The 57,671-nt window shown below is 51.1% G+C and carries 52 protein-coding genes and 1 other RNA gene (2 of these 53 running past the window's edge); 27 read left to right on the plus strand and 26 right to left on the minus strand.

All coding sequences use genetic code 11. From position 1 onward, the window contains the following. A protein-coding gene (locus ACT53G_RS12250) for an EAL domain-containing protein (protein WP_476169547.1) crosses the window boundary here: on the minus strand, nt 1-236 show its 5' portion. The gene continues 2,011 nt to the left of window position 1, outside the view; only the first 236 of its 2,247 coding nucleotides appear in the window; the start codon lies at nt 234-236; its stop codon lies off the left edge, out of view. 300 nt (nt 237-536) lie between these two features. Here ACT53G_RS12250 and ACT53G_RS12255 point away from each other — a divergent pair, with 300 nt between their 5' ends. The 3 genes from ACT53G_RS12255 (at nt 537) to ACT53G_RS12265 (ending at nt 4,812) form a co-directional block, all read left to right on the plus strand. Then, nucleotides 537-992 (plus strand): hypothetical protein, encoded by a 456-nt coding sequence (locus tag ACT53G_RS12255; RefSeq protein ID WP_476169548.1) that lies wholly within the window; start codon nt 537-539, stop codon nt 990-992. A gap of 287 nt (nt 993-1,279) precedes the next feature. Further along, nucleotides 1,280-1,939, plus strand: coding sequence for a pyridoxamine 5'-phosphate oxidase family protein (locus tag ACT53G_RS12260; protein WP_194749152.1), 660 nt, complete (start codon nt 1,280-1,282; stop codon nt 1,937-1,939). A 275-nt stretch (nt 1,940-2,214) separates the two neighbouring features. Beyond that, nucleotides 2,215-4,812: an EAL domain-containing protein gene (locus ACT53G_RS12265; RefSeq protein ID WP_476169549.1), complete on the plus strand. Its 2,598-nt coding sequence runs from the start codon at nt 2,215-2,217 to the stop codon at nt 4,810-4,812. Nucleotides 4,813-4,873: 61 nt separating this feature from the next. On the opposite strand, the gene ACT53G_RS12270 is transcribed toward ACT53G_RS12265, so the two are convergent. The 7 genes from ACT53G_RS12270 to pip all read right to left on the minus strand — a co-directional run bounded on the left by ACT53G_RS12270 (nt 4,874) and on the right by pip (nt 14,591). Then, entirely contained in the window at nt 4,874-6,346 is a 1,473-nt protein-coding gene (locus ACT53G_RS12270) for a porin (protein WP_476169550.1), read from the minus strand. A 173-nt stretch (nt 6,347-6,519) separates the two neighbouring features. Further along, on the minus strand, nt 6,520-7,794 hold the full coding sequence (locus ACT53G_RS12275) for an OmpP1/FadL family transporter (protein WP_313988519.1): 1,275 nt from the start codon (nt 7,792-7,794) through the stop codon (nt 6,520-6,522). Between the two features lie 71 nt (nt 7,795-7,865). Beyond that, on the minus strand, nt 7,866-9,941 hold the full coding sequence (locus tag ACT53G_RS12280) for a bifunctional diguanylate cyclase/phosphodiesterase (RefSeq protein ID WP_275356528.1): 2,076 nt from the start codon (nt 9,939-9,941) through the stop codon (nt 7,866-7,868). A 6-nt stretch (nt 9,942-9,947) separates the two neighbouring features. Further along, complete coding sequence (locus ACT53G_RS12285; RefSeq protein ID WP_313988524.1) at nt 9,948-10,487, minus strand: YfiR family protein; 540 nt, start codon at nt 10,485-10,487, stop codon at nt 9,948-9,950. Nucleotides 10,488-10,711: 224 nt separating this feature from the next. Next, on the minus strand, nt 10,712-12,217 hold the full coding sequence (locus tag ACT53G_RS12290) for a tetratricopeptide repeat protein (protein WP_476169631.1): 1,506 nt from the start codon (nt 12,215-12,217) through the stop codon (nt 10,712-10,714). A 127-nt stretch (nt 12,218-12,344) separates the two neighbouring features. Beyond that, nucleotides 12,345-13,619 (minus strand): YhjD/YihY/BrkB family envelope integrity protein, encoded by a 1,275-nt coding sequence (locus ACT53G_RS12295; protein ID WP_476169551.1) that lies wholly within the window; start codon nt 13,617-13,619, stop codon nt 12,345-12,347. Nucleotides 13,620-13,634: 15 nt separating this feature from the next. After that, the gene (pip, locus tag ACT53G_RS12300; protein ID WP_476169552.1) at nt 13,635-14,591 is read right to left on the minus strand and encodes a prolyl aminopeptidase; all 957 of its coding nucleotides are present in this window, start codon (nt 14,589-14,591) and stop codon (nt 13,635-13,637) included. Nucleotides 14,592-14,893: 302 nt separating this feature from the next. On the opposite strand from pip, the gene ACT53G_RS12305 reads away from it, so the two are divergent. From ACT53G_RS12305 to ACT53G_RS12325, 5 genes are all read left to right on the plus strand, one after another. After that, nucleotides 14,894-16,759: an outer membrane protein assembly factor BamB family protein gene (locus ACT53G_RS12305; protein WP_194749158.1), complete on the plus strand. Its 1,866-nt coding sequence runs from the start codon at nt 14,894-14,896 to the stop codon at nt 16,757-16,759. A gap of 245 nt (nt 16,760-17,004) precedes the next feature. Beyond that, nucleotides 17,005-17,880 carry a quinoprotein dehydrogenase-associated putative ABC transporter substrate-binding protein gene (locus tag ACT53G_RS12310; protein WP_194749159.1) on the plus strand — a complete coding sequence of 292 codons (876 nt, stop codon included), beginning with the start codon at nt 17,005-17,007 and terminating at the stop codon, nt 17,878-17,880. A gap of 222 nt (nt 17,881-18,102) precedes the next feature. Continuing rightward, entirely contained in the window at nt 18,103-18,585 is a 483-nt protein-coding gene (locus tag ACT53G_RS12315) for a c-type cytochrome (RefSeq protein ID WP_194749160.1), read from the plus strand. A gap of 140 nt (nt 18,586-18,725) precedes the next feature. After that, entirely contained in the window at nt 18,726-19,235 is a 510-nt protein-coding gene (locus tag ACT53G_RS12320; RefSeq protein ID WP_228518896.1) for a c-type cytochrome, read from the plus strand. Between the two features lie 74 nt (nt 19,236-19,309). Further along, a complete protein-coding gene (locus tag ACT53G_RS12325; RefSeq protein WP_194749161.1) occupies nt 19,310-20,635 on the plus strand; it encodes an NAD(P)/FAD-dependent oxidoreductase in 1,326 nt (441 codons plus the stop codon). Between the two features lie 66 nt (nt 20,636-20,701). Here the strand turns inward: ACT53G_RS12325 and lplT are convergent, their stop codons facing one another. The 8 genes from lplT to moaA all read right to left on the minus strand — a co-directional run bounded on the left by lplT (nt 20,702) and on the right by moaA (nt 29,081). After that, on the minus strand, nt 20,702-21,868 hold the full coding sequence (gene lplT / locus ACT53G_RS12330) for a lysophospholipid transporter LplT (protein WP_476169553.1): 1,167 nt from the start codon (nt 21,866-21,868) through the stop codon (nt 20,702-20,704). A gap of 21 nt (nt 21,869-21,889) precedes the next feature. Next, complete coding sequence (locus ACT53G_RS12335; protein ID WP_194749163.1) at nt 21,890-23,284, minus strand: PhoH family protein; 1,395 nt, start codon at nt 23,282-23,284, stop codon at nt 21,890-21,892. Nucleotides 23,285-23,296: 12 nt separating this feature from the next. Next, nucleotides 23,297-23,758 (minus strand): peroxiredoxin, encoded by a 462-nt coding sequence (locus tag ACT53G_RS12340; protein WP_194749399.1) that lies wholly within the window; start codon nt 23,756-23,758, stop codon nt 23,297-23,299. Between the two features lie 109 nt (nt 23,759-23,867). Next, nucleotides 23,868-25,349: a sensor histidine kinase gene (locus ACT53G_RS12345; RefSeq protein ID WP_194749164.1), complete on the minus strand. Its 1,482-nt coding sequence runs from the start codon at nt 25,347-25,349 to the stop codon at nt 23,868-23,870. A 6-nt stretch (nt 25,350-25,355) separates the two neighbouring features. Beyond that, nucleotides 25,356-26,138, minus strand: coding sequence for a TonB family protein (locus ACT53G_RS12350; RefSeq protein ID WP_476169554.1), 783 nt, complete (start codon nt 26,136-26,138; stop codon nt 25,356-25,358). A gap of 89 nt (nt 26,139-26,227) precedes the next feature. Further along, nucleotides 26,228-27,496, minus strand: coding sequence for a molybdopterin molybdotransferase MoeA (gene moeA / locus ACT53G_RS12355; RefSeq protein WP_476169555.1), 1,269 nt, complete (start codon nt 27,494-27,496; stop codon nt 26,228-26,230). Next, entirely contained in the window at nt 27,493-28,071 is a 579-nt protein-coding gene (gene mobA, locus ACT53G_RS12360) for a molybdenum cofactor guanylyltransferase MobA (RefSeq protein WP_476169556.1), read from the minus strand. Before mobA ends, moeA begins: the two co-directional genes overlap by 4 nt. After that, the gene (gene moaA, locus ACT53G_RS12365) at nt 28,071-29,081 is read right to left on the minus strand and encodes a GTP 3',8-cyclase MoaA (protein ID WP_476169557.1); all 1,011 of its coding nucleotides are present in this window, start codon (nt 29,079-29,081) and stop codon (nt 28,071-28,073) included. The genes mobA and moaA overlap by 1 nt, the downstream gene beginning before the upstream one ends. 131 nt (nt 29,082-29,212) lie before the next feature. Here moaA and ACT53G_RS12370 point away from each other — a divergent pair, with 131 nt between their 5' ends. From ACT53G_RS12370 to ACT53G_RS12390, 5 genes are read left to right on the plus strand one after another with little or no spacing between them, the layout of a single operon-like run. Beyond that, on the plus strand, nt 29,213-29,692 hold the full coding sequence (locus ACT53G_RS12370; RefSeq protein ID WP_476169558.1) for a formate dehydrogenase subunit gamma: 480 nt from the start codon (nt 29,213-29,215) through the stop codon (nt 29,690-29,692). After that, a complete protein-coding gene (locus ACT53G_RS12375; RefSeq protein WP_476169559.1) occupies nt 29,685-31,250 on the plus strand; it encodes a formate dehydrogenase beta subunit in 1,566 nt (521 codons plus the stop codon). Before ACT53G_RS12370 ends, ACT53G_RS12375 begins: the two co-directional genes overlap by 8 nt. A gap of 18 nt (nt 31,251-31,268) precedes the next feature. After that, nucleotides 31,269-34,160 (plus strand): formate dehydrogenase subunit alpha, encoded by a 2,892-nt coding sequence (fdhF, locus tag ACT53G_RS12380; RefSeq protein ID WP_476169560.1) that lies wholly within the window; start codon nt 31,269-31,271, stop codon nt 34,158-34,160. Then, entirely contained in the window at nt 34,160-35,062 is a 903-nt protein-coding gene (fdhD, locus tag ACT53G_RS12385) for a formate dehydrogenase accessory sulfurtransferase FdhD (RefSeq protein WP_379073423.1), read from the plus strand. The genes fdhF and fdhD overlap by 1 nt, the downstream gene beginning before the upstream one ends. A 55-nt stretch (nt 35,063-35,117) precedes the next feature. After that, nucleotides 35,118-35,315 (plus strand): formate dehydrogenase subunit delta, encoded by a 198-nt coding sequence (locus ACT53G_RS12390; protein ID WP_275356542.1) that lies wholly within the window; start codon nt 35,118-35,120, stop codon nt 35,313-35,315. Between the two features lie 42 nt (nt 35,316-35,357). Here ACT53G_RS12390 and ACT53G_RS12395 read toward each other — a convergent pair whose 3' ends face one another. The 4 genes from ACT53G_RS12395 to trxA all read right to left on the minus strand — a co-directional run bounded on the left by ACT53G_RS12395 (nt 35,358) and on the right by trxA (nt 39,139). Beyond that, on the minus strand, nt 35,358-37,043 hold the full coding sequence (locus ACT53G_RS12395; RefSeq protein WP_476169561.1) for an ArnT family glycosyltransferase: 1,686 nt from the start codon (nt 37,041-37,043) through the stop codon (nt 35,358-35,360). 124 nt (nt 37,044-37,167) lie between these two features. Next, nucleotides 37,168-37,368: a 50S ribosomal protein L31 gene (rpmE, locus tag ACT53G_RS12400; RefSeq protein WP_018987393.1), complete on the minus strand. Its 201-nt coding sequence runs from the start codon at nt 37,366-37,368 to the stop codon at nt 37,168-37,170. Between the two features lie 103 nt (nt 37,369-37,471). Next, nucleotides 37,472-38,731, minus strand: coding sequence for a transcription termination factor Rho (gene rho, locus ACT53G_RS12405; protein WP_194749173.1), 1,260 nt, complete (start codon nt 38,729-38,731; stop codon nt 37,472-37,474). 81 nt (nt 38,732-38,812) lie between these two features. Next, a complete protein-coding gene (gene trxA, locus ACT53G_RS12410) occupies nt 38,813-39,139 on the minus strand; it encodes a thioredoxin TrxA (protein WP_194749174.1) in 327 nt (108 codons plus the stop codon). A gap of 269 nt (nt 39,140-39,408) precedes the next feature. On the opposite strand from trxA, the gene ACT53G_RS12415 reads away from it, so the two are divergent. Beyond that, nucleotides 39,409-39,909, plus strand: a complete 501-nt coding sequence (locus ACT53G_RS12415; protein ID WP_476145257.1) for a TlpA family protein disulfide reductase — start codon at nt 39,409-39,411, stop codon at nt 39,907-39,909. A 1-nt stretch (nt 39,910) separates the two neighbouring features. On the opposite strand, the gene ACT53G_RS12420 is transcribed toward ACT53G_RS12415, so the two are convergent. The 3 genes from ACT53G_RS12420 to ACT53G_RS12430 all read right to left on the minus strand — a co-directional run bounded on the left by ACT53G_RS12420 (nt 39,911) and on the right by ACT53G_RS12430 (nt 41,329). Next, nucleotides 39,911-40,198 carry a DUF3579 domain-containing protein gene (locus ACT53G_RS12420; RefSeq protein ID WP_194749175.1) on the minus strand — a complete coding sequence of 96 codons (288 nt, stop codon included), beginning with the start codon at nt 40,196-40,198 and terminating at the stop codon, nt 39,911-39,913. A 125-nt stretch (nt 40,199-40,323) separates the two neighbouring features. After that, a complete protein-coding gene (locus ACT53G_RS12425; RefSeq protein ID WP_313988576.1) occupies nt 40,324-40,893 on the minus strand; it encodes a BON domain-containing protein in 570 nt (189 codons plus the stop codon). 79 nt (nt 40,894-40,972) lie between these two features. Then, on the minus strand, nt 40,973-41,329 hold the full coding sequence (locus ACT53G_RS12430) for a YraN family protein (RefSeq protein ID WP_313988580.1): 357 nt from the start codon (nt 41,327-41,329) through the stop codon (nt 40,973-40,975). A gap of 92 nt (nt 41,330-41,421) precedes the next feature. Between ACT53G_RS12430 and rsmI the strand changes: the two genes are divergently transcribed. Both rsmI and pyrC read left to right on the plus strand, forming a co-directional pair. Continuing rightward, nucleotides 41,422-42,279, plus strand: a complete 858-nt coding sequence (rsmI, locus tag ACT53G_RS12435; protein WP_476169562.1) for a 16S rRNA (cytidine(1402)-2'-O)-methyltransferase — start codon at nt 41,422-41,424, stop codon at nt 42,277-42,279. Between the two features lie 12 nt (nt 42,280-42,291). Continuing rightward, nucleotides 42,292-43,326: a dihydroorotase gene (gene pyrC, locus ACT53G_RS12440; RefSeq protein WP_476169563.1), complete on the plus strand. Its 1,035-nt coding sequence runs from the start codon at nt 42,292-42,294 to the stop codon at nt 43,324-43,326. On the opposite strand, the gene ung is transcribed toward pyrC, so the two are convergent. Continuing rightward, nucleotides 43,323-44,015, minus strand: a complete 693-nt coding sequence (gene ung, locus ACT53G_RS12445; protein WP_476169564.1) for a uracil-DNA glycosylase — start codon at nt 44,013-44,015, stop codon at nt 43,323-43,325. The genes pyrC and ung overlap by 4 nt on opposite strands. A 61-nt stretch (nt 44,016-44,076) precedes the next feature. On the opposite strand from ung, the gene rnpB reads away from it, so the two are divergent. The 3 genes from rnpB (at nt 44,077) to ACT53G_RS12460 (ending at nt 47,678) form a co-directional block, all read left to right on the plus strand. Then, an RNA gene (rnpB, locus tag ACT53G_RS12450) (RNase P RNA component class A) lies at nt 44,077-44,419 on the plus strand. Between the two features lie 412 nt (nt 44,420-44,831). Beyond that, nucleotides 44,832-46,406, plus strand: coding sequence for a sensor domain-containing diguanylate cyclase (locus ACT53G_RS12455; RefSeq protein ID WP_476156481.1), 1,575 nt, complete (start codon nt 44,832-44,834; stop codon nt 46,404-46,406). Nucleotides 46,407-46,511: 105 nt separating this feature from the next. Further along, nucleotides 46,512-47,678, plus strand: coding sequence for a mechanosensitive ion channel protein MscS (locus tag ACT53G_RS12460; RefSeq protein ID WP_476169565.1), 1,167 nt, complete (start codon nt 46,512-46,514; stop codon nt 47,676-47,678). A gap of 69 nt (nt 47,679-47,747) precedes the next feature. Here the strand turns inward: ACT53G_RS12460 and ACT53G_RS12465 are convergent, their stop codons facing one another. Next, the gene (locus ACT53G_RS12465) at nt 47,748-48,941 is read right to left on the minus strand and encodes an OmpP1/FadL family transporter (RefSeq protein WP_476169566.1); all 1,194 of its coding nucleotides are present in this window, start codon (nt 48,939-48,941) and stop codon (nt 47,748-47,750) included. A gap of 323 nt (nt 48,942-49,264) precedes the next feature. After that, the gene (locus tag ACT53G_RS12470; protein ID WP_476169567.1) at nt 49,265-49,648 is read right to left on the minus strand and encodes a glutaredoxin family protein; all 384 of its coding nucleotides are present in this window, start codon (nt 49,646-49,648) and stop codon (nt 49,265-49,267) included. A gap of 330 nt (nt 49,649-49,978) precedes the next feature. Here ACT53G_RS12470 and mraZ point away from each other — a divergent pair, with 330 nt between their 5' ends. The 8 genes in view from mraZ to murD are tightly spaced (at most 36 nt apart) and all read left to right on the plus strand, a layout consistent with a single transcriptional unit that may run on beyond the window. After that, entirely contained in the window at nt 49,979-50,425 is a 447-nt protein-coding gene (gene mraZ / locus ACT53G_RS12475; protein WP_476169568.1) for a division/cell wall cluster transcriptional repressor MraZ, read from the plus strand. After that, the gene (rsmH, locus tag ACT53G_RS12480) at nt 50,422-51,411 is read left to right on the plus strand and encodes a 16S rRNA (cytosine(1402)-N(4))-methyltransferase RsmH (protein WP_194749184.1); all 990 of its coding nucleotides are present in this window, start codon (nt 50,422-50,424) and stop codon (nt 51,409-51,411) included. Before mraZ ends, rsmH begins: the two co-directional genes overlap by 4 nt. A 36-nt stretch (nt 51,412-51,447) precedes the next feature. Next, entirely contained in the window at nt 51,448-51,726 is a 279-nt protein-coding gene (gene ftsL / locus ACT53G_RS12485) for a cell division protein FtsL (protein ID WP_194749185.1), read from the plus strand. A 25-nt stretch (nt 51,727-51,751) separates the two neighbouring features. Further along, nucleotides 51,752-53,479, plus strand: a complete 1,728-nt coding sequence (locus ACT53G_RS12490; protein WP_194749186.1) for a peptidoglycan D,D-transpeptidase FtsI family protein — start codon at nt 51,752-51,754, stop codon at nt 53,477-53,479. After that, nucleotides 53,476-54,906 (plus strand): UDP-N-acetylmuramoyl-L-alanyl-D-glutamate--2,6-diaminopimelate ligase, encoded by a 1,431-nt coding sequence (locus tag ACT53G_RS12495; protein WP_476169569.1) that lies wholly within the window; start codon nt 53,476-53,478, stop codon nt 54,904-54,906. Before ACT53G_RS12490 ends, ACT53G_RS12495 begins: the two co-directional genes overlap by 4 nt. After that, the gene (locus tag ACT53G_RS12500) at nt 54,903-56,267 is read left to right on the plus strand and encodes a UDP-N-acetylmuramoyl-tripeptide--D-alanyl-D-alanine ligase (protein WP_476169570.1); all 1,365 of its coding nucleotides are present in this window, start codon (nt 54,903-54,905) and stop codon (nt 56,265-56,267) included. The genes ACT53G_RS12495 and ACT53G_RS12500 overlap by 4 nt, the downstream gene beginning before the upstream one ends. A gap of 8 nt (nt 56,268-56,275) precedes the next feature. Next, nucleotides 56,276-57,379 carry a phospho-N-acetylmuramoyl-pentapeptide-transferase gene (mraY, locus tag ACT53G_RS12505; RefSeq protein ID WP_194749189.1) on the plus strand — a complete coding sequence of 368 codons (1,104 nt, stop codon included), beginning with the start codon at nt 56,276-56,278 and terminating at the stop codon, nt 57,377-57,379. Between the two features lie 28 nt (nt 57,380-57,407). Beyond that, nucleotides 57,408-57,671: the 5' end (the start) of a UDP-N-acetylmuramoyl-L-alanine--D-glutamate ligase gene (gene murD / locus ACT53G_RS12510; protein ID WP_194749190.1), read on the plus strand. Its footprint extends 1,107 nt past the window's final position; 264 of the gene's 1,371 nt are visible here — the first part of the coding sequence; the start codon lies at nt 57,408-57,410; its stop codon lies beyond the right edge, outside the window.

A 57,671-nucleotide genomic window follows, 5' to 3' on the forward strand; every position in this document is an offset into this window, starting at 1 on the left:
AGCTGAAACTCTACGGGCATCCAGCCACTTTTCACTGCGACCTTGAGGCGTGGGTGCTGCTGCAGCCAATCACGCTCTTGTGTGGTGAGTGCCAATGCATTTGATGGTGGGAACTCGCCTGGCAAAATTTCTTCTGCCTGTAGCATTGCTCCGCTAAAACCTATGCCTAGCATCAGACACAGGCGACCAAGAATATGGACGACCGAACATAGCCCTTTCACTCTGCGGCAAGCCATGATTCAACCCCCAATGGTTTTTGGATAATTTATCTGTAAATTGTATGTGACTATAACGGCGTGAAATGCAAAATATAAAGGCTTTTATACAGTTTTTTATATAACACTGTGAGTATGCGTTAAGTTAGACTATGATGGATAATGCGTGTTCGCGGAGGCGTCAAACTTCTGCCTACAATGGAAAGCACCTGTCATCAAAAATAAGTGAAGGACTGTTAGACTAACTATGACGGTGTTAACCGGTAAGGCTGCGCATGAGGGTGTGCATTGAATAAATAACTGGCTAAGGGAGTCCGGTGAATGAAAAAAATGGGTGTATTGCTGGCAGCGATATTGCTGTTGGCGGGCTGTTCTGTGAACATGGTAAAGCTGGGCGTCTATAAAAATAAAGCGCAATTGATCGGTACGGATGGGGCGGTCTATACGGGAAGTATCATGATTAATGATATTAGCAACGATGGTGATATTGAGATCGATGAGTCTCCTTATGGCAAGCTTGCCGGCAAGTGGACGGCCACCAGTGCAGTGGCCCCGGTGATCCGTACGGTGGATGCACAAAGCGCCTCTGATGCGGTGATCCGGCGTGCCTATTCAGGCAAAAGCTTTTTAATCGCCAACCAAAAAGCCGTGCTTAATTGTGACTTTAAAATCAATATTGAGGGCGATGGCTTGCTCGGTAGCGTCTACGTGATTGGTGATGGAATCTGTGTGGATGATCAGAAGCGCAGTTTTCCTATCCAGTTTTTCAAGTCCTAACATCATCAAAAACGCATTAAAAAGCCACTCATTCACTGGGGCTTTTTGATGTTTGTGGCTCTGCGGTGAAACAGCATTAGGCATCACCTGCTTGAGCGCGCCTGTCTTTTCCCATCTGCGATGCTTGCCGGTTTTGTGCCTGTAGACATCGTTCCCCTTTCGTTGAAACCACTGTTCAGACCATACATAGTGCCGTTTAAATCAAGTATGATGCGCCAAACAAGCTAAGATAGCTGCAGTCAATGGATTGATTGCTGCAAACCTACGTTTAACCAATTGGGGGAGTTATGAGTCGCTTATTCGGAGAGATACATCGTCAGGTGCAAGATGCGCAGGGCACCAGAAAACTGGCTGACCGTATTGAGGAAATTGCCTGTAAAACTGAAATTGATGAGGATGCCAAGGGCTTTATTGAGTCACTGGATATGTTTTTCCTGTCTACGGTGGACCATAATGGCAGACCTACGGTGTCTTACAAAGGTGGTTTTCCTGGATTTGTCCGCGTGCTGGACAGCCAGACGCTGATGTTCCCGATCTACAATGGCAACGGTATGCAGCTGTCGGTAGGCAATATGGTGGGTAACGGCGAGGTAGGGCTGCTGTTTATTTCATTTGAGCGCCCGCATCGTATCCGCTTGCAGGGCGTCAGTGAGGTCTCAACCGATCCAGCTTTGTTGGCGCATTACAAAGAGGCTGAGTTTGTTGTCAAGGTAAGTTTGTCTGAGCTCTGGCAAAACTGTCCACGCTATATTCACCGCTATCAGCGCGAAAGTGCCTCGCGCTACGTCCCTTCTGCACAATGCGAAACCCCGTTGGCTGAATGGAAACGGTTGGAATTTGTGCAAGACGTGATCTCTGAAGCCGATGCACAAAAAGCACAACAAGCAGGCTTCATTCAGGTCGAAGACTGGATCGCCAGGATCAAGGCTGGCGCACCAGATGCTTAGTTCACACCAGACCTCATAAGGCTCTTATAGACTCTGCGAAAGCAGTATTCACTGGCCTCTCTCAGCAGAACGCAAATAGATTTGCGTTTTCTGATAGAGGCCTTTGCTATTTTCATGTATCTTTTCGGTGTACGATATGCATCATATTTCTCAAGATAAATAATTGTTCGACATAGAATTGTTATCAATCTATAAGGTGACCATCTCTATGGTGCCGCGGGGGTGGCGTCAACGTGATTCATCAGGGTGCAAAGAGATCTCTACGGTATTTCGCCATGCGAAAGGTATCGATACTTGCTGGTTGCATGCTGTGCTTCATGGGCTTGATGCAGCCCGGTATCGGATGTGCAGAACAGACCATTACTGTTACCAGTGATGATAATTACCCGCCCTATTTGTTTAAGGACGCAAATGGCAATACGGTGGGCATTGTGGTGGATACCTGGAAGTTGTGGGAGCAAAAAACCGGGGTTAAGGTGACCCTGCTTGCCATGGTCTGGGAGCAGGCGCTACAGCAATTGTTGAGCGGGCATGCTGATGTGATCGAGATGATTTATCAGGATCCCGAGCGTGAACAGCGCTTCAGTTTCAGTACCCCTTATGCCACGCTCCCGGTGGGCATCTATGCGCATAAAAGCATAGGTGGCCTGGCATCTTCCAGCCATCTGAGTGGCTTTACCGTCGGTGTGCAAAAAGGCGATGGCTGTATTTTTCACCTGAAGCAAGCCGGGGTTCAATCGTTTCGGCTATATAACAATTATGAAGAGATGATCATCGCCACGCTCAAGGGCGAAATCAAGATCCTGTGTATGGATGATTATCCGGCTAGCTATTATCTGTATCGCGCAAAGGCGGATCAAAAAGTACTGCGTGCTTTTACCCTTTATCACGGCGAATTTCACCGGGCGGTAAAAAAGGGCAATGAGCCCATTCTGGCCTTGATTGAAAAGGGCATGGCGGCCATCACCCCGGCTGAAATGGCTGCGATTGAGGCACGATGGAAGGGCCGTCCCTTGCAGCAAGACCTCTATGAAGGGCAAGCGTTATGGATGTTGGCTGTGGCATTCATCGTTGCCGTGAGTTTGGTATTGCTGGTGTTTATGCTAAGACTCGCGGTGAAAAGAAAGACCGCTGAAATTGAAAGCAAGCGTGCCGAACTGGAACTGGAGCGATTGCGTCTGACTGAAATCATTGATGCGACGCGTGCAGGCACCTGGGAGTGGAATGTACAAACCGGAGCGTGTCAGTTTAATCATCGCTGGGCAGAAATTCTGGGATATCAACTCGAAGAGATCCAGCCTTTAGGCGTAGAGGCGCCAAAACGTCTGACGCATCCGAATGACTGGAAAATGGCCATGGCCTTGGTTGAACAGCACCTGAAAGGCGAGATTGCCTTTTATGAGTGCGATATCCGCATGCAACATAAAGACGGACGCTGGTTGTGGATCGCAGATCGGGGGCGGCTGATTTCGCGTACAGCCGACGGGCAGCCGTGGATGATGCGCGGTACGCATATTGATATCACGGATAAAAAGCAGGCCGATGCTGCGATTTGGCAACAGGCCAATTATGATAGCCTGACCCAATTACCTAACCGCCATTATTTCAATCGCCACCTAAAAGAGGCGATTGCCGAGGCGGCAACCCAACAGCAAAAACTCAGCCTGTTGTTGCTCGACTTAGACCGCTTTAAAGAGGTCAATGATACGCTCGGTCACCGGCATGGGGATGAGTTGTTGATTGAGATTGGCCAACGGATACGCCAATGCTTGTTTGATCATATGGAGGTGGCCAGGCTGGGCGGGGATGAGTTTGCCATTATTGCACCAGAGTCTGCCTGTGCCGATTTGCAAGCATTCGGCCAGCAGTTGATGCAGGAGATCTCTAAAGCCACCATTCTTGGCGGGGAGCGCGTCTATGTCACGGTCAGTATCGGCATCAGCCAGTATCCCGAGGATGCCGTCAATGCTGAAGAAATGATACAGCATGCGGATCAGGCCATGTATGAGGCAAAAAGTCGGGGCCGTAATAACCTGCGCTTTTTCTCGCTAGCGATTAAAGAGGCCATGTCGCAACGCGTGATGTTGGCACGCGACCTGAAGGCGGCCCTTGAAAAGGATGAGTTGCGCGATTACTACCAGCCGATTGTCAGTTTGAACACGGGCAAGATCGTCAAAGCCGAAGCGCTGATGCGCTGGCAACATCCTGAACGCGGACTGATCAGTCCGGCGCTCTTTATTCCCGTGGCCGAAGAAACGGGGGACATTGTTGCGATGGGTAATTGGATTTTTTCTCGGGCGGTCGCGCATGCCTCAAAATGGCAGCCGCTGGTGGGGGAGGCATTTGCCATTAGCGTCAACAAGTCTCCGGTGCAATTCGTTGACCCGCAACGCTTTCATCATGACTGGGGAAAAATCTTGCAGGATAACGCACTGGCAGGCAAGCATCTGGTGGTTGAAATTACGGAAGGCTTGTTACTGAATCCCGACCCGGTCGTCGAGCAGCGCTTATTGTACTATCGCGACTTGGGGATTCAAGTTGCGATCGATGATTTTGGAACTGGATATTCTTCGCTTTCTTACCTCAGTAAATTTGATATTGATTATTTGAAAATTGACCAGTCCTTTACCCGTAACCTGAATGCGGGCAATGAAAGTTATGTCTTGTGTGAGGCCATCATTGTCATGGCGCATAAGCTAGGCCTGAAAGTGATCGCTGAAGGGGTGGAGACCGCACTGCAGCGAGATTTGCTGATGGATATCCATTGTGATTTTGCCCAGGGGTTTTTCTATTCCCCGCCTGTGCCTGCTGAGGCCTTTGAGCAAATGCTGGTGCAACAATCGCGGCAAGAAGCTGCGCTGCTGCAGGGTTAGTTCGCACATATGAAAAAAGGCCCAAGCACGACTTGGGCCTTTTTATGAACAGGCAGCGAACTTAGAACCGGAAACGTACCCCGGCACCTACCGCCTTCACGTCCTGATACCAGGTCGAACGCGGGAACTTGTCCCCTGAAAAGTGGTTATTGGTGTAAGCAACATAGGTATCAACCCGCTTGTTGATCTTATAGTCAATCACTGAAGTCCACGTGTCAATTTTACCTTGTGAGTTGGTGGAGACTGTTGGGCCATCAATCGCATCAAACCGGGTTGCATAGTAGCCGACAGAGGCTGTCAGACCTGCCAGGGCTGGAATACGCTGCGAAAAGTCGTAGCTGGCACCAATGTAGTAGACATTGTTATCTTGTTTATAGCCCGGTTGTAATGCAGAGGTGGCGACGCCGCCAAATACAGTCTGGTCAAACAGTTTGCTGTATTTGATTGTCCGGTCTGATGAAGGCTTCAAACGGTACCATTCCCAGCCGCCTGTGAATTTGATTTCCTTGTTCGGCGTCCACTTCAACGCGATTAAAGTGGCTTCCGTGTTATACAGGGACGCAGTAATGGTGTCGTTGGCGGCTGGATTGCCAGCAGCTGCAGAGCCTGCCTTGACGGCATTGTTAAAGCCGTTAAAGGCAAACTGAACGCCAAATACGCTATTTTCAAAGCCCAGTTGACCGGTGTAGCCATAACCCTCGGAGGTACCTGCGGCGTTGCCAAACTGATACATGCCAGCGTAGTTGACCTTACCTAGCCCTTCAACATCGTAAGTATTGCCATACTTCACCGTGTTTTTCATGCGGGAGTTTTCTGAGATGCCGCCACCGCCGCCAATCGTGCCGCTCTCACCCAAGGGCGAGAAGGTATCTGCCTTGCTGTTCGGGTCATAAGGGTTGGTGATTTCAAAAAATGGGTTGTACTGGGTACCGTATGACACACGCCCCAGCTTGCCGCCATCAATCCCTACCCAGGCCTGACGCGCAAATAACTCACCGTTCATGGAGGAGTCCGCGCTGACGCTAGAGTTGGCATTGGTCCCGGAGTTGTCTGCCAGCGTCTGTGCCGCATCATGCAACTTCATATCAAGCGGGTTGAAGCCAGCTTCAAACTGGTACATGAATTTAAAGTCACGATCCCACATTTGTAGTTTGCCGACTTCGCCCTTGATGCCCAGACGGGAGGCTTGCAAACCACCATTGACCCACTCGGTTCTTGAGGTGGTTCTCGGTGTGATTTTTGCACCATTGTAAGGATAGAAGTTGTTAGGTAATTCGTAGTTCTCAGGCAACGAGTGGTTAACACTGGTGCGCGCAATATCGATGATGCCATACACTTGTACGTTCGATGGATGGTCTCCGACGTTGAAGTCCAGACGCAACGGGTTGTCATCATTCATGAAACGTGTCATGAACGAGCTTGGTGCCTGATCGTTTTGGTTGGCGGACGTTGTAGGTGTTTCTGCCTGGGCGGTCAGGGCCTGACCGATTGCGACTGGAAGTAATGCCAGTTTAAAAAAATGTCTGATGGTCATCTTAATCTCAATGTTTTATGCGATATTGCGGGTTGTCACAAGACAACGCATTCTCGTGCTGGCAAATGACGATTAGATGACATGCGGCTTACATGAAGCTTACGCCCGTCATAATTGACTTGTCACAAATGTGGGAGCTTGGTTGAGCGCTGCGTGCGCAGCGCCCTTAAGCCTTAGAATTGGTGGTTAAACTGCAGGCTGAGAATATCAGCACTGCCATTGTATTGACCGGCCACCAGCCCCCTGCTTGGAGTAAGCGCCCGCTGGTCGTCATAGATACTGGCTTCTTGGATAAACAAATGTGCATAGCCAACATCCAGTTTTGTTTCATGGCTATATTGCCAGCTCGCGCCCAAAGACAGCCAGATACGGTCATTGCCAGGAATGCGGGGGGTTCTATGTTGCTTGTCTATGGCTTCTTGATCGTAAGCAATGCCGGTTTTGAGTTTGAGTGTGTCTGAGTAATGATAATTGAGCCCGACCGAATAACGTAAGGTATTATTCCAGTGTTCCTGCGTGGTCCCAATGGCAGTATTTGAGCCATTATCGCGCATGATGCTCAATGCTTTGAACCGGCTCCAGCGTGTCCAGGTGATGTCTGTCAGTAGCTCCCAACGGTCGTCCAGTCGGCTGAAACTACTGAGCGAAAGCGTCTCAGGCAAGGATAAATCTGCTGTAATGTCGGCATTCAATGTGCTCGATGGACTCGCATTGGCCAACGTGAAAGGGGAGCGCGCTTCTCCCTTCAAGTGCTGGTCGACTTTTGAACGGAAAGCCAAGCCTAGCCGGGTATCGGGCGTGACTTGGTAAATGGCGCCCAGATTGTAGCCAAATCCCCAGTCGTCCCCCTTGGTTTTAATCGATGATTCTGCGGCCCCTAAATTCACTGCACTGGTCAGCTCTGCCTGTGCCCACATGGCAGACACGCCAAATCCCAATGACCACTGGTCATTAAGTTTCCAGGCCAGTGATGGGTTGATGTTGACGGTTTTAAGCTCGGATTTAATGGCTTGAAAGCGGCCAATCCAGTTGTTGTCGTATTCGGTTTTGAGCCCAAATGGGCTGCCAATACCGAGGCCGATTTTGAGTTGATCGTTAATGTCCTGCTTGTAATAAAGATTGGGAATCGCCGCAAAACTGCCCAAATTACCGCCTTCTCCATTTAGAGATGGATTTCTGGCTGCTTGACTACCTTGATTATCAAAATTTCCCCTGACATTAATCAGGTTGACTGCACCCACGATCTGACGCCCCTCCAGGTAAGTCATCCCAGCCGGGTTGAAGAAAATCGTACTGGCATCCTCTGCCACGGCAGCCGCTCCGGCAAAGGCATTCCCAAGCCCGCTGCCACTTTGTTCGGATAAGGCAAAGCCTGCTGCCTCAGTCACTTGATGGGTGCTGACCAAAGCCAGCCCCAGCCAGAAACTGGTAGATTTCAAACGTAACATGGATCCCCCTAAAACGACTTTTTTGATTTTTTAAGCTTGATCACTACACTCATGCGTCGTGATCAAAGGCATTAATTTTCTGCACTCGCAATTTTTCTGAACACTGCCGGAATGCTTTCCGGGAAGTCTGCCATAAACGTGGTGGTTTGGCTCGCAGATAAGGCCGCACTGAACAAGTAACCTTGCACATGATGGCAGAGTTTGTATTGCAGGTATTCAAACTGGATTGCGCTTTCCACGCCCTCTGCCACCACTTTTAAATTGAGGCTGACCGCTAACGCAACCAACGCGTCGACAATCGCGATATCGACTTTGTCATGCGGAATGCCCGCCGTAAATTGCTTGTCAATTTTTAAAATGTCTACCGGCAATTGTTTCAGGTAGTTCATTGACGAGTGGCCAATGCCAAAATCATCAATCGCAATGCCTATGCCTAACTGCTTCAGTGAGTAAAGGATTTGTTTGGCAGAATCAATATTACGCATGACCATGGATTCGGTAATTTCCAGGTTCAGGGTGCGTGGCGAAATGTGGTAAAAATCCAGTGCATGACGGATAGTGTCTGACAGGCTATCGTCATCAATCTGGCGCGAAGAAATATTCACATTCATGAACAGATCCTGGTCAAACATCTCTTGCCACATGGCCAGTTGCTTGAGTGACTGGTGAATCACCCAGGCACCGATGCTGATAATCAGGCCCGAGCCTTCTGCCAGATGGATAAACTGGTCAGGGCTGAGTAAACCTCTGGTTGGATGACGCCACCTGAGCAAGGCCTCAAAGCCGATGGTTTTCAACAGCTGTGTATGGATGATGGGCTGGTAATACAGCTCCAGCTCCTGATTTTGCAGCGCGAAGTGCAGCGCCTCACGCAGATTGCGTAGCTCGGAGGTATTGGCTTCATCCATTTCACTGTAAAAGCGATAGGTGTTGCGACCCGCGTCCTTGGCTTGATACAGCGCCACATCCGCGTTTTTCATCACTTCGGTTTTAGAGTCAAATCCGGCTCTCAATTGCGCAATGCCGATGCTGACCCCAATATTAATTTCATGGTCATCGACGATAAATTGGGCAGAAATCGTCTGGATAATCCGTTTGCAGACTTGCTCTATCGTTTGTCGGCCTGCGGCATCCAGCAGAATGGCAAACTCATCGCCACCCAGGCGGAAAATCGCATCCTTTTGTGCCAGGTTGCCGCGCAGGCGGTGCGCCACTTGCAGCAACAACTTGTCCCCGGTGTTATGGCCAAACGAATCATTGACGATTTTAAAACGGTCCAAGTCTAACAACAGCAGGTACACATTGGCTGGGCCATTGGACGAAGCGGTGATTCTACGGGTAATGGCTTCTTCAAACGCGTGACGGTTCAGTAATTGGGTATTTTTGTCGTAGTGCGCCAGGAACTGCAATTTTTCTTCAATGACTTTGCGATGTTCCAGTTCGGTTTGTAACTGAGCATCACGCTGACGGATGCTTTCCAGCATATTGTTGATGTCATGGCCTAGCATGCCGATTTCATCCTGACTACGGATGCTGATGCGTTGGTCATAGTGATGATTGCGAGTGATATTGCTGACAAAGCTTTGTAAGGCGTGAATCGGGTTAACGATATTGCGGTTAAGTCGCCAGATAATCAGACAGCCGACCAGCGCGGCTGCCAGGACCGCAATGGCGTTAGACCAGGCAAATCCAATCAGCACATCGACAATTTGCGCCTGCTTGATGGTTGCTTGCAAGGTGCCCACCGTTTTTTCATTCACCACGATAGGCGTCTCAACTTCCAGATCCTTGAAAAAAGGGTAGAGCCATTGCCAGACGGCAGTGGATTGTGGATGTTGCGGATAGAGTTGCTGGATCGCTTGTTGCTGCTGGTTAAAAATCGTGATGCTGCGGATATTCTGATTATCCGTCAGCGGTTCCAGTGTTTTGGTCAGTGAGTTGACCTCCCCAAACATGACCGCGGGTCCAATCGAAGTGGCCACGACCTGAGTTTGCACCAGTATGTCACGAATCATGTGGGTGCGCAGATTGTGATAATGGCTGCCAAATGCAAACACGATAAACACCAGAAACATACTCAAAGTCATCACCAGCTCGGTGAGCAGCAGTTTATGAGCAATCTTAAGGTGAGGCAGCAGTTTTAACATACAAAATCACTGAATAAGGTTAGTCGCCAGTTTCATCAAGCGGGAGTCGAACACGATGCCGGCCTGTTTGGCCGCGCCCAAACGCAGCATGAACTGATAGCGTTTGTCTAGCTCGCTGATTTCTACATGGCCAAACTCGGCAAACTTGTTGCCCTGATGGACAACCGTGAGCACGGACTCTTTTTGAATAATCTGCTGCAATTCTAACGGCTTTTGTGAGACGACATCTTGAATATATAGCAAATTACAGCGTTTCACATCGGCTTGTGTTTTCAGTGTCACCAAAAAAATCGGAGATTGTTGTAATTTTTGCGATTCCAGCGAGGTGGCCTTGAGATGACCAATGTCTTCCTCAAACGCACATACCGTGTAAATCTCCTGGCGTGGGCGATAAGGCGTCTGACTCAACAGGGCCAGATTGTAGAGTAACTCACTTTTTGAGGTGCGTGCCTCGTCCACGCTGGCATGTGCTTGCTGGATGAAGTAGGGGTAAAGCAGGAGAAGCAGCAAGCGTGGGAAAAAACAAGACTGGCGCGCTGAAATCATCTTGATCTGACTCCAAAAGGGTGAGGGATCTGATCGAACGGTTTAGATTACAATGGGTTGCGGGCCAGTTTTAAGGCATTGCCACGGCCAGCTTACCGTCTGATGCAATGCCTATCATACCTTGCGGCCACCTATCTATAATCAGCAAAATTGATAAATTCTGTATCGGTTTGATAAATTCATCAAACTAAAGGATTTTTTCTGGCTTGTGAACCTGTAGGAGATTAATAGTCATTACGTGTGAAGCCGGTTGGCGTCGCGGGTTTTAAATCAAAGGCAATGCAAATGCGCTCTGCGTCTGCCTGAAACGGGATCGTTCTATGAAAGAGCGAAGAGGGAAACAGCACAATATCTCCAATCGCCGGCTTGATATAACGTGTCGGAAACCGGTCATGCAATTGCGGGTATTGGTCGCCATGCGTGCCATATTCAAAGGCGCCTTCCTTTTCATCCTCAGTCTCCGGCATGGCCAGGTAAACCGCGCCGCTGATCCAGCCGATTTCATGAATATGCGCATCCAGATGCCCGCCTGTTTGCATCTTGACATACCATGAGCTGGTGAACTCCAGTGCTGAGGGAAAATGCGTAATTAAGGCACAGTCCGCATGTTTATAGTGTTCGTGGTATAAGCGAAACTCTCGCTTGACGATTTCGCCCAGTGCCCGGAACGAAGCTTCCGCCCGTTTGAATAAGTTGCCAGCAGACTGTTTGCCGTGAGTGAGCCGCGCTTGTTTGCGTTCAGCAATATCTGCTTGCGCGATATCGTTCAATAACTGTGTGAGCAAGGGGCTGCCAGGGGCCAGCTCAGGCAGGCTGCGGTGATAGACAAACGAAAAGCCATCCGGGCAAAACTGGTAAGGGTCGGGCTCGCCATGATTGATGCTGTAGTGCGTAGAGAGGGTGGCGATAAACGGTGCCGTGTGCGGGCCTTGCGCAAGCATTGCATCGCGACGTTGTTTAAAAACCTCAAATTGTTCGGCGCGATATAAACAATACAAGACTCTGGCTTGCCAATCTTCCAGTTGCGATGTCTCAAAGTAAGGGATCGCTTCTTCGAAGCGCTTGGCCAAATATAGAAACTCGCCCATGTTGTAATTGGCTGCAGCATGTTGGGGATTGCGCTGCAAGGCTTGCTGATAGCAGTTGACCGCCCGTGTCATATCGCCCTGATCGCGCCAGGTTTCCCCTAGATTGTTATAGGCATCGGTGTAATTTGGGAACAAATCGATGGCACGCTCATAGCTTTGTACGGCGGCTTGCAAGTCGCCTTGATCGCGTAGCACGGTGCCCAGATTAAAATGACCGCGTGCATCTTGCGGCTGGATGCGCAAGCCGCGCTGATAACTGGCGACCGCTTCGTCCAGCCGGCCTTGCTTTTGCAATATCGTGCCCAGATTGCCGTGGGCTTCAAAAAATTGCGGATTCAAGGCAATGGCTTGGGCATAAGCTTGCTCCGCGGCAACCAGGTCATTCAGATGTGTTTTAACAATCGCATAGTTGAACCAAAGCTCAGGGACTTTCGGGTTTAGGTTTAAAGCATGTTGGTAAGCCTCAGCCGCTTGCGGGTAGGCTTGCTGTTGATCGAATGCTAGCGCCAGTAAATGATGCAAGATAAATTCGCGAGGATGTTGCGCCACTAAATGGCGAGCACGTTGAATCACTGCCTCGAATTGGCCGCGATTCAGTTGCTGTATTAATGCATTGATCTCTTGTGCGAGTGGAATAGCCATCATGAAAAATTCCCAATATAGTTACAATTTTGTAACAGATATTACAATTCCGCAATGATTGCGTGTGTTGATCTCCCGCAAATGGTGATCGGCTAAAAGGGGATTGGGTGCCAAAAAGGCAGGTGGGTTAGTGGGGGCGGGTGTGGTCTGAGCGCTGTTTGAGCAGTCTAACGGCAATTTCAGGGGCTTGTTCCAGCAAGCTGTGCATGTAGTCGCTTTCTATGCGGATGACGGATGCGCTCTCGGAGACTACCACCACACTGGCGGTTGCCGCTTGTTGAGAAAACAAGGCCATGTCACCAAAGAAATCGCCAGACTGCAAAATGCGCACGGTGCTGTCCTGCCCATTAGCGTGCTGTGTCATATGCAAGGTGCCCTCGACCACCATGTAATAGTAGGTACTCAATGCGCCTTGCCGAATGATGTGGTCGCCTTTGCTATAGGACTGTCCAAAGATCTGTGTCAGCGCTTGCAGGTAATGCTGCTGATTGGGCACATCATCAAACAGACCTTTCAGTAGCAATACTTCTTTTTGTTTCAGCGTGACCATCAATTCTATGCCCGCCAAAAAGACGGCAAAGTTGAGATATAACCAGCTGATCGAGACAAACATGGCTTTCATGCTGCCAAACACGGCGCCAAAATTTTTATTCACCGTTAAAAATAACCCGAAGGCAGGGCGCATCAGCATCCACACCGTCGCCGTCAGCAAGGCTGAGATGAGCAAATGACGCCACTGGATGGGGAGAGGGCAAAAGCTATGATAAAAGCCGGCGATCAGCAAGGTGGTCAACAAGAGTGAAGCCAGCCAGCCGACCACGCTGATCATCGCTGTTGGCAGGTGCTGCGCCAAAAAGACAATCACTGATTCCAGCACAAAGCCAGCCGCGGTAAACAGGAAGAACACCAGCAACACGCCCAGTACCGCCATGATGTCCCGCAGCTTCTTATGCCAGAATGAGGGGACATCCTGGCGGCTGGCAATCAGATAAAAGCTGGAGCGCATATGTGCAGCCAGAGGGGTGATGGTCCATAGCAGAATAAAGAAGCCGACAGCACCCCAGGCGGCTTCGGTTTGAGTGTTGTGATACACCTCTACCATGATGCGCTGGCTAAATTCCGGGAGCAGATTGCTGGTCAGGATGGCCAGCTTCACGATCGCATAATCCGATGAGTACACCAAGTGGCTGAGTAAAAAGAAAATCAGCACAATCAGCGGGATCAGCGCAAACAGGGCATAAAACGACAACGCTGCCGCCAGCGCCATCAGGCGGTGGCGAATCACACCATGCCAGGTGGTCTGCACCACAAATAGTGGCGTGCAATAGGTATAAGCCGACAGCTGCTGTTTCAAGCCTTGCCATTGCTGCTGCAAGGTTGACCATAATACGGATGGCATCATATTGCGTTTAGTGGCTCAGTCTGCGTCTGATAAATGCTTATATTGTTCTGTGGCGTTCAGCAGGGCAAGGCAGGTACCTGCCTCCATCGCGGAGTGACCAGCATCCGGAACCATCACAAACTTGGCGTGAGGCAGAACTTGGCTCAGTGCCCAAGCCGTTTGCGGTGGGCACACCATGTCATAACGGCCCTGAACAATCGTCGTTGGAATGTGTGTCAGTTGTTTGCCCGCATCGGAGAGCATCTGCTCACCATCCACAAAGCAGAGATGCCGGATGTAGTGAATTTGTACCCGTGCGCGGGCGAGCTCCACCTGGCCATCCGGCGCGCTGCTGTCTGCCTTGGGCAGCAGGCTCATGATGCTGGATTCAAACGCATTCCAATGAATTGCCGCCGGAATACTGACGATGGGGTCAGGATCGAACACCTTGGTTGCATAGTACTCCAGTACCTGGCTGCGCTGCGCTTCTGGGACTGGGGCTAGCAATGTCTGCCATGCTTCAGGAAAAAACAATGCAACCTGTCCCAGAAACCAGTTAATTTCATGTGGCCTGCTTAGAAAGATGCCACGCAAGGTCAGGCTGATCACCTGATTCGGATGTTGATTGGCATAAGCCAGCGCCAGGGTGCTGCCCCATGATCCGCCGAAGACATGCCAGCGTGAAATATTTAGCCTGGTCCTAATCTGTTCAATATCGGCAACCAGATGTTGGGTTGTGTTGTCTTGAATTTCTCCCGCCGGCATGCTGCGGCCGCAGCCGCGCTGATCAAACAGAATGATGTGGTAATACGCAGGATCAAAAAAGCGCCGTTGCGCAGGATTGCAGCCGCTACCCGGGCCACCGTGCAAAAAAATCACGGGAACCCCTTCTGGATTCCCGCACTGCTCAACATAGATAGAATGTAACGAAGTGGCAGCAAGATGCCACTGTTTGAATGGTTGGCATTCGGGAAAGAGGGCGAGGTTCTTCATAGAGGATTTTCTTTAACTATTTGATTTTATTTGTGAAAATTTATTTCCAATGAGACGGTGGAAAAATTCAAAAAATAATTTGAAAAAATTGTAACCAATTTGTAACCAAAGTGTTGCAATTGAAAACAAATTGTTCTATATTGCAATCCTCACATGTGGCAAGTGACAATTTCCAAGTTAGTTCAGGATAATTTCCCTTGTCTCTGGTGTGTAAAGTGTGTGCTTTTTATGCTCATTCCTAGTGTCAGCAAATCAGGTGCACACCTAATATTAAACCCTTAGTACTAACTTTGGAGATCAATATGCAAGTTAACAAAATCAAACTGGCCCTGGGTCTGGTAGCTGCTTTGCCAATGGTTGCATTCGCTGCTGCTGACCAAGAAGCTGCGATGAAAGATGCCAACAACTGGGCACACCCACGCGCTAACCATTTCAACCAAGGCTACAGCAACCTGGCTCAAATCAACAAAGGTAACGTTAAAAACCTGAAAGCAGCCTGGACATTCGCAACCGGTGTAAACCGTGGTCACGAAGGTTCTCCAGTGGTTGTGGGTAACATGATGTATGTACATACAGCATTCCCAAACAACGTATACGCTCTGGATTTGAACGACAACCAAAAAATCGTTTGGTCCTATTTCCCAAAACAAGACCCAAGCGTACAAGCAGTTCTGTGCTGTGACAACGTTTCTCGTGGTCTGGGCTACGGCGACGGCAAAATCTTCTTGCAACAAAACGACGGCATGCTGGTTGCTTTGGATGCAAAAACTGGTGCTAAAGTTTGGGACGTTAAAAACACTGATCCAAAAGTCGGTGCAACTAACACCAACGCACCACACGTGATCAAAGACAAAGTACTGACTGGTTGCTCAGGTGCTGAGTTCGGCGTACGTTGCTTTATTGTTGCTTATAACATTAAAGATGGTTCTCTGGCATGGAAAGCCTACTCTACAGGCCCAGATAGCGAAACATTGCACGACGCTAACACTAACAAAGAAAACCCACAGTACAACGCGCTGTCTGTTTATGAAGACGTGAACGGTGGTAACAAACAAGGCGGTTCTTTCAAAAAGATCCCTAACGACCAACTGAAAATCGGCGAAAAAGAACTGGGTACACGTACTTGGTTGAAACCACAAGCTGTGAAAGACGGCTGGCAACATGGTGGTGGTTCCGTATGGGGCTGGTGGCCATATGATGCCAAGACAAACTTGGTATACTACGGTTCAGGTAACCCATCCGTTTGGAACCCAGACGTACGTCCAGGTGACAACAAATGGTCCATGACAATCACTGCACGTGATCTGGACACTGGTGTTGCTAAATGGGCAATGCAAATGACACCACACGATGAGTGGGACTACGACGGTATTAACGAAGTGATCCTGTTCGACAAAGGTGGCAAAACATACGCATGGCACCATGACCGTAACGGCTTTATCTACACATGGCAAGCTAACAACGGTACATTGGTTGCTGCTGAAAAAGTGCACCCATTTGTTAACTGGGCTAACAGCGTTGACCTGAAAACAGGTGTACCAGACAAACTGGCATCTGCTTCTACACACCAAGACTACAACGCTAAAGGTGTATGTCCAGCGGCTCTGGGTACTAAAGACCAACAGCCAGCGGCTTACTCACCAAAAACTGGTTTGATGTACACACCATTGAACCACGTATGTATGACATACGAGCCAGTTGAGTCCAAATACGTTGCTGGTCAACCATGGGTTGGTGCGACACTGACCATGTTTGCTGGTCCAGACGGCGTGATGGGTGGTTTCGGTGCTTACGACCCAATGACCAACAAAAAAGTTTGGTACAACAAAGAGAAGTTCTCTGCTTGGGGTGGTGCTCTGACTACAGCTTCTAACATTGTGTTCTACGGTACATTGGATCGTTGGTTCAAGGCTGTTGATGCACAAAATGGTAAAGAACTGTGGAAATTCCAAGTGGGTTCCGGTGTAATTGGTAACGCATTCACCTACGGCCATGCTGGTAAACAATACGTTGGTGTATTGTCTGGTATCGGTGGTTGGGCTGGTGTTGCGATGAACTTGGGTATGACTAACGACACAGACGCACTGGGTGCTGCTGGTGGTTACAAAGAGTTGACCAAGTACAACGCTGCTCCTGGCGGCGGTGCATTGAACGTATTCTCACTGTAATTTGAGCTTGCCTTAAATTATCTAATAGAAGTACGTTGACTCCTTAACACCCTGCTTAGGCAGGGTGTTTTTTTTCATGAATTTCATGATTAAAAACCATGAATAGGAATTTAAGTAGGGCTTCCCTACAAATCAATACGTATTCGCGATAAGATGATTGAGTTTGTCGTGAATTCATCGAACTTTTGCATATGATTAAGTTCAAAAAACGACAGGAAACAATCACAAAAAGGAACGAAATCAAAATGAAAATATGGAATATGCTGGGTGCGGTGGGATTGGTGTTGGCAACGCAATCATGGGTGTCTGCTGAGGAGATCGAAATCCCTTCAATCAACCCGGATGAAGGCCGGATCGGTGAAGTACGTCGTGTGGCTGATGAATCAGAGTTCAAGGTTTGTTCTGATCCCGATAATATGCCTTACTCTAACTTGAAGCTGGAAGGATTTGAAGACAAGATTGCAAAAGTGCTGGCCGATGACCTTGGCAAGAAGCTGAGCTTCCAATATGCCTATAATCGTCAAGGGTTTCTGCGTAATACCATCAATGCAATGCGATGTGATGTGATCATCGGTATGACCTCAGACTTCGATGGGTTGAGAACGTCCAAACCCTACTATCGTTCAGGACATGTATTTGTCTGGCGCAAAGACAGCAATTACGACATTACCAACTGGGATTCGCCAGATTTGAAAAAAGGCATTATCGGGATTGTTGACAAGAGCCCAGCGACTATCCCGCTCAACGATTACAACTTGATGACGAATGCACGTCCTTATCGTTTGCAGCGGGATCTGAATTTGCCAACCAGCTTCATTATTGATGATCTGGTCAAAGGCGATATTGATGTCGCTGTGATGTGGGGTCCTATCGCTGGTTACTATGTTAAAAATTCCAAAGTCCCGCTGGAAATGCGCCTGATTCCTGAGTACAACAAAGTCAACCTCAAAGGTAAGGAGTATTGGAATATTTCAGTAGCTGTCCGTATGAAGGATAAAGATCGCATCAAAATGATTAATGAAGCTTTAGAGCGCAACAAAGACAAGATTGATGCGATTCTTAAGGATTATGGTATCCCCACCGTGCCAGTTGTTGAAGGCGACAGTGTGTATAAAAAATAACAGTACTGTTGAAAAAGTTTTATAAACAGACAGTTGCTAATGACAAGGAAAAAAAAACACAGTAAAATCGTTGGCTTGTTTTGAGATGGCTGTGTGATAAATTCTGTCATTATTAATGAATTATTCGTCAACCGTTTCTGGAACGATTCGTTAAATGAGCATGCGGTAATTGTTTGGTTTACCACTTGTCGCCGCTCATTTTGTTTAGGATTAGGAGAAAACATGTTAGGCAACACACTTAAATCAGCATTGTTGATTTCCTTGATGGCATTTGCCACAGGCGCAATGGCTGATATCACTTTTTCAGCAACTCAAGACGGTTCCACCTTGAACATTGACAAAGCTTTGTTCGATACAGATGCTGCCAAAGAATTTTTGGCTACTGGTAAAAACCCATACATCGGTAACGAAGACGCTATCAAAAAAGGTAAAAAGATTTTCAACATGTACTCATGTGTTGCCTGTCACGGTGGTAAAGGTGAAGGCGCTGTTGGCCCAGGCTTGATCGGTGCTAACTTCCGTTACGCTAAAAACGCAACGAACAAAGGCATGTTCGAAACCATCTGGCACGGTACCAACGGTGGTATGGGTGCTAAAGGTTTTGGCCTGATGGCGCCAGATGATGGTTTGAAACCAGATGAAGTATTGAAAGTGATTGCCTTTGTGCGTAGTAATAGCAACGTAGGCATGACAGGTAACGAATAACTCGTTACGAATAAAAACGGTCACTTAGGTGACCGTTTTTTGTTTTTATGGCACAATTAAAGCGTGCTGTGTGAAGCTAAAATAATAATAGACATGGCAGGATTTTAAGGAATAACACTATATAAAACCTGGGGGTAACGATGAGAAGTTTATTATTGACGACATTGCTGGCAGCAATGTTGGCGGCATGTAACAACGGTGGGCAATCTGCTGGCGCTTCAGCAGAAGGTGGCGATATCAAGGCGATACAATTTGTCACCACCCAAGATGGTCAACCTATGGAAATTGACCATAAAATGTTTGATACACCTGCTGCGAAAGAATTTTTGGCGACGGGTAAAAACCCTTATATTGGTAACGAAGAGGCGATTAAAGAAGGCAAGAAAAAGTTTAACCTGTTCTCTTGCGTTGCTTGTCATGGTGGTCATGGTGAAGGCGCTGTCGGGCCTGGCTTGATTGGCGAGAATTTCCGTTATGCGAAGAATGCAACCAATAAAGGCATGTTTGAAACGATCTGGCATGGCACCAATGGTGGCATGGGTGCAAAAGGTTTTGGCTTGATGGCGCCAGATGATGGTTTGAAGCCTGACGATGTATTGAAAATCATCGCTTTTATTCGTAGTCATGCCAAAATTACTGGTAACGAATAGTCGTGTTATTTGAGGTGTTGTGCGCGCTTGGCAGTACGGCAGGCGCGCTTTTTTATTGAAGGATTAATGTGAGCGTGACTGACGAAAATGATTTACACCATGTCATTATTGTAGGTGGTGGTGCAGGTGGCCTTGAATTGGCGACCAAGTTGGGTGACTCCTTGGGCAAAAAGAAAAAAGCAAGGATCACGTTGATTGATGCAACGCGAACCCATGTCTGGAAGCCGCTGTTGCACGAAATTGCAGCGGGTAGTATGGATCCGGATCGCCATGAGCTGGAGTATCTGGCACAGGCACATTGGCATCACTTCAAGTTCAGGCTGGGCCGGATGGATGGTCTGAATCGTGCAACACGTGAAGTGTTTTTGTCGCCGGTACATGACGAAGATGGGAATGAAATTATTGCGCGCCGTTCATTCAAATACGATACCCTGATTATCGCGGTGGGTAGTACTACCAATGATTTTGGCATTAAAGGGGCACGTGAGTATTCACTTGCCTTGGATACCCAGGCGCAGGCGCAAAAATTCCATCGCTATCTGCACAACGCATTATTGCGTGCACAAACACAGCCTGAACCATTAAAACCCGGTCAGCTTGAAGTGGCGATTGTGGGCGCTGGGGCGACGGGTGTCGAGTTGGCGGCTGAACTGCACAATACTACGCGTGAGCTCGCCGCCTATGGTCTGGATAAAATTGATGCCGATCGTGACGTCAAGATTTCTCTGATTGAAGCAAGTGACCGTATTTTGCCAGCATTACCACCCAAGCTTTCTTATGCGGTCGATGTTGAATTGCGTAAACTGCGGGTGAATGTGTTTACTGGAGAGCGTGTGACTGAGGTGTCTCCCAAAGGCATCACGACGCACAGCGGCCGTACGATTCCTGCGGAGTTGGTGGTGTGGGCGGCTGGCATCAAAGCCCCGGATTTCCTCAAGGATATCGATGGGCTGGAAACCAATCGTATTAATCAGTTGGTTGTGAATCAGCATTTGCAGACCACTCGTGATACGAATATTTTTGCGTTTGGTGATTGTGCAGCCTGTCCATGGCTGGGGCATGACGCGACGGTACCTCCACGTGCGCAAGCGGCACACCAGCAGGCTTCGCTGCTGATCAAGACGGTGAAGGCGCGTGTGGCTGGTAAAGAATCGCTGCCAGAGTTCCACTATACCGATTACGGCTCACTGGTCAATTTGGGCAAATACTCTACCGTGGGCAGCTTGATGGGTGCCGTGGCGGGGGGCAGCATGTACATTCAGGGCTTATTCGCACGCGTGATGTACCGTTCCTTGTACAAGATGCACTTGATGGCATTGCACGGTGTGCTGGCGGTGATTGTTCATACCATCGGTCGTATTATCTCAAGACGTACGGAGCCACATGTCAAATTGCATTGATTGCTAGACAGCAAAAAGGGCGCTCAGGCGCCCTTTTTTGTTGATTGTATCAAAGCTGCGTTGCGCTTATCGCCGGATATGTTTGCGATAAACCAGTGTGATCAATGACATGCTGAAGATAATAAATACCCCGAAGATGGCCACAATGGTATTAATCTCTAGCTTGGCGCCTACCATCCAGGTGTAAGCGCCCAACAGCAGCAAGATGCCTATATTCTCGTTAAAATTCTGTACGGCAATCGAGTGCCCGGCGCCGAGTAAATGATGGCCCCTGTGTTGTAATAAGGAGTTGAGCGGCACCAGAAAATAGCCTGAAAGCACACCAATCACAAATAGCAGGATCCCTGCCAGAATGGGGCTGTGGATCACCATCATGCTCATCACCAGAATCCCCATGTAAATGCCTGCCGGTAACACTTTCACGGCATTCTCCAGCTCGACATACTTGGAAGCGATGATTGAGCCGATGGCGATGCCAACGGCAAGGATGGCGATCAAATAAGTCGCTTGTTGCTGAGAGAAGCCCAATCTGACATCTGCCCACTGTAATACCACGAATTGCAAGGTGGCCCCGGCGCCCCAGAACAAAGTGGTGACGGCCAGCGAGACCTGGCCTTGCGGATCTTTCCACAGCGTCATAAAGGCATGCCAAAAATCTTTGAGCAAAAACCAGAGCGTTTTTTGCGCTACTTTGTGGTCAATCGGTACTTTGGGAATGTAGTAGTTGAACGCTGCGGCCAGCAAATATAGGCACATGATGCAGGCTATGCCCATGTATGGATTGTTGGCAGATAACGTAGAACCCAAGACCGGCCCCAGAATAATGGCGGTGACTGTAGTGCCTTCCATCCATGCGTTGGCCTTGATTAACAAATGCGATGGCAGCATTTCAGTCAAAATGCCATATTTCGCCGGCGAGTAAGCGGCAGCACCTATCCCCACCACAGCGTACGCATACAGGGGCGGCACGCCCGCCAGTGCCATCAGGCAACCGATAAACTTCAATCCATTGCTTAAAAACATGACCCGGCCTTTGGGCAGCGCATCGGCAAAGGGGCCGACAAAAGGCGCGAGCACGATATAGGAAATCACGAAAAATTCGCGTAGAAGTGGTTCGTGCCAGCTGGGTGCGTTGAGCTTTGCAAGCAGGGCAATCGCAGCAAATAGCAGTGCATTATCTGCGATTGCCGACAAAAACTGGGCAATCAGTAAGGTATAGAAGCCTTTGACCATAAGAAGCGAGCAGACGACTGTCTACAAGACCTCTGCCGCAAAGTCTGCCAGACGTGAGCGCTCACCACGTACCAGGGTGATATGCCCGTTATGCGCCCAGTTCTTGAAGCGGTCAACCACATAGGTCAATCCCGAGCTACCCTCCGTCAGGTAGGGGGTATCAATCTGGGCAATATTGCCCAGACAGACCACTTTGGTGCCCGGTCCTGCCCGCGTAATCAGCGTTTTCATTTGTTTGGGGGTGAGATTTTGTGCTTCGTCTATGATCAGAAACTTGTTGAGAAAGGTACGGCCACGCATAAAGTTCAGCGATTTGATTTTAATCCGGGTGCGGATCAGGTCTTGGGTGGCTGCACGGCCCCACTCACCCACATCTTCATCGGTTTTGTTGAGCACATCGAGGTTGTCCTCAAGGGCACCCATCCATGGCGCCATTTTTTCCTCTTCCGTGCCAGGTAAAAAGCCGATATCTTCGCCAACCGGTACCGTCACACGGGTCATGATAATTTCAGAATAACGTTTTTTATCCAGGGTTTGCGTCAGGGCTGCGGCGAGGGTGAGCAAGGTTTTACCCGTCCCGGCCTGCCCCAGCAGCGTGACAAAATCAATGTTGGGATCCATCAGCAGGTTGAGCGCAAAGTTCTGCTCACGATTGCGCGCAGTGATGCCCCACACATTGTGTTTGGGGTTCATGTGGTCCTGCACCACTTCAAGAATGGCGGTATTGTCTTCAATCTTGCGCACAATAGCATGAAACGGTTTGTTGAATTCATAAAACACGAATTCATTTACTAGCAGTGACTTGACGATAGGCCCGCTGACTTTGTAGTACATGCGGCCAGATTCTTGCCATGAATGCATGTCCTTGCTGTGCAAGTCCCAAAAGTTTTCAGGCAGTTCGCGCAGGCCGGTATACAGCATGTCGCTGTCTTCCAGTACCTTGTCATTAAAGTAATCTTCAGCCGCCACGCCCATGGCACGGGCTTTGATACGGATGTTGATATCCTTGCTGACCAGGATGACATTGCGTTTGGTGTGTTGTTTTTTGAGCGCCAGCACCACGCTGATGATCTGGTTGTCGGCCTTGCTGCCAGCAAGGCCTGGTAAATCCGTCGGCACATGTTCGGTCTGGAAAAATAGCTTGCCCGTTAAATGACGGTTGCCTTGAATGGCAAGCGGACAGCCTTCCTCAAGATTGCTTGTTTCATTGCCCCCCATGATTTCTTCAAGAAAACGGCTGGCCTGGCGTGCGTTACGTGCAACTTCGGTCAAGCCTTTTTTATTGTTGTCCAGCTCTTCCAGGGTGACCATGGGAAGGTAGACGTCGTGCTCTTCAAACCTGAATAGCGACGAAGGGTCGTGCATCAAAACGTTGGTATCGAGGACAAAAAGCTTGGTTTGTGGAGCACGGGCCATAGAAAATCACTTTTATGAGTGGGAAGACTGTATGCTGGCTAATACCTCAGCGGCATGACCATCGACTTTGACACCGCGCCATTCGCGCACAATGATGCCTTGTGGGTTGATCAGAAACGTACTGCGCTCAATGCCGCGAACCTGTTTGCCATACATGTTTTTCATTTTGATCACATTAAACGCCTGGCAAGCGATCTCATCGCTGTCCGAGATCAATTCAAAGGGAAAGCTGTATTTGGCCTTGAAGTTTTCGTGCGATTTGAGCGTATCACGCGAAATGCCAAAAATGATGGCATTGGCTTCGAGAAATGCGGCATGCATGTCACGGAACTGCATCCCTTGCGTGGTACAGCCTGGGGTGGAATCCTTGGGGTAGAAATATAGGACGAGGAACTTGCCCAAATAGTCTTTGCTATTGAATTGCAGGCTGGAGGTCGCTGGTAAGCTGAGTTCTGGAACAGGTGAATTTAACATAGTTGACATCGCTATCACTTAATCACATTGTTGATAAAAATACAAAATTAAGCAAGCACAAATCGCATATTCACCGCCTGCGATCAAGCATCTCACGAGAGGTGGATGATTATTGCGGTAATAAGATAGTAATGCGGGTACCTGTGCCTGCGCCACTTTCAAAAGACATGCTCCCGCCGAGCTCTTCGCAAACTTTAAATGCAAAAGGAATGCCGAGACCCGTGCCGAACCGTTTGGTGGTAGGGCCTGGTGTCAGTGCGTGCGGATCAGGCTTGAACGGCATGCCTGGCCCCTGGTCGATAATCACCAGGGTTAGCAAGTGATCATGTAGCGCACATTGCAGCTGAATCTCGGCGCCTTTGGGAGAAGCCTCTGTCGCGTTTAGAAGCAGGTTGTATAGCATTTGTTCCAGTAAATGCTCGTCGGTCAAAATCAATTGTTGCACCGTGTCACTGTTTTCTTGCAGCCTGATCTGCTTTTCATTCAGTTTGGGATGCAAGGTAGTGACCGCACCTTGAACGATATTGGATAGCCGCAGCTGATTGAGCATAGGCTTGATCGGATGCAGATAAGACAACAGGCTGCCGGTCCAGCGCTCAAGCCGGTCTACGGTATGGATAATGCCTTGAATCGACTCCATGGTGTCCTTGTCCAGCTGCGGGTCATCGATGACCTGCGCAGTAGCGCGGATACTCGCCAGGGGATTGCGGATGTTATGCGCCAGCATAGGCACCAACAGGCCAAGTGCCGCCTGTTTCTCGCTCTTGACCAGGGCATCGCGGCTGGCGGCCAGGTCTTCGGCCATTTTATTGATTTCGCGTGACAGCATCGCCAGCTCCTCGGCGCCAGCTTCTGGCACCTGATGGGTGAGGCTGCCGCCACTGATGGCATTGGTGGCTTGCATAATGTCATTTATCGGGCGCACGATAGACTCTTTGAGAATGCGTCTGGAATAGACAATCAGCACGCAAGCCAGTAACAGCGGCAAAGACAAAACGGCAATGGAGTTACTTCTGGCTTCATCCAACCTGTGCTTGATCTCACCTTGCTTGATCATGAGCAGGCGTTCTGCGCGCTTGGACACCTCTTCATAATGCTTGAAGATGCCGGTTTCAATATCCTGATAAATCGACTTCTGGGCATTACGGTCGGGATTGTTCTGGTAACGATAGAACAGCGCAGGCGCTTCATTCACCAGGTTGCGGTATTTGTGCTCAATCTCCATCAAGGCATCACGTTCTTCCTGGTCCAGCGCGATCGACTGCAGGCGCTCCATATGGATCAGAATCGACGTGGTGTATTGGTTGTATTCATTGAGCGCATTCGTCTCCTGCAAAAAAAATGCATCAAACAACTCTTTCATTTGCCGGTAAAGGTCGCCACGTACCAGGTAGATTTCCTGGATCACAACATTGATGCGTTGGGATTGTTTGGAGGCTTTGTCCCACAAATAGATGCCGTAAGCGCCACTGGCGACGGCGAGGACGATCAGTGCAATAAAATAGATGTCATGAAACAGCAATAATAAGCGCAGCGGCTTGTCATGTTGCCAATGGGGAGAGGAGCTTGTCTGCTTGCGCTTGAACAGCATGTGCACCTAACTGGACAGTTTGAAGCTGACCGTGACAATAATGTTATTGATTCTGCCACGTAGTATTTCATGAAAATGGGGTTTCAGCTGCGATTTTTGCGCTGCCGCCAAGGCTGCGTCATCAATGGCTTTGTTGCCGCTGGACTCGACGACTTCGATATTGGTGATATTGCCATGATCGTCAATGCTGATGCTTAATTTGACATCGCCCTCTATGCCTCTGTCTTGCGCAATCCGCGGGTAGCGCTGGTTTTTCTTCAGCTCCCTATGCGCCGCAGTTCTAAACGCATTACGCGCGGCGTCAATATCCCCTTCGCTGGGCCCAGTGGCTTTGACTGGTTCTGGTGGCGCAGGGGGCGCGGGGGGCGGCACCACGACTTCAGACTTGGTTTCACTGACGCTGGGCTTGGCGGCAATCACGGCTGGGGCTGGTGATTCCACTACGGGGCGGGGCGTTTCTACCGCTTGCTCTGGCATAGGCGACGGTTTTTGCGGCGTCACAGGTTTTTGCTCTACGGGCTTGGGTTCTAGCTTTGGAGGCTGTGGCTGCGGTTTGGGAGGGGTGGGTTTAACCACTTCAGGTTCTGCTGGTGCAGGTGGCGCGGGCGTGACAGCGGGTGGTTCTGGTTTGACCAGCTCAATCCGTATTTCTTGCTTGTTTGGGGGCGGCAGGTCGTAATCAGGTTTGGGTAGGGTAAACATGATCAAGGCATGTATCAGGAGTGAGGCAATCAGGCACCACTCTAATAAATGACTGAATTGTTTTGTTTCTTTTAAAACGGCTTGCACGCCAATATCCCTTTTGATGACCCCCAACGCAAGCCGACACTATAAGCTATTTTTGAATCTTCTTGCCAGCTTGCAGATACAAGGATGCCTTAGAAAATGCCGGTGAAAGGTTGCACTTCAACCCAACTGCCTGCGGGTAGCGGCCCTGAGGCTTCATCGAGCAAGATAAAGCAATTGGCCTGACTCATGCTACTTAAAATACCGGAGCCCTGCTCGCCTGTGGTTTTTACCTTCCAGTCTGCACCGTCCTTAAACAGGATGCCGCGCTGAAACTCGGTACGACCTGCAGCCTTTTTAATCGGGCTCACGCACGCGACCTTGAAGGAAGGTTGTGCGCACTCATGGCTTCCCATCAAGGTTTTTAACGCCGTTTGCACAAACTGGTAAAACGTAACCATCGTGGCGACCGGATTGCCGGGCAAGCCAAAATAATGCGCTTGTCCCAGCTTGCCATAAGCCAGCGGTCGCCCTGGCTTCATGTTGATTTTCCAGAACAGCACCTGACCATGGGTGGCGAGCAGTTGTTTCATGAAGTCCGCTTCCCCCACGGACACACCGCCACTGGTGATAACCACATCAAAGCGGGCGGCGGCTTGCAATAGAGTGTGCTCCAAGGCTTGGGGATTGTCGGCAACATTGCCCAGGTCCTCGACCTCTGTGCCCAGGGCTTGCAACATGCCCCACAGGCTATAGCGGTTACTGTCGTAAATTTGTCCGGCTTGTAAGGGCTGGCCTACGCTCACCAGTTCATCGCCCGTCGTAAAAAAGGCCACTTTAAGACGCCGGTAAACCTCAATCTCTGCGACACCCAGCGAGGCGAGCAAGCCCATGTCTGCCGGTTGCAACGTGTGGCCAGTAGCAAGGACGGTTTGTCCGATAGCGATGTCTTCACCCATTAGACGAATATTGGCGCCTTTGCCAGGCAGTTTTTGGATGCTGACATGCTCGCCGGTCACTGTTGCATGCTCTTGCATCACGACGGTGTCAGCGTCTGCCGGAATCACTGCCCCGGTCATGATTTTGATACAGCCACCCTCAGGAATCGTGCCGTTAAAAGGCTTGCCGGCAAAAGCCGTGCCGACGATACGCAATGGCTGCGAGGCTTCAGCGAGCCTAAAAGCAAAGCCATCCATGGCTGAATTGTTGTGACCTGGCACATTGAGTGTAGAGGCGATAGGGCTGGCGAGCACCCGTCCCAAGGCTTGTTTAATCGAAAGGCGTTCGGTCTGTTGCACAGGCGTCAGGAATTGTTGAATGTATTGTCGCGCTTGCGATACCGACATGGCATTTGGGTCATAATCCTCTGCGCCCGCCGGGTCGTGGGCCAATTGACGTAATAAATCTGGTGTCTGGTTCATAGCGATGATGATGGCCGTTCATTAATGTTAGTAAACGCTTGCTCATCTTCAAAGCTCACGAATACATGTGGATGTTGCGCTTGCCATGCGCTCACTTTGCGCTGGCCTTGCTCGAGAAAATGATCCAAATCCTCGCGCAGGGCGCGTGGCATCAGGCAGAAAACGGGGTGTGTTCCACTCTGGCTGCGTGCAATGGCCAGCCCATTGGCGTGCTTGTGCAGGTGTTGTGTTTGTTCCAGGGCAGTCTTGAGGCGGCTGACCAGATCCAGCGGCAGCAGCGGCGAATCGCAAGGGACACTCACAATCCACTCGGTGCTGGCATGATGCATCCCTGCTTGCATGCCAGCCAAAGGCCCGTCAAATTGGTCATTGGCATCGGCGACCACAGGGATGCCAAAACGCTGGTACTCGTCCAGATGGCGGTTGGCATTGATGATGACATGATTCACTTGCGGCTGGATGCGCTCCAGCACATGCGCGACCAGAGGTTTGCCCTGGTAATCCACCAGGCCTTTGTCCACGCCCCCCATGCGCAAGCCACGCCCCCCGGCAAGAATCACTGCGGTAATTTGCATTAACCACCTGTGTGCGACATAAAGCGGATCACAGCGGGTCCTGCACGCTGTAAATCAAAGTCATGGCCTTTGGGTTTGATGTGCATGCCGTGCAAAATCGCTTCTATCAGGGGCTGGTCATCGTTGGGATGCGTACGCAACAGCGGCAATAAATTCACCTGATGGTCCTGGCCCAGACATAAAAATAATTCTCCCTGGCAGGTAATGCGTACCCGGTTGCAATTTTCACAAAAATTGTGGCTATGCGGTGAAATAAAGCCGATTCTGGTCGCTTGGCCATTGACCTGCCAGTAGCGCGCGGGGCCACCTGTTTGATGGGTACTTGGCGTCAATGGGAACTTACTTTTAAGTAATGCCAGGGTGTCTTTATTGCTGACGCAGCTCTGTTCACGGTCGTGCGCCACTTCGCCCAAGGGCATCTCTTCAATAAAGCTGATATCTATGCGTTTTTGAATGGCGAAGTGCACCAGGGCTTCGGCTTCATCGTCATTGATGCCGCGCATCAATACCGAATTGAGCTTTATGTTTTCAAAACCGGCGGCGATGGCTGCTTCAAGACCGCCCAGCACTTTGGATAACTCACCTACCCGGGTGATCGCCTTGAAGCGGTCAGCCTGCAAGCTGTCGATAGAAATATTGATGCGTTTGACGCCTGCCGCCTTCAATGCCTGCGCGTATTTATCCAGTTGGCTGCCATTGGTGGTAATGACACACTCCTCCAGACCGGGCAAATGTCCAATTTCCTCAAACAGCCACAGTGCATTTTTGCGCACCAGCGGTTCGCCGCCGGTGATGCGAACTTTACGCACGCCCATACGGACAAACAATTTAACCAAGCGTGCACACTCTTCAAGTGACATGACCTCGTGACGGGGTAGAAACGTCATGTCCTCTGCCATGCAGTATTGGCAGCGGAAATCGCAGCGGTCAGTAATCGACAGGCGTATGTAGTCCACCTGTCGGCCAAACTGGTCGATCAATTGGGTGGGCAGAGTGGCTGGCGTATGCATTGCAATCATTAAAATTTAAAGTAATCAGCATTTTATGCCCTTTTTTTGCTTTAACAAGGCATAAATAGAGGATATGATGCCAGGGTGATAGAATGTAACTGAATTGTAACTCGTTAAGATGTGAGGTCGGTTTGGATAACACATTAAGCCATGAACAGCATGCGCAAATTCAAGCGCATATTCAAGCACACCAGCATGTACCGGGCGGCTTAATGCCTCTGCTACATGCGATTCAGGAGGATATTGGCTATGTGCCGGAAACCGTCTATCCTGACATTGCCAAAGCCCTGGCGCTCTCGGTGGCCGAGGTGCACGGCGTGGTGAGTTTCTATCATCATTTCCGTACGCATCCGGTCGGCAAGCATGTGTTGCAAGTCTGCCGCGCGGAATCCTGCCAGGCCATGGGTTCCGAGAAGCTTGAAGCCGAATTAAAAGCCAGGCTAGGCGTGGATTATCATCAAACCACCGCTGACGGCACACTGACCTTGCTCCCGGTCTATTGTCTGGGTAATTGCGGCTGTTCCCCGGCCGTTATGCTCGATGAAGAGGTCTATGGCCGCATGAATACGCAAAAAGTGACTGAACTGATTGCCGAGGTATGTCATGGTTAAGATCTATGTCCCAATCGACTCGACAGCACTGTCTTTGGGTGCTGAGCGTACCGCGAAAAAAATCATCCAGGAAGCCCAGGCGCGTGGCCTCAACATTACGCTGGTGCGTAATGGCTCTCGTGGCCTGTTCTGGCTGGAACCTCTGGTAGAAGTAGAGAGTGCGCAAGGGCGCGTCGCTTTTGGCCCGGTGTCGCCCGCAGATGTCGCAGGCTTGTTTGATGCCGGGTTTACTCAGCCCTTGGCAGACCAGGCGAAAGCCCATCCCTTATATCTCGGCTTGACTGAAGAGCTGGCCTGGCTCAAAAAACAGCAACGACTGACCTTTGCCCGGGTGGGGATCACTGATCCATTGTCTCTTGAGGACTACCTCGCGCATGATGGCTATCAAGGACTCAAAAATGCGCTGACCATGTCCGGCGCTGACATAGTCAAAGCGGTGACTGACTCAGGCTTGCGTGGCCGGGGTGGTGCCGCTTTTCCGACCGGCATCAAGTGGAATACCGTGCTCAATGCGCCCGCTGAACAAAAATACGTCGTCTGTAATGCGGATGAGGGCGATTCTGGCACCTATTCTGACCGCATGATCATGGAAGACGATCCGTTTGTGCTGATTGAAGGCATGACCATCGCCGGCATTGCGGTCGGCGCAACGCAGGGCTATATCTACTTGCGCAGTGAATATCCGCATGCCTTGAAAACACTGAATGAGGCGATCCGCAAGGCCAATCTTGCCGGGTATCTGGGCGAGAATATTCAGGGCTCAGGCCGAACGTTTCACCTGGAGGTGCGCCGTGCGGCAGGCGCTTATGTATGTGGCGAAGAGACTTCTTTGCTGGAAAGCCTGGAAGGCAAGCGAGGGCTGGTGCGCTTCAAGCCGCCACTGCCTGCCATTGAAGGCTTGTTTGGCAAGCCGACCATTGTCAATAACGTGATTTCGCTGGCTACCGTACCGATTATTCTGGATAAGGGTGCGCAATACTATGCGGATTACGGCATGGGGCGTTCGCGCGGCACCCTGCCTATCCAGCTGGCGGGCAATTTAAAACACACCGGCCTGGTCGAGCTGGCATTTGGTGCGACCTTGCGCGAATTGCTCTACGACTATGGTGGTGGTTCAGCGACCGGGCGGCCGATTCGCGCCGTGCAAGTCGGCGGTCCGCTGGGGGCCTATTTGCCAGAGAGTCAGTTTGATACGCCACTGGATTATGAAGAGTTTGGCAAAATCTGGGCGGTACTCGGTCACGGCGGCATCGTTGCTTTTGATGACAGTGTCGATATGGCGAAAATGGCACGCTACGCCTTTGAGTTTTGCGCCGAGGAAAGCTGCGGCAAATGTACGCCATGCCGGATCGGCTCTACCCGTGGCGTAGAGGTGATGGACAAGATTATGCTGGGCAACAATCGCGCCAAGCAAGTGCATTTGTTGCGTGATTTGTCTGACACGATGCTTAACGGTTCCCTGTGCGCCTTGGGCGGGATGACGCCTTACCCGGTCTTGAGTGCATTGAACCATTTCCCTGAAGACTTTGGATTAAGTGGTAAAGAGGCTGCAGCCTAGGCAGCAAAGGACATTATTATGGACGATATCAAGTATTCCTCTTCGCAGCCGCAATCCCTCAAGTATGACCCAGACAAGGATTACGGTACGCCAAAATCAGACAGCGCAGTGATGGTGACCCTCAATATCGATGGGGTGGATGTTACTGTGCCCGAGGGCAGTTCTATCATGCATGCGGCGCAGTTGGGCGGCGTCACCGTGCCCAAGCTCTGTGCTACCGATTCGTTGGAGCCGTTTGGTTCCTGCCGTCTGTGTCTGGTCGAGATCGAAGGCCGTCGCGGCTATCCGGCCTCTTGCACGACGCCAGTCGCCCCCGGGCTTAAGGTGAAGACGCAAACCCCTAAATTGGCGGATGTGCGCCGGGGCGTCATGGAATTATATATTTCTGACCATCCGCTGGATTGTCTGACCTGTGGCGCCAATGGGGATTGCGAGTTGCAGGACATGGCAGGTGCGGTCGGTTTGCGTGAAGTCCGCTATGGCTACGAAGGCGAAAATCATCTGGGCCAGGCCAAAGATGAGTCCAATCCCTACTTCACCTTTGATCCTTCCAAATGTATTGTCTGTTCACGTTGCGTGCGGGCCTGTGAAGAAACGCAGGGCACCTTTGCCTTGACCATTCAAGGTCGCGGCTTTGACAGCAAGGTTTCTGCAGGCAACAAAGACTTTCTGGAGTCAGAATGTGTCTCCTGTGGTGCGTGTGTGCAAGCCTGTCCGACCGCCACATTGATGGAAAAAACCGTGATTGAGGCAGGCACGCCTGAGCACAAAGTGACAACAACTTGTGCCTATTGTGGCGTTGGTTGCAGTTTTGATGCAGAAATGAAAGGTGAGCAGGTTGTCCGCATGACGCCGAGCAAAGCAGGCGGCGCCAACCATGGTCACAGCTGCGTCAAAGGCCGCTTTGCCTGGGGCTATGCGACGCATGCGGATCGCATTACCACGCCCATGATACGCAAGAGTATTCATGATCCCTGGCAAAAAGTGAGCTGGGATGAGGCAATTAATTATGCCGCCAGTGAAATTCAGCGTATCCAGCAAACCTATGGCAAAGAAGCTGTAGGCGGAATTACTTCCAGTCGTTGCACCAATGAAGAAGTCTATGTCACACAAAAACTGATCCGTGCCGTGTTTGGCGTGAATAACGTCGATACCTGTGCCCGTGTGTGCCACAGCCCGACTGGCTATGGCCTCAAGCAAACCCTGGGTGAGTCCGCGGGCACACAGACCTTCGATTCCGTGATGAAATCAGATGTGATTTTCGTCATGGGGGCTAACCCTACCGATGGTCACCCGGTGTTTGGCTCAATGATGAAACGCCGTCTGCGTGAAGGGGCCAAGTTGATTATCGTCGATCCACGTGAAATCGACCTGGTTGCTAATTCTCCCCATATTCGTGCCGACTACCATCTCAAGCTGCGGCCTGGGACCAATGTGGCCATGATTTCAGCCATTTCACATGTGATTGTGGCTGAAGGGTTGGTGCAAGAGGACTTTGTTAAAGCGCGCTGCGAATGGGATTCTTATGTGGCCTGGCGTGATTTTGCCGCCAAGCCTGAAAACTCTCCAGAAGCACTGGAAAAAGAATTGGGCGTGCCTGCCAAAGAGGTGAGAGAAGCTGCGCGCTTGTATGCCACCGGCGGCAATGCGGCAATTTACTACGGGTTAGGGGTCACCGAGCACAGTCAAGGTTCGACCGCGGTGATGGGCATAGCCAACCTGGCGATGGCAACCGGCAATGTCGGGCGTGAAGGCGTGGGTGTGAATCCCTTGCGTGGTCAAAACAATGTACAAGGCTCTTGTGACATGGGCTCCATGCCGCATGAGTTTCCTGGCTACCGTCATGTGTCTGATGATGAAACTCGGGCGCAGTTCGAGCAGGCATGGGGCGTTAAACTGAGCGCTGACCCCGGGCTGCGTATTCCCAATATGCTGGATCTGGCCGCTGAAGGCAGTTTTAAAGCGGTGTATTGTGTGGGTGAGGATATTGCCCAGTCAGACCCTGACACCCAGCACGTGACCCATGCGCTGGAGAATATGGAGTGTGTGATTGTGCAGGACTTGTTCCTGAACGAAACTGCCAAATTCGCTCATGTATTCTTCCCTGGGGCGTCCTTCCTTGAGAAAAACGGGACGTTTACCAATGCCGAACGCCGCATTTCCCCGGTGCGTAAAGTCATGACCCCCAAGAATGGGATGGAAGATTGGGAGATTACTGCCAGATTCTCGACCGCCTTGGGTTACCCCATGCATTACGCCCATGCCAGCGAGATCATGGATGAAATCGCCGCCTTGACCCCTACATTTGCTGGAGTCAGCTTCAAGAAACTGGACGAGTTGGGCAGTATCCAGTGGCCCTGCAACGACGAGGCGCCAGAGGGGACGCCGACCATGCATGTGGATGCGTTTGTGCGTGGCAAGGGCAAGTTCTTTGTTACTCAATATGTGCCCACCACCGAGCGCGTCAACCAGAAATACCCATTGATCCTGACCACTGGCCGTATCCTGTCGCAATACAATGTGGGTGCACAAACTCGACGCACACAAAACGTGGTTTGGCATCATGAGGATGTGATCGAGATTCATCCGCACGATGCTGAGGATCGCGGGATTGTTGAAGGCGATTGGGTGGGGATTACCAGCCGCGCCGGGCAGACCGTGTTGCGCGCCAAGATTACCGAGCGGGTACAACCTGGCGTGGTCTATACCACCTTCCACCATCCTGAGTCCGGTGCCAATGTGATTACTACCGACAATTCGGATTGGGCGACCAATTGCCCAGAGTACAAGGTCACGGCAGTACAGGTGTCCAAGGTGAACCAGTTGTCTGATTGGCAGAAACAGTATCGTTCATTCAGCGATACCCAGATTGAGTTGTCCGGCATGGATCCGCAGACGGTTGTTTCCTGATGAGCGAGGCCATTAAGGAGGCTGAGGCGCAATGTCGCCTGTCAGCCTATCAGGAAATGCCGATGCAGCCTGCTGAGCAGGCAGTCACGACGCTGGCGGTGACGCGCTGGCGTCAGGGCGAAGTGACTGTGGTCGCCGACGCCTTGGCGCAAGAAGTCCCGATTGCGTTTGTGTACAACGGGATATCGCATGTGGTGATGATGGCCACGCCGGCAGACCTCGAAGATTTTGCCTATGGCTTTTCGTTTACCGAAGGCATTATTACTGCGCGCAAGCAGATTTATGGTGTAGAGGCTAAAGCGATTGAGGATGATGATGGTCAATTACAAGGCATTGAGCTGCACATAGAGTTAGCCACAGAACAATTTGTTTTGCTTAAGGCGCAGCGCCGTAATCTGACTGGCCGCACGGGTTGTGGCTTATGCGGTGCAGAAAGTTTGCAACAAGTATTCAAGCATCCTGGCATGACGGCATCCGCCCCCACGACACTGGATGCGTCCGTGATAGCCACCGCGCTGGCTGGCTTGCAATCACAGCAGCCACTGCAACAAATGACAGGCGCAACGCATGCCACAGCACTTGCCGACAAACAGGGCAATATTGTGTGCGTGCGGGAAGATGTCGGCAGGCATAATGCGCTGGATAAACTGATCGGTTGCTTGTTGCGCCAGCAAGTCGAGTGGTCTGCATGCTGGCTGGATCACTGGGTGCTGACGACCAGTCGCGCCAGTTATGAAATGGTACAGAAAGTGGCGATGGCCGGTGGTCAGGTGTTGGTGGCCATGTCTGCGCCCACCGCCCTCGCCGTCAATCTGGCCAAGGAATATGGTTTTTTACTGGTTGGCTTTGCCAGAGCAGGCCAATGTGTTGTGTATAGTGGTGAGCTTGGCCAAACAAGCTAAGCTGGATAGTCACTGGAAAGCGTGTAGAGAGATGAATGTCGAAAAGTTAATTAAAATGGCTAATCAGATTGGCGATTTTTTTGAGGCAAATCCTGATGCCGAGGAAGCGCAGCGTGAAATTGCCAGCCACCTGAAAAAATTCTGGAATTCGGTCATGATCAACAGCCTGGTTAGCCATGTGCAGCAGCATCAGGGGCAAGGCTTGCATCCGCAAGTGATTGCGGCCGTGCAGCAATATGTAAAATTGTCTTGAAGTGAAAACGGCGACCTGAAGGTCTGGTCGCCGTTTTCTGTATTACTTGTGGTGTCGCTGTAATAATCTGAAAGACTCGCGATTCTGGCGGGTCTGCTCCCCCTCCCAAATGACGCGCCATTCATCCCCGGGCAACACGTGGCGTTTTCCAGGCTGGTCTTCAATCAGGTACAAATCACAGTCTGCCGGTTTTGCAGTCGCCTGGGTTTGCAGGCGTATCTTGGCATGATAGTGCAATAACTCCTCTTGCGAGCTGCCTATATTTTGCGCATAAATACATTGGTAATGCGTGGGCAAATGCTTGCGCAAGTCTTCAAACAGGGGCTGATAGGTGCGCGCCGCTTCTATCATCGGGAGCCAGAGACTCATGAATACGGTCCAGGCACAGGTCATGCCGATGGCCCAGTTCGTGGCGCTGGATCGGTTGGAGTGTTTGGAACGCAAGACAATGGACAACCAGATCAGGGTCACGGCTACCGCAATCGCACCGTAGAGCAGGCTGAATGGAATCATTTGCAGGCCGGACAGGTAGCTCAGACGCTGATACAGTTTGACGGGGGTGCCATTGAGCATGGCCCACCAACCCAGCCAGGCAATGGCAATTAACAGGCCAAACAAGATCAATCCAAACCAGTTTAAGGCACCCGCTGCGCCACGTTTGAGCGTTTCTATGCTGCCAGCTGCCAGCACGGTCAGCGGGACCAGCAAGGGCAAGGCATTCACTTCACTGCGGTCGCTATAAAAGCCGATCAGTACAAAGGCCACGGTAAAAAAGATCAGTCCCAATTGAAAGCGGTAGGTGCTCAGCACGCTCTGGCGAAAGCGCCAAACGCCCCACATGGCAAAAGGGAGTGCTGGCCAGGCATACCAGGCCAAGGTGCGGACAAAGTAAGCATGCTTTGTCGGGAGTTGCACTTGCCATTGCGATTGCCACCAGGTCTGCCAAAGTTCGGGAGCCCATTGCTGGCATAGCGAGCACCACAGCCAGATGCCAGGTACTGCAAGCAGCACGCCTGCCAGTAAGGCCTGGGATTGTGCACGATGTTGACGAATGGCAGTCAATAGCAGCAGGCAAACCGTCGTCCCGATAATGGTGAGTGCAGGCAATACGCCACCCGCCAGAAATGAGATCAGCAAGCCTGCTCCTAGCAAACCTGCAGCACGTAATGGCTTGCGGATGACGAGTGCCAGGGCGTAAAACGCCATGGTGATGCCACTCAAAGCCGCCACGGCCGGCATCATGGTGTGTGCGCTCACCACCAACCCCAGGCAACCTATGAAAATGAAATTGGTTTGTCTGCCAACACCAAAGTTCCACAGCTCCCGCCCACTCAAGCCCATCATGATCAGTGTCAGCAACATCCAGACACCAACACTCAGTCGGGCTGCATCATGTATAGGTAAAAATGGGGAGAGCAGATGCGCAAAACCAGTTGCGACCCAGTAAAACAAGGGCGGGGTTTCCAGGGCAGGGTGGCCTGCCGATACTGGCGCAATCCAGTAGCCTTCGGTCCAGCTTTGCATGGACAGGAACGGATGTTCAAACAGGCTTTGGACGATACTGGCCGTCTGCGACTCGAACGGCTTCCAGGGTGAATGCCCTATCAGGCCCACGCACAACCAGATGGCACAGAGCAGGATCAGCAAATGTGTTTTTGCCCGCTCACCGACCTTGGCGCGCGGGGTAGCCATGTTTTCTTGCCAGTCGTGGTCAATGTAAAACTGCATGGTGGAATACAGATCGCGAAGTAAACGCCCTTAACAAGAACAGATCATTCAGCTCAAGCTTAATGCCTATAGATTAAAACAAAAAAGGCAGCCATGCTGCCTTTCTGGACGATCTTCGCCGAAATTACATGCCGTATTTTTGGCGGAATTTCTCAACGCGACCAGCGGTGTCCACGATCTTCTGTTTACCAGTGTAGAACGGGTGGCACTGTGAACAGACTTCAATGTTCAAGTCTTTACCGTTAGTAGAACGGGTTTTAAATTTGTTGCCACAGCTACATGTGACGTTGATTTCCGGGTAATTTGGGTGAATATCAGCTTTCATGCTTTCTCTCTAATCTTAAGCAGTTGCAGTAAACGCGCGATTATCTATGAATTCTTCTGCTTTATCAAGCACAATCTCAAAAATATTTGTATCGTTGGCAGCATTAGCCGCGACGCATACTGTCAAAAAAGTCGTTGTTGCTCTTGGTGGCCTTGATTTTATCAAGCAAGAACTCCATCGCCTCGAGGTCGTCCATGGGGTAGAGCAATTTGCGCAATACCCAGATTTTCTGCAATACATCTTTATCCAGCAACAGCTCTTCGCGGCGGGTGCCGGACTTGTTGACGTTGATCGCCGGATAAGTACGTTTCTCGGCCATGCGTCTATCCAGATGGATTTCCATGTTGCCGGTGCCCTTGAATTCTTCGTAGATCACATCGTCCATGCGTGAGCCGGTATCAACCAGCGCCGTGGCGATGATGGTCAGCGAACCGCCTTCTTCGACGTTACGTGCTGCACCAAAGAAGCGCTTGGGTTTTTGCAGGGCATTGGCGTCCACACCACCAGTCAAGACCTTGCCGGAAGACGGGATCACCGTATTGTACGCACGCGCCAAACGCGTGATGGAGTCGAGTAGGATGACGACATCTTTTTTGTGCTCAACCAGGCGTTTGGCTTTTTCCAGCACCATTTCAGCCACTTGTACGTGGCGGGTGGCCGGTTCGTCAAAGGTTGAAGCCACCACTTCGCCACGCACTGAGCGGGTCATCTCGGTCACTTCTTCCGGGCGCTCGTCGATCAGCAATACAATCAGAATACAGTCAGGATGGTTGGCCGTAATCGCGTGTGCAATATTTTGCAACATCACCGTTTTACCGCTTTTAGGGCTGGCGACCAGTAAGGCGCGCTGACCTTTACCAATAGGTGCAATCATGTCGATCACACGGCTGGTGATGTTCTCTTCACCGCGGATATCGCGTTCCAGCGTCAGTGGGATGGTCGGGAATAGCGGGGTCAGGTTCTCAAACAGAATCTTGTGTTTGGTATTTTCGGGCGCCTCGGCATTGACGCTGTCTACCTTGACCAGCGCAAAGTAACGTTCGCCTTCTTTAGGCGTGCGGATTTCACCTTGAATGCTATCACCTGTGTGCAGGTTGAAGCGGCGAATCTGTGAAGGGGAGACGTAAATGTCGTCGGGACCTGCCAGGTAGGAGGTATCGGGTGAGCGCAAAAAGCCAAATCCGTCAGGCAACACTTCCAGCGTGCCATCACCAAAAATGCTGTCGCCCTTTTTTGCCTTGTTTTTAAGGATGGCAAAAATGAGATCCTGCTTGCGCATACGGCTCGCATTTTCAATGTCGTTGGCGATCGCCATTTCGACCAGTTCGGTCACAGGAAGGTGTTTAAGGTCGGATAGGTGCATGAATAACTCGCAAGATTGAAAAACATCTGAGAGATTGAAAAGGAAACCCGGTTTCGCAGACGTTGAAACCGGGTAAAGAAGTTAGATGTTGCTGTCGATGAACGCGCTGAGTTGAGATTTGGACAAGGCGCCCACTTTGGTGGCTTCAACATTGCCGTTTTTGAATAACATCAGTGTAGGAATGCCACGGATACCATATTTAGGCGGTGTGTTCTGGTTGTCATCAATGTTGAGCTTGGCAACTTTCAGGCGACCCGCATACTCTTTGCTGATCTCATCCAAAATCGGCGCAATCATCTTGCAAGGTCCGCACCATTCTGCCCAGTAATCAACCAGTACCGGAATCGTGGATTGCAATACTTCTTGTTCAAAGCTGGCGTCGCTTAAATGGGTAATGTTGTCGCTCATTATTGCCTCTTAAGATTGGTGAAGGATGTAAGTCAATAGTAGACAGGGTATCAACAGAAAAATTCTGAATGTGTTTGACTAAATATTGTTTAGGCTAAACGTTATTTGAATCAGTTGAATCAATTGTTTTTGAATGAGTAATTTGCTGAAAACTGAAATTACTAAAAAGATTGCAGCTAGTATAGCAACAGTTTTCAAGCATAATCAAGTTTTTCCCTGCATTATTGTTTGTAAATGCGGCGTATCTTCATTAAAAACAAGAGGGCTTGATGTTATTTAACATGTTGCGCATCGGATGGCTGAGTCTATGGCTATTATCAAGCATGAGCGAGACCCAGGCGCAGGAGGCAACCAAGGACTGGGTGATGCAGGATATGGCTGGTCATAAACATCAGCTTTCCCATTACAAGGGGCGTTGGCTGGTGGTGAATTACTGGGCCCCCTGGTGTCCGCCCTGTCTTGAAGAAATGCCTGAACTGGTGACGTTTTATGATGCCCATGTTAATCAAAACGTGATGGTGCTCGGGGTGGCGGTCCAGTATGAGTCTGTGGCCTCAGTCAAGAAGTATGCCGATGATATGCTGATTTCTTATCCGGTGGTGCTCGGTGAGGCGCAAAAGCCGACGGCTCACAAGCCTGAAGTTTTGCCCACCACCTATATTTATGCGCCAGATGGCCGCTTGTATCAAGTTAAACGCGGCGCGTTGAGTCGCGCCTGGTTAGAGCAGTTACTCAAGGAATCCGCGTTTAATGTCCCCGTAAAGCCCTAGTCTAAATGTTGACTGCTTCGCCGGCTGGGTTGATCACGCTCAACTGGTTCTCTTTTGCAAACTGCATCAGCTGCTCAAAGCCAGCCGGATTCACGTCTTTAAGCTTCATATCCACAGACAGGCTGCGTACATTGTTGACCAGTTTGGGTTTCAAATAGGGCGAGTAGCGCAGCTTCTTGTCAACGCCAAAGCTGGCATAGGTGCTGCACATACGGTCTACCCAGTCGCTCGGGCGGAAAGGTTTCCCCGCCAGTGTGATGCCTTGAATAATAATTTCCTGAGTTTCCATGCGGATTCCTTAAAAAATACAAATTAATAGTCAGGGGTAAGCGTTATCAGTACGAGCACTGGGATGCATAAAAACCTCACAGAAGGACTGCAATGTTTGCGCATCGCGACTGATGCCGCCTATCCTTAGTTGGTATATTCGAAAACTTTGACCACCTTGCTCACGCCTTCGGTGCTTCTGGCGATTTCGACGGCATCATTGGCCTCTTTTTCAGAAACGATGCCCATCAGGTAAACCACACCGGCTTCGGTCACGACTTTAACGACATTGGCCGGAAACAGATTTTCGCTGACAAAACGGGCTTTGACCTTGGTGGTGATGTAAGCATCATTGGTGCGGTCACTGATAGAAGAGGCAAAGCCTATGGTTAAGGCATTGTGTATGCTGCGTACGTTTGAGATTTCGCGGGTCAGCGTTTCAGCCTGGGCTTGTTGTCCGGCGTTAGGCACTTCGCCAGTCAGCAACACGATGCGGTTATAGCTGGTCACATTGATATGTGAAGCTTTATCCATATATTGCGACATGCGCTTCATCGTTTTGAGTTCAATATTCTCGTCTTCAACATAAATGCCTGAGGTGCGACGGTCTGCCGCCATTGAGCCACCGACTGCGGCACCGCCAACGACAGCCGGGAAGCAGCCTGTCAATTGCACGGTCAATAATACCAATGCGATCAGTGAGAGTTTTTTTGTCATGAGAATTCCTTGTGATGACTAGGTGAAACAAACGGATGAGCTAATGTGACAGGCATTCAAGCATAAAATTCTACGCTTTTTATGTGTCGATTGCATTACGAATCCATTCTGGCGATTGGTAGCGGCTGTTGTCAAACAGAATGGCATCAAACCGGCATGGCGGCTGGCGGTCCAGGCTTTGCAGGTAATACTGCGCGGCGCGCAGCAGTTTTTGCTGCTTGTGGTAGTGAATACTGTCGGCCGCACTGGTGAATGCCCGGTTGCTGCGTAAGCGCACTTCTACAAACACCAGCGTATTCTTTTCGTGCATGATGAGGTCAATTTCGCCATAGCGGCAGCTGTAATTTTGTGTCACCAGGGTAAGGCCCTGCTGTTGCAGAAAGCGCACTGCGGCTTGTTCCGCAGCCAATCCCTGATTGTTTTGATTCAGCTTCATAGGGTTCTCACCAGAATAATGCCTGCATTTGGGTTGTTGAATACGCAATGAAACAACTTAGCGAAATGCCTGCGATGGCATAAAATAGCGCGATGACAGAGTCAGGCACATTATATGTAGTTGCGACGCCTATCGGCAATCTGGGCGATATCACGCAGCGCGCAATCAGCACATTGCAGCTGGTGGATGCGATTGCCGCAGAAGATACCCGGCATACGGTGGGGTTGTTAAGGCATTTGGGCATCAGCAAGCCTTTACTGGCGGTACATGAACACAACGAGCAGCAATCGGCACAAGGCTTGATCAAGCGTCTGCAGGCTGGGGAGTCGATTGCTCTGGTGACCGATGCCGGTACACCTGCTGTCAGTGATCCTGGTGCGCTGGTAGTACACGCGGTGAGGCAGGCAGGATTGGCGGTGGTGCCGATTCCAGGCGTGAGCGCCGTGATTACGGCATTGTCGGCCGCAGGCATCACCCAGTCCGGTTTTTACTTTGAGGGTTTTTTGCCCGCCAGTGGCTCGCAGCGGCGCAAGCGGTTAGAGATATTGAAAACGCTGCCAACCACGCTGGTTTTTTATGAGGCACCGCACCGTATTGTGGAGTGTGTCACTGACCTGGCCGCTGTGCTGGGTGGTCACCGTCAGCTGACGCTGGCGCGCGAGCTGACCAAGACCTTCGAGACCATACACACCTGTGGCTTGGCCGAAGCGGTCGCCTGGTTGCAGGCAGACCCCAACCAGCAACGTGGCGAGTTTGTCTTGCTGCTACATGCTGATGTGCAGGAAAAAGCCGAAGGCCTGGATGACGAAACATTAAGGATACTGCAGCGCCTGTTACAGGAGTTGCCCCTCAAGCAGGCGGTGGCACTGGCAACTGATATCACTGGCCAGAAAAAAAATGAACTCTATGAAGCGGCGCTGGCGTTTAAGGCCGCCAATACTCATGAATAAAGGTATGAATGCATGACAACCAAAATTACCCTCACCCGTCCCGATGACTGGCATTTGCATCTCAGAGACGGCGAAGGCTTGAAAGCCGTATTGCCGGATACGGCTAAACAGTTTGCACGCGCCATCGTGATGCCCAACTTGCGGCCACCTGTGACCACCGCCGAGGCCGCGCTGGCTTACTATCAGCGCATTAAACAAGCCTTGCCAGCCGGCATGGTGTTCGAGCCCTTGATGACGCTGTATCTTACAGATAATACGCCTGCCAGTGAAGTTGCTGCGGCACGTCAATCTGGGGTGGTGCATGCGGTCAAACTGTATCCGGCGGGCGCGACGACCAACAGTGACTCAGGCGTGACCAGCCTGCAAAAATGTGCAGCCGCATTGGCCGAGATGGAAAAGCAGGGCATGCCCTTGCTGATACACGGTGAAGTCACCGATGGTGATGTCGATGTGTTTGACCGTGAAAAAGTATTTATCGAGCGCCATTTGCAACCGCTGCTCAAGGATTTTCCTGGCCTTAAAGTGGTGTTTGAGCATATCACCACGCAAGACGCCGCCGAGTTTGTGGCGGCCGGGCCAGCCAATCTGGCCGCCACCATCACCGCCCATCATTTGCTGATGAACCGCAACGCCATGTTTACTGGTGGTATCCGTCCGCATCATTACTGCCTGCCGGTGCTCAAGCGCGAAACGCATCGCGCCGCACTGGTCAAAGCCGCGACCTCCGGTTCGCCCAAATTCTTTTTGGGGACAGACAGCGCACCACATCCAAAATCTGCCAAAGAGGCCAGCTGTGGCTGCGCAGGCATGTATACCGCGCATGCGGCGATTGAGCTATACGCCGAAGCCTTTGAAGAGGCGGGCGCGCTGGATAAGCTCGAAGGTTTTGCCAGCTTTTATGGCCCGGATTTTTACCATCTGTCACGCAATACTACTCAGGTGACCTTGCACAAACAAAGCTGGGTGGTGCCTGAGAGCATTCCTTTTGCGGATGATGCGCTGGTGCCCTTGCGCGCCGGGCAGACTGTGGCATGGAAGCTGGTTTAAAGTTGCCAGTTGATCGGCGCTTGGCCCTGTGCAGCCAGATAGGCATTGATTTTGGAAAACTGGTGATTGCCAAAAAAACCACGGTGCGCCGAGAGTGGTGAAGGGTGCACCGATTTTAAAACCAGATGTTTATTGGGGTCTATCATGGCCCCTTTCTTTTGTGCGTAGCTGCCCCACAGCACAAACACCAGGCCTGTCCGCAGTGCATTCAATGCAGCAATCGCCGCATCAGTAAACTGCTCCCAGCCACGGTTCTGGTGCGAACCGGCATTGGCCATTTGTACCGTCAGGGTGGCATTCAGTAACAGCACCCCTTGATCCGCCCAAGGTGTCAGGTCGCCACTCCCGCTCATGCGCACCCCAAGATCGGCTTCAATCTCTTTAAAAATATTCATGAGTGATGGAGGAAGTGCGACGCCCGCAGGCACGGAGAAGCTTAGGCCATGGGCTTGCCCCGGCCCATGGTAAGGGTCCTGGCCGATAATCACCACGCGTACTTTATCGAAGGGCGTGTGATTAAAGGCATTAAAAATCAGGGGGCCTGGCGGGAAAATGGTTTTACCGGCCGCTTTTTCCTGTTGCAAAAAAGCCTTGAGCGAGTGCATATAAGGCTGATCGAATTCTGCGCCAAGCACGGCTTGCCAGGTCGGGTCCAGCTGGCCGGGTTTTTCTGTTGAGGTCATGAGCATTCAAGTCCAGGATAATTTCGCACATTATAGGGTGTTCGTTCAGGCATGGTAAAATAGCACTGAAGCCAACCAGACAGTCGCCGCCTGTGCAAACAGGGGGAGGAAAGTCCGGGCTGCACAGAGCGGGATGACGGCTAACGGCCGTACGCTGAAAGCTGGCAACAGTATAAGGCGAGGAATAGGGCCACAGAGACGAGTAAGCCTCTTTAGTGAGGTGGATGTGAAACGCGGTAACCTCCATCTGCAGCAATATCAAATAGGCTGGCATTTTACGCAAGTAATAAGGCGTGGCTCGCGCTGCCAGCGGGTAGATAGCTTGAGCGTGTGAGTAATTGCACGCCTAGAGGAATGACTGTCAGCTACGCAAGTAGTTACAGAACCCGGCTTACCGGTTGGCTTTACTTTTTATTTCGCGATCACTTTCCAAGTGGTTGCTTCCTTGGCCGTAGATCAGGCCGCCTCACCCATCTATCCCTCAATGAGTCATGTGCTGTGGGCTGTTAAAGCATGCTGGGCCTCGACGGGGCTCTTCCTGACGCAGATGAAGACGCTTCAATCAACAATATAGTAGAGTCTCTACAACGGCTTGATATTCCTTTTAGTTCTACGGGAAGGTATTCGCGGGCTGTCACAGTTGCGGTGATTGATTTTCGATCAGTCTGGCGTTTTGCAAAGACGTGTTAAGGGTAGTCTGGCAGGTAGCCTTTGAAGCTGTGCGTTCGCGAGACTTTCTTGTATAGTTTGCGTATTAATCAATAAAAACGGTGATGGATGATGGGGATGTTGAGTAGCTTGGGCAGGGGGATCATAGCGATCATGATCGCTGTGCTGTCCATTGGCTTGGTGCAGGCCTCTCCTCAATCGATAGAGGGTGTCTGGTCGCTAGTCCATGCCTATAAAGGCGGGCAAAGTCCCCAGCAGTTTCTCTCTGACCCACTGCGTCAAAAGTACGCGCCTGTTGCGACGGTGAGTCCGAGAGGCGGGCATTATCTTTATATTGCTTCGTTTGAAATCAAGACAAACAACGCGTATGTGGTTGATTTCAAAAATACCAGTACCATAGAGTATTTCCAGCATCAGGTGTATGACGAGCAAGGGCATGAGGTGGCGAAGCTGGAAGGGGGGATTGGCCGTCGAATTGAGAATCCCTTTTTCTTGAGGCATGGCCGCAGTGTCAATCTGGCACCAGGCAAATATGTCTTGGCCACGCAACTGATCTCTACCAATTATTTGGCGATTCCCGAGCCCTATTTAGATGATGAGGCTAGCTACATGCATGCCATCAAGCGTGGAAATGCGCTGACGCTGTTTGGTTTGGGGGTCTTTTGGGGGTTGGGCATCTACTATACGGTACTGGCGACCAGCCGTAATCGTAAAGTGGAAGCCATGTATGCCATTTTTATTGCGGGTAATTTTCTTTTTAACAGTGCCGCCCTGCTTGTCCTTTCCGACCTGTTTAATCTTCACTCCATCTATTGGGCTTCGATGCCTATCCTGTTTTCCAGTATTGCGTACATCCTGTTTGTGATGCATTTGCTGGAAATCAACCCGTATCAACACAAGCGACTCTATGCGGCGGGGCGGGTGATTTTGGTGGTGATGGTCTTGTTTTTGTTGTTGGCCATTGCTTTCCCCAATTGGGCATTGGAGTTTTGCCGCTATGAAGTTGGGCTGTTTTTATGTTATGGACTGGCTACGGCCATCAGGCAAAGCCAGCGTAAAAATGCCACTGCCAAACGCTATTTAATCGCGATTAGCCTGTTTTTTGTGTCGGGGATTATTACGATCAGCCTCAGCAAAATGCATCAACAGTTTGATTTGTATATCGAACATCTGGGCTTGGTGAGTGTGGCCATTGAGGTGGTATTGCTTGCATTGGTGCTTTCTTTTCAATTTGCCCAATTGCATAAAGAAAAAGAAGAGGCATTAGAGGCGCTGGGCATGACGGAGAAAGTAGCCAATTCGGATGCTTTAACCAGCCTGCCTAATCGCTATGCGTTTGTAAAAGCGCTGGATCGGCTACCCATGCAGAGTAGCCTGACCTTTATTGATCTGGATGGACTTAAGTTTTATAACGATCATTACGGGCATGCACGTGGAGATGAGTTGCTGATCTGCTTTGCAAAAAAATATCAGCATTATTTAGGCAGTACGCTCATCTTGTATCGATTGGGTGGGGATGAGTTTGCCGTATTAAGTCACAAAGGTGAGGTGGTCGTTGTAGAGCAGGCGCTGCAAGAGGCGGTTGAAAATATGCGTCGTGAGGGGTTTGAGTTTTCCGGGGCCAGCGCAGGGTCCGCCTATTATTATGAGGTTGATAATATCTCTGAGTTTATGCGTTTGGCGGATATGCGCATGTACGAAAATAAGCGCGTGCGCAAAATACAATAACAAAACAAGAGCCGTCACACGGCAAGATCAGTTGCGCTAAGGATGCCATGTTCATCAGTGCGCAGCATTGGGGCAACACATTGTTAGCCAATCAAGGGGGAGTTTATGTTTGCAGCTGCAACAACACGTTCTGCGCTGGTGATGACCATTTTGGCGATGATACTCATCCCATTGATCTCATCCTGGTTTGCTTATCCATCTACGCATCTTCCGCCTGGCTTCGGTATTTTTCCGCCGCAGTTTGTTGAAGACCCGCCTGGCTTTAATTTGATCGTGTTTGTTGTCATTGCACTGCTCGAAGCTGCGGTCGCGATTTTTTTAATCTTCCCGCAATGGTTTGGCTTTAAGCCGGTCGCACCTTCTCCGCAGCCTGTCCAGAGCGCCCTGCCTTGGTGGTTTTGGGCCGGGATGGTGGTCACGCTGTTTTTCTGGTGGTTGATGTGGGCGCGTACGACTCCGTTTGGTGATCTGGTGTATTACGCGTTCACCCCCATGTGGTGGGGATTTATCTTTGTGCTCGATGGCCTGACATTTCGCTATGCGGGCGGCTACTCGCTGTTTGCCAGCCGCCCCAAGACATTTCTGATCAGTGCGGCTGTCTCGCTAGGCGGCTGGTATTTCTTTGAGTATTTTGATTATTTTGCTTTAGGTAACTGGTACTACCCCAATACAGATGATATTCCTGCATTAAGCCATGCCAAGATCGTATGGATTTTTCTGTTTGCGTATACCACGGTGTGGCCGGCGATTTTTGAGTGGTATACCTTGCTCAATGCGTTTCCAAGATTTGTCGCACGCTATGCACAAGGTCCTGCGCTCTCACTGCCGGCCAGGCCGATGTTATATCTGAGTTTTGTCTTGTTGGCCGCCGTACCGTTTTGGCCATATCCATTATTTTGGGCCATGTGGATTGCGCCTTTAATCGGCATTAGCGCCATATTGATGCTGCTGGGCATCTGGACGCCATTTACCGATGTCGCAAAAGGCAATTGGAGTCCAGTGCTATTAATGGCGCTGAGTGCCATCATTAACGGCTTGTTCTGGGAGGTGTGGAACTATGGTAGCGCGCATCCCGTATTGCCGGTCACCAACCCTAATTATTGGGTATACGATATCCCTTACGTGAATGTGATACATATTTATGTCGAAATGCCGCTGCTGGGCTTTGCCGGGTATTTGCCGTTTGGGGTGCTCGCCTGGGTCATATTTCTCTGGGCGGGCAAGGTATTTGGATTTAATACTGACATTCTCAAGAGCGGTCAGGGACATTAAGGGCTTGCGCCATTGTCCAGTGAAAGTCATCTGGCAGGTTAAGCTGAACTCAGCTTAACCTGTGTCTGTTTACCACTGTTTGCTCAGCATCATGTGCAGGAAAAAACCGCCGTTATTCGCTTCGGTATTTTGTCCGAACACATTGCTATTGTAAGTCACGTCTTTGGGCAGCAGCCATTCGATACCACTGGTGATTTTCCAGTTGGCATCAAGCTTGCGAGCCATGCCCAGCGTGATGTGTTGTTCTAGGGTCGCCGCCAGCAGCGCGCTGGAATTTTGCCTGGGGACCGGATTCTTACCATAGTTGTAACCTGCATATAGCGTCGTTTTGTCGTCGTAGCGATAGGCCGCGCCCAGGGCATAGACCAGTTGATCATGCCAGTTCTGCGGGTTGACCGTTCTCAGTTGACTCGCTGCTGATGAGTTGTCAGGATCTTGCCAGGTGGTGGTGACATCCTTAATGGCATCGCTCCATTGTATCCAGTTGATTTTGGCGGAGAGCAGCCAACGGTCATCCGGTTTGAATGCAGCACCAATTGCTACCTCGCGCGGCAGAGCAAAGCCCTTAATGCTCAAGTCACGATAACGGACCACCCCAGATGCGCCATTATTCACCAATGATGTCCCGCCAGTCAGTGGCAATTCTGTTTTTTCGGTGTAGCTAAAGCCCAGTGTCCATTGCTCATCCAGTCGATATTGCACGCCTACCTTAAACCCTGGGCGTATCGTATCTGCACCTTTGTTTTTAAACCCTGAAAATACGTTCGGGACAGAGGTGTTGTAAAAAAAACCTTGCTTGATGCTGGCGTAATTGATGCTCAGTACGGCGCCGACGGATAAACGGTCATTCACCTGGCAAGCCATGCCCGGCGTGATTTTGGCGATACCAAACAAAGAGTACATTTCGTCATTGGTGCCAAACGGCGTGTTGATATGCTTAAACACCGCCCCGGCCCCGCCTTGGGTAAAAAAGCCGATGCCCGCAGTACAGGGTAGATCCTCCAGTGCTTGTGCATATCCGCCACCAGCCAATAAGGTATAACGATTATCTGCGTGTTGGTCGTTGCGCGCGTCAACCTGTTCGAGATGGGTGGTGCGCAGCACTGAGCCGTAAGCATCGAACTGCTTGCTTTTGATTTGCACCAGCCCGGCCGGGTTGGTATTCAGTGCGCTGGTATCCCGTGCCACAGCGGTATCCGCTCCGCCCATCAGGGTGGATTCAGCGCCGTAACCAATGAGCAGAATGCCATTGGTTGCCCGCACTGGCAGGCTCAGTGCCATTAAAAGGAGTGGGAGTAAACGGATTGTGCGGAATATCATCGGTGGCATGACTGGGGTCTAATTTTGGCTAGGGTCTAATTGATAAGTTAACTTTTTAACTATGTATTCTGACCCGCCAGTTATACCGCTTTTACAGCCTATTTGATTGGGCGATTAAACAGGGATGCATGGGCCAATTTTGCAAAAGCATATCTTTTTTAAGGAAGTTTTCCTATATGTTTATAGCGGTAATCATTGCTGAGTGGTCTGTTTGAGAGGGCCTTAGGCTAAATAAGCGCATGTCAGGCATTGTTAATGGTTTAGCGTCAGTCGTATTCTTTGGTTAGAGCCGCTGGTTTGTGTTCCCGTTGCCAGGCATCCAATAGGGCTTCCATTCTCTGCTGGTGGTAGCCACGCACCACTTCTCCTGCCACTAATAAGACGGGGACGCCATTTGCCGCTAGCCGCTGGTATTGGCTGCGCGCTTCTTCTGAGGTTTCGATATTCATTTCCTTATAGGGAATGCCTTTCGTTGCCAGCAGTGCGCGCGTTTTTTCGCAATAGGGGCACCAGTCGGTGGCGTAGAGCACCACTTGCCCATGGCTAAAATCTGGTGGCGGGTTCAGGTAAAACCACCAGGTATGCCATTGCATGGCCAGCAAAATCGCTGTCCCTAAAATCAGGAAATTTAAGCGTGGGGAAAGTTTCATCAAAAGAGTGTATGTGGGATGGCGGGCATGCTTGCCTAGACCTGTTTTTTACCTAAAAAATCGCCAGAAAATACTGTTTTTTAATTATTCAATAATTTCAATGAGATAGCTATCCTTATTAAACAACTTTGTGTATTAATTGCGCCAATGCGTTGATTTGAATTGCTTTGTTAAAATGCTCTAAGTCATTGTCTTTAAAAGAGATTTTTTCACCCAAAGTGCTTGCCAAGCACTTTTTTTTTATCTATAGTGTGCAAAAGGGTGATTTTGTGTTGAATTGTGGGAAATTATTCCTTTTTCAACAAGAAATAGGGTTAAGGATCAAAATTGATGTTTCGCGGGGCGGTACAGTTGAGTTTGGATGCGAAGGGGCGGCTAAGTGTGCCGGCCAAGCATCGTGACGCCCTGACGGCCGGTGGGCAGGGGGAGGTTGTGCTGACTGCGCATCCGCACCGTTGCCTGATTTTGTATCCCAAAGCAGCTTGGGAGCCGATTGAGTCCAAGCTGACCAGTTTGTCCAGTTTTAATCCTCAAACCAGTGGTATTCAGCGCATGATCGTCGGTCAGGCAGATGTGATGCATCTGGATTCTGCGGGCCGCTTGCTGGTGAATGCTGTACTGCGCAAATTTGCCAAGCTCGACAAGGAAGTGATGATGGTCGGGCAGGGTAGTCATTTTGAATTGTGGGATCTGGCCGCATGGGATCAGCAGCTGGAAAGCCTGATGGCGGCGGATCAATTGCAGATTCCACAAGAACTCGAAGGATTCTCGCTATGACGCGGGGCGCGAAGTCAGCGCCCGCGTCCTTGACGGAAACGTCAGTGTCACCAGCCGCCGCCAGTCATATCACCGTGTTGTTGCATGAGGCGGTGGATGCCTTGAATGTGCGGGCGGATGGCGTGTATGTGGACGGGACGTTTGGCCGTGGCGGACATAGTCGCCGCATTCTTTCCCAACTGGGTAGTGAAGGCCGTTTGATCGCGCTGGACCGTGATCTGGCGGCTGTTGCGCATGGGCAGGCGATTGCTGATGCGCGTTTTAGCATGGTGCATGCACATTTTTCCTCCATGGCGGGGGTGCTTGAGTCGTTGGGTGTGCAGGCGGTGGATGGCATTTTGCTCGATCTGGGGATTTCGTCGCCACAGATTGATGAGGGTGAGCGTGGTTTCAGTTTCCGTTTTGACGGGCCGCTGGATATGCGTATGGATCAAAGCCGCGGCAAGACTGCGGCGCAGTGGCTGGCTGAAATGCCAGAAAAACAATTGGTGGAGGTGATTAAAGATTATGGTGAAGAGCGGTTTGCTAAGCAGGTTGCAAGGGCGCTTGTTAAAGAGCGCGAAGATGGGCATGCCATCACCACTACAGGACAACTTGCCAAGATCGTGGCAGGCGCCATCCCCAAGAATGAGCCGGGCCAGAACCCTGCAACGCGCACATTTCAGGCTTTACGGATTTTCGTCAATCAAGAGCTTGAGGAACTCTCGCTAGTGTTGCCGGATTGCTTACGTTTGTTGCGCCCGCAAGGGCGTCTGGCGGTGATCAGTTTCCATTCGCTGGAAGATCGCATCGTCAAACGCTTTATTCAGTCGGAAGCCGATCGCGACAACCTGCCCGCAGGCTTGCCTGTACGCGCCAAGGACTTGCCACAACCACGCATGATGCCCGTGGGCAAGGCGATCAAGCCAAGCAAGGCTGAAGTGGCAGCAAATGTACGTTCACGCAGCGCGGTTTTGCGCGTGGCTGAACGCACCACGGTGCAGTAGTTAAATGATGCCATCGTTTGAACAAGGCTTAGACCAGTGATCCGGCTCAATTTGATTTTGTTTGCATTGACGATTGCGATGGCGCTGGGTGTGGTCACGGCACAATACAAGGCGCGCAAACTGTATTTTGAGCTGGACCGGCAAGAAATGCTGACCAAACAGTACATGACCGAGTATGACCAGTTGCAAATTGAGCAGAGCACCTGGGCCATGCATTCGCGCCTGGAAGAGTTTGCGACCACCCGGTTGCATATGCACAGCCCGAGCATGCAGCAAACGCAGGTCATTCTGCTGGATGCGCCAGCGGCGCCCTGAGCAGGCGTGACGAGGATCAACAGTCATGTTGCTTAAGGAAAGCCAACACAAGCTGGTCAAGCTGCCGGCCTGGCGCAGAAGAACGCTGCTGGTCTTGCTGCTATTGAGTTTTGTCCTGTTGCTGGGGCGCGGGTTTTACCTGCAAACCTTGCATAAGGATTACCTGATTAAAAAGGGTGAGGCGTTTTCGCGGCGCAAAGTGGTGTTGATGCCACATCGCGGCAAGATTTATGACCGTAACTTCAAGCCATTGGCGATCAGCTTGCCAGTGGAGTCGGTATGGGCTAACCCGACCGACGTACAGTTTACGGCGGCACAGCTCAAGCAAATGGCGAAATTGCTCGAGATGCCGCCCAAAGAGCTGCAACAGAAGTTGCAGAAAAAGAAAAAAGAATTTGTGTATATCAAACGGAGAGTGGCGCCCGATGTGGCAAAACAGGTGATGGCGATGAAAGTGCCCGGCGTATTCAGTCAAAAAGAATACAAACGCTTCTACCCAGCGGCAGAAGTGGCGGCGCATATCGTCGGTTTCACGGGCGTGGATGACACCGGCGTAGAGGGCATGGAGCTCTATCGCAACAATGTTCTGTCTGGTACACCCGGCAAGCGTGACTTTGTGCGTGACCGCAAGGGCCATGTTGTCGAGGATCTGGTCGCGGTCAAACTGCCGCATGATGGTCAGGATCTGGTACTCAGCATAGACCGCACCGTGCAATATGTGGTGCACCGCGAGTTGTCGCGTGCGGTTGAAAAACACAAAGCCAAGGCGGCCGCAGCGGTGGTGCTGGATGCTAAAACCGGCGAGGTGCTGGCCTTGGTCAATATCCCGACCTATAACCCGAACAATCCGGTCAATGTCGCCAGCAAGCTGCGCAACTCGGCCATCGTCAATATTTTTGAACCGGGCTCGACCATGAAGCCGGTCACTGCGGCGGCAGCCATGGAGTTTGGTCCTTACCAGCCCGATACCAAAATCCAGACTGCCCCCGGCTTTTTGCGTATTGGGACCGCCACCATTCACGATGCCCACCCGAATCAGGTATTGACGGTGTCACAGGTGATCCAGAAGTCCTCCAACGTTGGTTCGGCCAAAATGGCGCTCGATTTAAACCGCGAGCAATTGTGGAACACCTATGTGCAACTCGGCTTTGGCTCACCTACCAAAATCGGGTTCCCGGGCGAGGCCTCTGGCAAGGTGCGTGATTACAAGACCTGGCGTCCGATTGAGCAGGCCACCATGTCTTACGGTCACGGCATCAGCGTGACCTTGTTGCAGTTGGCGCGGGCTTATACCGTGTTTGCCAACGAGGGCGAATTGCTGCCGGTGACACTGAATAAACTCTCCGAGCCACCTGTTGGGCGTCAGGTGTTTTCAGCCAAAGTGGCCAATTCGGTCAAGGACATGCTGGAACTGGTCGTGCAGCCTGGCGGCACCGCGATCAAAGCGCAAGTCACTGGTTACCGCGTGGCGGGTAAAACCGGCACGGCGCACAAACTCGGTGACCATGGCTATGAGCACGACAAATATGTGGGTTCGTTTGTTGGCATGGTGCCCGCCTCTAATCCGCGCCTGATTATGGCGGTGATGATAGACGAACCGAGCAATGGCGAATACTACGGTGGTAGTGTGGCGGCCCCGGTGTTTAGCGCGGTGATGAATGATGTGTTGCGTATGCTGGTGATCCCGCAAGACGGCAATGCGCTGCCTGTGACACCGCCTGCGGATGCGGCTGAAGTCAAGGAGGCGATGTGAGTAAATACATTATTCCCGCGCCCGTCCATGGCATCACGGCAGATAGCCGCAAGGTGGAAAAGCATGGCTTGTTCCTCGCTTATCCTGGTCAGCACAGCGATGGCCGCGATTACATCGCCGATGCCATTGCCAAAGGTGTGAATACTGTGATCTGGGATAGTGAGGGCTTTGACTGGAACCCTGACTGGCAAGTCCACAATATTGCGATTCCCGAGCTGAAATATCAGGTGGGCCATATCGCCAGCCAGTTTTACAAAAATCCATCCGAGCAGTTGTGGTGTGTAGGTGTCACCGGTACTAACGGCAAAACCACGGTCACGCATTGGCTGGCGCAGGCTTACCGCTTTTTGCAGCGGCAGTCTGCTGTGATTGGCACACTGGGTAATGGCGTGCTCGAAGACTTGCAGCCCACGCAAAATACCACACCGGGCCCGGTAGAGTTGCAAAACATGCTGGCCAACTTTGTGCTGGACCAGGTGCAGATGGTGGCGATGGAAGTGTCTTCGCATGGCCTGGATCAGGGGCGTGTGAATGGGGTGGCCTTTGATGTGGCTGTGTTCACCAACCTGACGCGTGATCATCTGGATTACCACCTGACCATGGAGGCTTATCAGGCTGCAAAACGCAAATTGTTTGACTGGCAGACCCTGTCAGCCGCGGTCATCAATCTGGATGATGCCTTTGGTGCCAGCTTGATTGCCGAACTGCGCAAGCAGGGCAAAACCGTGATCAGTTATGGTTTGCAACCTGAAGCAGATATTTGTGCCACGGCCGTGACCATGCATGCCACAGGTTTTGAAATCAAGGTGCGTACACCGCATGGCATTGGCGAAGTGCAATTGCACGCGCTGGGCCAATTCAATGTGTATAACGCATTGGCGGTACTGGGCAGCCTGCTGGCCAACCAGGTAGCCTTGCCTGCCGCCTTGCAGGCTGTGTCGGGGCTGGTGCCGGTGGCTGGGCGCATGCAGATGTTTGGTGGTGGCGACCTGCCGCTGGTGGTGGTGGATTATGCCCATACGCCGGACGCGCTGGAGAAAGCGCTGCATACCTTGCGCATGCAAACCCGCGGCAAGCTTACGTGTGTATTTGGCTGTGGTGGTGACCGTGATAGTGGCAAGCGCAGTGAAATGGGGCGCATTGCTGATGAATTGGCCGATCTGGTGTTGATGACCAATGACAATCCGCGCAGTGAGAATCCCTACGCCATTATTGCGGCGATTGCCGAGGGTATGCACCGTGAAGCCGCGGTCGAGACTGACCGTGCCAAGGCGATTGCATTGGCGGTTAGCCAGGCGGGCAAAGGCGACGTGGTGTTGGTGGCTGGCAAGGGGCATGAAGACTATCAGGAAATCCAGGGCATCCGCTATCCGTTCAGTGATGCGGAGTGGGTACAAAGCGCATTGAAGAAAAAGGTGAACGCATGATTGCGCTGAAAACCATCGCCGGCGTATTGCAAGGCACTTTGCTGGGCAACGACGTCACAGTGACTTCGGTAGATACTGACAGTCGCCGCGTACTGCCTGGGCAATTGTTTGTGGCCTTGCCGGGTGAGAAATTTGACGGCCATGACTTTTTGCCGCAAGTGGCTGCGCAAGGCGCGGTGGCAGCGCTGATCAGCAAGCCCGTAGAGACCGATTTGCCTGCCGTGCTGGTGAAAGATACACGCCTGGCATTAGGCCAGCTGGCCAGCTGGTGGCGCCAGCAATTGGCATTGCCACTGATTGCGGTCACTGGCAGTAACGGCAAAACCACCACCAAAGAAATGATTGCCGCGATTATGCAAGGGCATGTCGGCGGCACCGATCTGGTGTTGGCCACCGCCGGTAACTTTAATAACGATATCGGCATGCCGCTGACCCTGTTGCGTTTGCGCGCAACGCACCGGTGCGCCGTGATCGAGATGGGCATGAATCATCTCGGTGAGATTGATTACCTGACGCGTCTGGCGCGGCCAAATGTGGCGGTCATCAATAATGCAGGCACTGCGCACATTGGAGAACTGGGGTCGCGGGAAAACATTGCCAAGGCCAAGGGCGAAATTTTTGCCGGATTGGCTGTGGACGGGGTCGCCGTGATCAATGCCGATAGCGACTTTGCCGATTACTGGCGCGGCTTGAATCCTGCGCGCCGGGTGTTGAGTTTTGGCATGCAGCAGGCCGCCGATGTGCAGGGTGAAATGCTGGATGGTGACAGTCAGTTCAAGCTTAGCTTTCAAGGTGAGTCTATCAAGGTCACGCTGGCCGTGCCAGGTGCTCACAACGTGATGAACGCACTTGCCGCTGCTGCGAGCTGTCTGGCCGCGGGTGTCAGCCTGACCGAAGTGGCGCAAGGCTTGGCCCGGTTTGCAGGCGTCAAGGGCCGTTTGCAACAAAAAACCGCGGCCTGTGGTGCGCGCCTGATTGATGACACTTATAACGCGAATCCGGATTCGATGAAGGCGGCGCTCGATGTGCTCAGCAGCCTGGGCGCGAATACCGTGTTCGTCATGGGCGACATGGGCGAACTCGGCGCGGATGCTGAGGCCATGCACGCACAGATTGGCCGCTATGCCAAAGACCGGGGCATACGTCATTTTTATGCACTGGGCACCCTGGCTAAAGCCGCTGCACAGGCGTTTGGGCCACAGGCACAACATTTTGAGTCATTGCCCAGCCTGGTCGAGGCCTTAAATCAGGCGGTGACTGCGCAAGACATCGTATTGGTCAAAGGGTCACGCTTCATGCAAATGGAGCGCGTGGTACAGGCGTTGGTTGAGGCGCAAGCCACTGAACAGGTGGGGAAATAGGGAAGAGTATGTTACTAGAACTAACAAAATGGCTGGCTTCGGATGTGCATGGGTTTCATGTATTCAACTACATTACCTTCAGGGCGGTGCTGGCGACACTGACGGCCTTGGCGATTTCATTCCTGGTCGGCCCGGCCATGATACGCAAGCTGACCGAATACAAAGTCGGTCAGGCGGTGCGTGATGATGGTCCACAAACTCATCTGGTCAAAGCCGGCACCCCGACCATGGGCGGCGCATTGATTCTGGTCGCCATCGCCGTGTCTACCTTGCTCTGGGGCAATTTGCATAACCGCTTTATCTGGGTGGTGTTGATCACTACCTTGGGTTTTGGTGCGGTTGGCTGGGTCGATGACTACCGTAAAGTGGTCTTTAAAAATCCCAAGGGCCTGTCTGCCAAAGAAAAATATTTCTGGCAAAGCCTGATCGGTTTTGGCGTGGCAGGCTTTCTGTACGCGACCTCCAGCACCCCTGTAGAAACCACACTGATTGTGCCTTTCTTCAAGCACCTGGTGTTTCCGCTGAGTGCCACCGGTTTTATTGTGCTGACCTACCTGGTGATTGTCGGTAGCAGCAATGCCGTCAACCTGACCGACGGTCTCGATGGTCTGGCGACCTTGCCTACTGTGATGGTGGGTAGTGCGCTGGCGATTTTCTCGTATGTTGCCGGGCATGCCGTGTTTTCAAAATACCTGGGGATTCCCTATGTGGCTGGCGCCAGCGAGTTGATGGTGTTCTGCGCGGCAATGGCTGGTGCGGGCTTGGGCTTTTTGTGGTTTAACGCTTATCCGGCTGAAGTGTTCATGGGCGATGTCGGCGCATTGGCGCTGGGCGCGGCCCTGGGCGTGGTCGCCGTGATTGTACGTCAGGAAATCGTGCTGTTCATCATGGGCGGCGTGTTCGTGATTGAGACTTTCTCGGTGGCCGCGCAAGTGCTGTATTTCAAATACACCAAAAAAATGACTGGTACCGGCAAACGCATCTTTTTGATGGCGCCTTTGCATCACCACTACGAACAAAAGGGCTGGAAAGAGACACAGGTCGTCGTGCGTTTCTGGATCATTACCATGATGCTGGTGCTGGTGGGATTATCCACCCTGAAATTGAGATAAGACGAAAACGTCATTGTCAGGCAAACACATGAAAAAACACTTCGAACACCAACGCATTGCTGTCCTGGGACTGGGTGATACCGGCTTCTCGGCGTTGCGCTGGCTGCGTGGTATGGGCGCAGAAGTGGTGATGTTTGACTCACGCCCGCATCCGTCAGGCCTGGATCGCCTGCAAGAAGAATTTCCTGAGGTCGAATACCATCTTGGACCTTTTAATAGCAGCTTGCTGGCGGCGATGGATTTGATTGTGGCCAGCCCGGGTGTGGCACTGAAAGAGCCTGTATTGGCCGAT

This window comes from Methylophilus sp. DMC18 (genome assembly GCF_056314005.1).

What these genes read in the sequence shown, in the direction of transcription:
- ACT53G_RS12255 (WP_476169548.1), top strand. Translation starts at nt 537, where the DNA reads ATGAAAAAAATGGGTGTATTGCTGGCAGCGATATTGCTGTTGGCGGGC.
- ACT53G_RS12260 (WP_194749152.1), top strand. Translation starts at nt 1,280, where the DNA reads ATGAGTCGCTTATTCGGAGAGATACATCGTCAGGTGCAAGATGCGCAG.
- ACT53G_RS12265 (WP_476169549.1), top strand. Translation starts at nt 2,215, where the DNA reads ATGCGAAAGGTATCGATACTTGCTGGTTGCATGCTGTGCTTCATGGGC.
- ACT53G_RS12270 (WP_476169550.1), bottom strand. Translation starts at nt 6,346, where the DNA reads ATGACCATCAGACATTTTTTTAAACTGGCATTACTTCCAGTCGCAATC.
- ACT53G_RS12275 (WP_313988519.1), bottom strand. Translation starts at nt 7,794, where the DNA reads ATGTTACGTTTGAAATCTACCAGTTTCTGGCTGGGGCTGGCTTTGGTC.
- ACT53G_RS12280 (WP_275356528.1), bottom strand. Translation starts at nt 9,941, where the DNA reads ATGTTAAAACTGCTGCCTCACCTTAAGATTGCTCATAAACTGCTGCTC.
- ACT53G_RS12285 (WP_313988524.1), bottom strand. Translation starts at nt 10,487, where the DNA reads ATGATTTCAGCGCGCCAGTCTTGTTTTTTCCCACGCTTGCTGCTTCTC.
- ACT53G_RS12290 (WP_476169631.1), bottom strand. Translation starts at nt 12,217, where the DNA reads ATGGCTATTCCACTCGCACAAGAGATCAATGCATTAATACAGCAACTG.
- ACT53G_RS12295 (WP_476169551.1), bottom strand. Translation starts at nt 13,619, where the DNA reads ATGATGCCATCCGTATTATGGTCAACCTTGCAGCAGCAATGGCAAGGC.
- pip (WP_476169552.1), bottom strand. Translation starts at nt 14,591, where the DNA reads ATGAAGAACCTCGCCCTCTTTCCCGAATGCCAACCATTCAAACAGTGG.
- ACT53G_RS12305 (WP_194749158.1), top strand. Translation starts at nt 14,894, where the DNA reads ATGCAAGTTAACAAAATCAAACTGGCCCTGGGTCTGGTAGCTGCTTTG.
- ACT53G_RS12310 (WP_194749159.1), top strand. Translation starts at nt 17,005, where the DNA reads ATGAAAATATGGAATATGCTGGGTGCGGTGGGATTGGTGTTGGCAACG.
- ACT53G_RS12315 (WP_194749160.1), top strand. Translation starts at nt 18,103, where the DNA reads ATGTTAGGCAACACACTTAAATCAGCATTGTTGATTTCCTTGATGGCA.
- ACT53G_RS12320 (WP_228518896.1), top strand. Translation starts at nt 18,726, where the DNA reads ATGAGAAGTTTATTATTGACGACATTGCTGGCAGCAATGTTGGCGGCA.
- lplT (WP_476169553.1), bottom strand. Translation starts at nt 21,868, where the DNA reads ATGGTCAAAGGCTTCTATACCTTACTGATTGCCCAGTTTTTGTCGGCA.
- ACT53G_RS12335 (WP_194749163.1), bottom strand. Translation starts at nt 23,284, where the DNA reads ATGGCCCGTGCTCCACAAACCAAGCTTTTTGTCCTCGATACCAACGTT.
- ACT53G_RS12340 (WP_194749399.1), bottom strand. Translation starts at nt 23,758, where the DNA reads ATGTTAAATTCACCTGTTCCAGAACTCAGCTTACCAGCGACCTCCAGC.
- ACT53G_RS12345 (WP_194749164.1), bottom strand. Translation starts at nt 25,349, where the DNA reads ATGCTGTTCAAGCGCAAGCAGACAAGCTCCTCTCCCCATTGGCAACAT.
- moeA (WP_476169555.1), bottom strand. Translation starts at nt 27,496, where the DNA reads ATGAACCAGACACCAGATTTATTACGTCAATTGGCCCACGACCCGGCG.
- mobA (WP_476169556.1), bottom strand. Translation starts at nt 28,071, where the DNA reads ATGCAAATTACCGCAGTGATTCTTGCCGGGGGGCGTGGCTTGCGCATG.
- moaA (WP_476169557.1), bottom strand. Translation starts at nt 29,081, where the DNA reads ATGCATACGCCAGCCACTCTGCCCACCCAATTGATCGACCAGTTTGGC.
- ACT53G_RS12375 (WP_476169559.1), top strand. Translation starts at nt 29,685, where the DNA reads ATGGTTAAGATCTATGTCCCAATCGACTCGACAGCACTGTCTTTGGGT.
- fdhF (WP_476169560.1), top strand. Translation starts at nt 31,269, where the DNA reads ATGGACGATATCAAGTATTCCTCTTCGCAGCCGCAATCCCTCAAGTAT.
- fdhD (WP_379073423.1), top strand. Translation starts at nt 34,160, where the DNA reads ATGAGCGAGGCCATTAAGGAGGCTGAGGCGCAATGTCGCCTGTCAGCC.
- ACT53G_RS12390 (WP_275356542.1), top strand. Translation starts at nt 35,118, where the DNA reads ATGGCTAATCAGATTGGCGATTTTTTTGAGGCAAATCCTGATGCCGAG.
- ACT53G_RS12395 (WP_476169561.1), bottom strand. Translation starts at nt 37,043, where the DNA reads ATGCAGTTTTACATTGACCACGACTGGCAAGAAAACATGGCTACCCCG.
- rpmE (WP_018987393.1), bottom strand. Translation starts at nt 37,368, where the DNA reads ATGAAAGCTGATATTCACCCAAATTACCCGGAAATCAACGTCACATGT.
- rho (WP_194749173.1), bottom strand. Translation starts at nt 38,731, where the DNA reads ATGCACCTATCCGACCTTAAACACCTTCCTGTGACCGAACTGGTCGAA.
- trxA (WP_194749174.1), bottom strand. Translation starts at nt 39,139, where the DNA reads ATGAGCGACAACATTACCCATTTAAGCGACGCCAGCTTTGAACAAGAA.
- ACT53G_RS12415 (WP_476145257.1), top strand. Translation starts at nt 39,409, where the DNA reads ATGTTATTTAACATGTTGCGCATCGGATGGCTGAGTCTATGGCTATTA.
- ACT53G_RS12420 (WP_194749175.1), bottom strand. Translation starts at nt 40,198, where the DNA reads ATGGAAACTCAGGAAATTATTATTCAAGGCATCACACTGGCGGGGAAA.
- ACT53G_RS12425 (WP_313988576.1), bottom strand. Translation starts at nt 40,893, where the DNA reads ATGACAAAAAAACTCTCACTGATCGCATTGGTATTATTGACCGTGCAA.
- ACT53G_RS12430 (WP_313988580.1), bottom strand. Translation starts at nt 41,329, where the DNA reads ATGAAGCTGAATCAAAACAATCAGGGATTGGCTGCGGAACAAGCCGCA.
- rsmI (WP_476169562.1), top strand. Translation starts at nt 41,422, where the DNA reads ATGACAGAGTCAGGCACATTATATGTAGTTGCGACGCCTATCGGCAAT.
- pyrC (WP_476169563.1), top strand. Translation starts at nt 42,292, where the DNA reads ATGACAACCAAAATTACCCTCACCCGTCCCGATGACTGGCATTTGCAT.
- ung (WP_476169564.1), bottom strand. Translation starts at nt 44,015, where the DNA reads ATGCTCATGACCTCAACAGAAAAACCCGGCCAGCTGGACCCGACCTGG.
- ACT53G_RS12455 (WP_476156481.1), top strand. Translation starts at nt 44,832, where the DNA reads ATGATCGCTGTGCTGTCCATTGGCTTGGTGCAGGCCTCTCCTCAATCG.
- ACT53G_RS12460 (WP_476169565.1), top strand. Translation starts at nt 46,512, where the DNA reads ATGTTTGCAGCTGCAACAACACGTTCTGCGCTGGTGATGACCATTTTG.
- ACT53G_RS12470 (WP_476169567.1), bottom strand. Translation starts at nt 49,648, where the DNA reads ATGAAACTTTCCCCACGCTTAAATTTCCTGATTTTAGGGACAGCGATT.
- mraZ (WP_476169568.1), top strand. Translation starts at nt 49,979, where the DNA reads ATGTTTCGCGGGGCGGTACAGTTGAGTTTGGATGCGAAGGGGCGGCTA.
- rsmH (WP_194749184.1), top strand. Translation starts at nt 50,422, where the DNA reads ATGACGCGGGGCGCGAAGTCAGCGCCCGCGTCCTTGACGGAAACGTCA.
- ACT53G_RS12490 (WP_194749186.1), top strand. Translation starts at nt 51,752, where the DNA reads ATGTTGCTTAAGGAAAGCCAACACAAGCTGGTCAAGCTGCCGGCCTGG.
- ACT53G_RS12500 (WP_476169570.1), top strand. Translation starts at nt 54,903, where the DNA reads ATGATTGCGCTGAAAACCATCGCCGGCGTATTGCAAGGCACTTTGCTG.
- mraY (WP_194749189.1), top strand. Translation starts at nt 56,276, where the DNA reads ATGTTACTAGAACTAACAAAATGGCTGGCTTCGGATGTGCATGGGTTT.